This is a genomic window from Chryseobacterium sp. MYb264 (genome assembly GCF_035974275.1).
Lineage (GTDB): Bacteria > Bacteroidota > Bacteroidia > Flavobacteriales > Weeksellaceae > Chryseobacterium.
In genome coordinates, this window is record NZ_CP142422.1 from 2,363,933 (window position 1) to 2,421,603 (window position 57,671).

At 35.0% G+C, this 57,671-nt stretch carries 53 protein-coding genes and 1 other RNA gene (2 of these 54 running past the window's edge); 11 read left to right on the top strand and 43 right to left on the bottom strand.

Features of this window, described 5'->3' with window-relative positions; translation table 11 throughout:
* The 23 genes from VUJ46_RS10040 to VUJ46_RS10150 form a co-directional block, all read right to left on the bottom strand.
* Window positions 1-231: the start of a polysaccharide biosynthesis protein gene (locus VUJ46_RS10040; RefSeq protein ID WP_326984841.1), read on the bottom strand. Its footprint begins 804 nt before the window's first position; 231 of the gene's 1,035 nt are visible here — the first part of the coding sequence; its start codon is at window positions 229-231; its stop codon lies beyond the left edge, outside the window.
* Complete coding sequence (locus VUJ46_RS10045; protein WP_326984842.1) at window positions 215-1,348, bottom strand: glycosyltransferase; 1,134 nt, start codon at window positions 1,346-1,348, stop codon at window positions 215-217. The genes VUJ46_RS10040 and VUJ46_RS10045 overlap by 17 nt, the downstream gene beginning before the upstream one ends.
* Before the next feature lie 4 nt (window positions 1,349-1,352).
* Window positions 1,353-2,672, bottom strand: a complete 1,320-nt coding sequence (locus VUJ46_RS10050) for an oligosaccharide repeat unit polymerase (protein ID WP_326984843.1) — start codon at window positions 2,670-2,672, stop codon at window positions 1,353-1,355.
* A gap of 19 nt (window positions 2,673-2,691) precedes the next feature.
* Window positions 2,692-3,561, bottom strand: coding sequence for a 6-hydroxymethylpterin diphosphokinase MptE-like protein (locus tag VUJ46_RS10055; RefSeq protein ID WP_326984844.1), 870 nt, complete (start codon window positions 3,559-3,561; stop codon window positions 2,692-2,694).
* The gene (locus VUJ46_RS10060; protein ID WP_326984845.1) at window positions 3,554-4,801 is read right to left on the bottom strand and encodes a hypothetical protein; all 1,248 of its coding nucleotides are present in this window, start codon (window positions 4,799-4,801) and stop codon (window positions 3,554-3,556) included. Before VUJ46_RS10060 ends, VUJ46_RS10055 begins: the two co-directional genes overlap by 8 nt.
* A 147-nt stretch (window positions 4,802-4,948) precedes the next feature.
* The gene (locus VUJ46_RS10065) at window positions 4,949-6,178 is read right to left on the bottom strand and encodes an N-acetyl sugar amidotransferase (protein WP_326984846.1); all 1,230 of its coding nucleotides are present in this window, start codon (window positions 6,176-6,178) and stop codon (window positions 4,949-4,951) included.
* Between the two features lie 5 nt (window positions 6,179-6,183).
* Window positions 6,184-6,837 carry an imidazole glycerol phosphate synthase subunit HisH gene (hisH, locus tag VUJ46_RS10070; RefSeq protein WP_326984847.1) on the bottom strand — a complete coding sequence of 218 codons (654 nt, stop codon included), beginning with the start codon at window positions 6,835-6,837 and terminating at the stop codon, window positions 6,184-6,186.
* Window positions 6,838-6,839: 2 nt separating this feature from the next.
* Window positions 6,840-7,694 carry an imidazole glycerol phosphate synthase subunit HisF gene (gene hisF / locus VUJ46_RS10075; RefSeq protein WP_326984848.1) on the bottom strand — a complete coding sequence of 285 codons (855 nt, stop codon included), beginning with the start codon at window positions 7,692-7,694 and terminating at the stop codon, window positions 6,840-6,842.
* Between the two features lie 29 nt (window positions 7,695-7,723).
* Entirely contained in the window at window positions 7,724-8,434 is a 711-nt protein-coding gene (locus tag VUJ46_RS10080) for an acylneuraminate cytidylyltransferase family protein (RefSeq protein WP_326984849.1), read from the bottom strand.
* Entirely contained in the window at window positions 8,431-9,480 is a 1,050-nt protein-coding gene (locus VUJ46_RS10085) for a nucleotidyltransferase family protein (RefSeq protein WP_326984850.1), read from the bottom strand. The genes VUJ46_RS10080 and VUJ46_RS10085 overlap by 4 nt, the downstream gene beginning before the upstream one ends.
* Window positions 9,471-10,631, bottom strand: a complete 1,161-nt coding sequence (gene neuC / locus VUJ46_RS10090; protein ID WP_326984851.1) for a UDP-N-acetylglucosamine 2-epimerase — start codon at window positions 10,629-10,631, stop codon at window positions 9,471-9,473. The genes VUJ46_RS10085 and neuC overlap by 10 nt, the downstream gene beginning before the upstream one ends.
* A complete protein-coding gene (neuB, locus tag VUJ46_RS10095) occupies window positions 10,628-11,638 on the bottom strand; it encodes an N-acetylneuraminate synthase (protein ID WP_326984852.1) in 1,011 nt (336 codons plus the stop codon). Before neuB ends, neuC begins: the two co-directional genes overlap by 4 nt.
* Window positions 11,639-12,265 (bottom strand): acetyltransferase, encoded by a 627-nt coding sequence (locus VUJ46_RS10100; protein WP_326984853.1) that lies wholly within the window; start codon window positions 12,263-12,265, stop codon window positions 11,639-11,641.
* The gene (locus VUJ46_RS10105; RefSeq protein ID WP_326984854.1) at window positions 12,255-13,397 is read right to left on the bottom strand and encodes a LegC family aminotransferase; all 1,143 of its coding nucleotides are present in this window, start codon (window positions 13,395-13,397) and stop codon (window positions 12,255-12,257) included. The genes VUJ46_RS10100 and VUJ46_RS10105 overlap by 11 nt, the downstream gene beginning before the upstream one ends.
* A gap of 2 nt (window positions 13,398-13,399) precedes the next feature.
* The gene (locus VUJ46_RS10110; protein WP_326984855.1) at window positions 13,400-14,587 is read right to left on the bottom strand and encodes a UDP-N-acetylglucosamine 4,6-dehydratase; all 1,188 of its coding nucleotides are present in this window, start codon (window positions 14,585-14,587) and stop codon (window positions 13,400-13,402) included.
* A gap of 12 nt (window positions 14,588-14,599) precedes the next feature.
* Window positions 14,600-16,966: a GumC family protein gene (locus VUJ46_RS10115; RefSeq protein ID WP_326984856.1), complete on the bottom strand. Its 2,367-nt coding sequence runs from the start codon at window positions 16,964-16,966 to the stop codon at window positions 14,600-14,602.
* A gap of 62 nt (window positions 16,967-17,028) precedes the next feature.
* Window positions 17,029-18,330 (bottom strand): nucleotide sugar dehydrogenase, encoded by a 1,302-nt coding sequence (locus tag VUJ46_RS10120; RefSeq protein WP_326984857.1) that lies wholly within the window; start codon window positions 18,328-18,330, stop codon window positions 17,029-17,031.
* Window positions 18,331-18,398: 68 nt separating this feature from the next.
* Entirely contained in the window at window positions 18,399-19,217 is an 819-nt protein-coding gene (locus VUJ46_RS10125) for a polysaccharide biosynthesis/export family protein (protein WP_326984858.1), read from the bottom strand.
* Window positions 19,218-19,253: 36 nt separating this feature from the next.
* Complete coding sequence (locus tag VUJ46_RS10130) at window positions 19,254-21,182, bottom strand: polysaccharide biosynthesis protein (RefSeq protein ID WP_326984859.1); 1,929 nt, start codon at window positions 21,180-21,182, stop codon at window positions 19,254-19,256.
* Between the two features lie 117 nt (window positions 21,183-21,299).
* The gene (locus VUJ46_RS10135) at window positions 21,300-22,433 is read right to left on the bottom strand and encodes a DegT/DnrJ/EryC1/StrS family aminotransferase (RefSeq protein ID WP_326984860.1); all 1,134 of its coding nucleotides are present in this window, start codon (window positions 22,431-22,433) and stop codon (window positions 21,300-21,302) included.
* Between the two features lie 33 nt (window positions 22,434-22,466).
* Window positions 22,467-22,925 carry a regulatory protein RecX gene (locus tag VUJ46_RS10140; protein WP_326984861.1) on the bottom strand — a complete coding sequence of 153 codons (459 nt, stop codon included), beginning with the start codon at window positions 22,923-22,925 and terminating at the stop codon, window positions 22,467-22,469.
* 63 nt (window positions 22,926-22,988) lie between these two features.
* A complete protein-coding gene (gene glyA, locus VUJ46_RS10145) occupies window positions 22,989-24,254 on the bottom strand; it encodes a serine hydroxymethyltransferase (protein WP_326984862.1) in 1,266 nt (421 codons plus the stop codon).
* Window positions 24,255-24,360: 106 nt separating this feature from the next.
* Window positions 24,361-25,257 carry an NAD(P)/FAD-dependent oxidoreductase gene (locus VUJ46_RS10150; protein ID WP_326984863.1) on the bottom strand — a complete coding sequence of 299 codons (897 nt, stop codon included), beginning with the start codon at window positions 25,255-25,257 and terminating at the stop codon, window positions 24,361-24,363.
* 112 nt (window positions 25,258-25,369) lie between these two features.
* On the opposite strand from VUJ46_RS10150, the gene VUJ46_RS10155 reads away from it, so the two are divergent.
* Window positions 25,370-25,744: a Fur family transcriptional regulator gene (locus VUJ46_RS10155; protein WP_326984864.1), complete on the top strand. Its 375-nt coding sequence runs from the start codon at window positions 25,370-25,372 to the stop codon at window positions 25,742-25,744.
* Window positions 25,745-25,851: 107 nt separating this feature from the next.
* Here VUJ46_RS10155 and VUJ46_RS10160 read toward each other — a convergent pair whose 3' ends face one another.
* The 6 genes from VUJ46_RS10160 to VUJ46_RS10185 form a co-directional block, all read right to left on the bottom strand.
* Window positions 25,852-27,366: an ArnT family glycosyltransferase gene (locus tag VUJ46_RS10160; RefSeq protein ID WP_326984865.1), complete on the bottom strand. Its 1,515-nt coding sequence runs from the start codon at window positions 27,364-27,366 to the stop codon at window positions 25,852-25,854.
* Window positions 27,367-27,547: 181 nt separating this feature from the next.
* A complete protein-coding gene (locus VUJ46_RS10165; RefSeq protein ID WP_326984866.1) occupies window positions 27,548-28,744 on the bottom strand; it encodes an efflux RND transporter periplasmic adaptor subunit in 1,197 nt (398 codons plus the stop codon).
* 101 nt (window positions 28,745-28,845) lie between these two features.
* The gene (locus tag VUJ46_RS10170; RefSeq protein WP_326984868.1) at window positions 28,846-30,117 is read right to left on the bottom strand and encodes an ABC transporter permease; all 1,272 of its coding nucleotides are present in this window, start codon (window positions 30,115-30,117) and stop codon (window positions 28,846-28,848) included.
* 84 nt (window positions 30,118-30,201) lie between these two features.
* A complete protein-coding gene (locus tag VUJ46_RS10175; protein ID WP_326984869.1) occupies window positions 30,202-31,431 on the bottom strand; it encodes an ABC transporter permease in 1,230 nt (409 codons plus the stop codon).
* 271 nt (window positions 31,432-31,702) lie between these two features.
* Complete coding sequence (locus VUJ46_RS10180; protein ID WP_326984870.1) at window positions 31,703-32,053, bottom strand: four helix bundle protein; 351 nt, start codon at window positions 32,051-32,053, stop codon at window positions 31,703-31,705.
* 526 nt (window positions 32,054-32,579) lie between these two features.
* Window positions 32,580-33,269: an ABC transporter ATP-binding protein gene (locus VUJ46_RS10185; protein ID WP_326984871.1), complete on the bottom strand. Its 690-nt coding sequence runs from the start codon at window positions 33,267-33,269 to the stop codon at window positions 32,580-32,582.
* A gap of 426 nt (window positions 33,270-33,695) precedes the next feature.
* Between VUJ46_RS10185 and VUJ46_RS10190 the strand changes: the two genes are divergently transcribed.
* From VUJ46_RS10190 to VUJ46_RS10205, 4 genes are all read left to right on the top strand, one after another.
* Window positions 33,696-34,670, top strand: coding sequence for a ribonucleotide-diphosphate reductase subunit beta (locus VUJ46_RS10190; protein WP_326984872.1), 975 nt, complete (start codon window positions 33,696-33,698; stop codon window positions 34,668-34,670).
* Between the two features lie 487 nt (window positions 34,671-35,157).
* The gene (locus VUJ46_RS10195) at window positions 35,158-36,816 is read left to right on the top strand and encodes a ribonucleoside-diphosphate reductase subunit alpha (RefSeq protein ID WP_326984873.1); all 1,659 of its coding nucleotides are present in this window, start codon (window positions 35,158-35,160) and stop codon (window positions 36,814-36,816) included.
* Between the two features lie 117 nt (window positions 36,817-36,933).
* The gene (locus VUJ46_RS10200; RefSeq protein WP_326984874.1) at window positions 36,934-37,824 is read left to right on the top strand and encodes a DUF72 domain-containing protein; all 891 of its coding nucleotides are present in this window, start codon (window positions 36,934-36,936) and stop codon (window positions 37,822-37,824) included.
* 191 nt (window positions 37,825-38,015) lie between these two features.
* A complete protein-coding gene (locus VUJ46_RS10205) occupies window positions 38,016-38,246 on the top strand; it encodes a hypothetical protein (RefSeq protein ID WP_326984875.1) in 231 nt (76 codons plus the stop codon).
* Between the two features lie 258 nt (window positions 38,247-38,504).
* On the opposite strand, the gene VUJ46_RS10210 is transcribed toward VUJ46_RS10205, so the two are convergent.
* The 6 genes from VUJ46_RS10210 to VUJ46_RS10235 form a co-directional block, all read right to left on the bottom strand.
* Complete coding sequence (locus VUJ46_RS10210) at window positions 38,505-39,095, bottom strand: hypothetical protein (protein WP_326984876.1); 591 nt, start codon at window positions 39,093-39,095, stop codon at window positions 38,505-38,507.
* A 32-nt stretch (window positions 39,096-39,127) separates the two neighbouring features.
* Window positions 39,128-39,772 carry an HD domain-containing protein gene (locus tag VUJ46_RS10215; RefSeq protein WP_326984877.1) on the bottom strand — a complete coding sequence of 215 codons (645 nt, stop codon included), beginning with the start codon at window positions 39,770-39,772 and terminating at the stop codon, window positions 39,128-39,130.
* Complete coding sequence (locus tag VUJ46_RS10220) at window positions 39,769-40,614, bottom strand: alpha/beta hydrolase family protein (protein ID WP_326984878.1); 846 nt, start codon at window positions 40,612-40,614, stop codon at window positions 39,769-39,771. Before VUJ46_RS10220 ends, VUJ46_RS10215 begins: the two co-directional genes overlap by 4 nt.
* 89 nt (window positions 40,615-40,703) lie before the next feature.
* Window positions 40,704-41,591 (bottom strand): ribokinase, encoded by an 888-nt coding sequence (locus tag VUJ46_RS10225; RefSeq protein ID WP_326984879.1) that lies wholly within the window; start codon window positions 41,589-41,591, stop codon window positions 40,704-40,706.
* A 73-nt stretch (window positions 41,592-41,664) separates the two neighbouring features.
* Window positions 41,665-42,300 (bottom strand): DUF4241 domain-containing protein, encoded by a 636-nt coding sequence (locus VUJ46_RS10230; protein WP_326984880.1) that lies wholly within the window; start codon window positions 42,298-42,300, stop codon window positions 41,665-41,667.
* A 69-nt stretch (window positions 42,301-42,369) separates the two neighbouring features.
* Window positions 42,370-44,985, bottom strand: coding sequence for a valine--tRNA ligase (locus tag VUJ46_RS10235; protein WP_326984881.1), 2,616 nt, complete (start codon window positions 44,983-44,985; stop codon window positions 42,370-42,372).
* 128 nt (window positions 44,986-45,113) lie between these two features.
* Here VUJ46_RS10235 and VUJ46_RS10240 point away from each other — a divergent pair, with 128 nt between their 5' ends.
* Window positions 45,114-45,593, top strand: coding sequence for a DUF1573 domain-containing protein (locus VUJ46_RS10240; protein ID WP_326984882.1), 480 nt, complete (start codon window positions 45,114-45,116; stop codon window positions 45,591-45,593).
* A 298-nt stretch (window positions 45,594-45,891) separates the two neighbouring features.
* A complete protein-coding gene (locus VUJ46_RS10245; RefSeq protein ID WP_326984883.1) occupies window positions 45,892-46,761 on the top strand; it encodes a polyphosphate kinase 2 family protein in 870 nt (289 codons plus the stop codon).
* 61 nt (window positions 46,762-46,822) lie between these two features.
* Here the strand turns inward: VUJ46_RS10245 and rnpB are convergent.
* Window positions 46,823-47,146: RNase P RNA component class A (gene rnpB, locus VUJ46_RS10250), an RNA gene on the bottom strand.
* 155 nt (window positions 47,147-47,301) lie between these two features.
* Between rnpB and VUJ46_RS10255 the strand changes: the two genes are divergently transcribed.
* Genes VUJ46_RS10255 through VUJ46_RS10265 form a run of 3 tightly spaced genes read left to right on the top strand, consistent with a single transcriptional unit; the run spans window position 47,302 to window position 50,140 of the window.
* Complete coding sequence (locus VUJ46_RS10255; RefSeq protein ID WP_326984884.1) at window positions 47,302-47,793, top strand: RNA polymerase sigma factor; 492 nt, start codon at window positions 47,302-47,304, stop codon at window positions 47,791-47,793.
* Entirely contained in the window at window positions 47,786-48,460 is a 675-nt protein-coding gene (locus VUJ46_RS10260; protein ID WP_326984885.1) for a beta-carotene 15,15'-monooxygenase, read from the top strand. The genes VUJ46_RS10255 and VUJ46_RS10260 overlap by 8 nt, the downstream gene beginning before the upstream one ends.
* A gap of 60 nt (window positions 48,461-48,520) precedes the next feature.
* Window positions 48,521-50,140, top strand: a complete 1,620-nt coding sequence (locus VUJ46_RS10265; RefSeq protein ID WP_326984886.1) for an AMP-binding protein — start codon at window positions 48,521-48,523, stop codon at window positions 50,138-50,140.
* A 132-nt stretch (window positions 50,141-50,272) separates the two neighbouring features.
* Here VUJ46_RS10265 and VUJ46_RS10270 read toward each other — a convergent pair whose 3' ends face one another.
* The 7 genes from VUJ46_RS10270 to VUJ46_RS10300 all read right to left on the bottom strand — a co-directional run bounded on the left by VUJ46_RS10270 (window position 50,273) and on the right by VUJ46_RS10300 (window position 57,174).
* Complete coding sequence (locus VUJ46_RS10270; protein WP_326984887.1) at window positions 50,273-52,009, bottom strand: GEVED domain-containing protein; 1,737 nt, start codon at window positions 52,007-52,009, stop codon at window positions 50,273-50,275.
* A gap of 187 nt (window positions 52,010-52,196) precedes the next feature.
* Window positions 52,197-53,660 carry an RNA polymerase factor sigma-54 gene (rpoN, locus tag VUJ46_RS10275; protein WP_326984888.1) on the bottom strand — a complete coding sequence of 488 codons (1,464 nt, stop codon included), beginning with the start codon at window positions 53,658-53,660 and terminating at the stop codon, window positions 52,197-52,199.
* A 311-nt stretch (window positions 53,661-53,971) separates the two neighbouring features.
* Window positions 53,972-54,112: a hypothetical protein gene (locus VUJ46_RS10280; protein WP_326984889.1), complete on the bottom strand. Its 141-nt coding sequence runs from the start codon at window positions 54,110-54,112 to the stop codon at window positions 53,972-53,974.
* Complete coding sequence (locus VUJ46_RS10285) at window positions 54,100-54,315, bottom strand: DUF2683 family protein (RefSeq protein WP_326984890.1); 216 nt, start codon at window positions 54,313-54,315, stop codon at window positions 54,100-54,102. Before VUJ46_RS10285 ends, VUJ46_RS10280 begins: the two co-directional genes overlap by 13 nt.
* An 80-nt stretch (window positions 54,316-54,395) precedes the next feature.
* Window positions 54,396-55,844, bottom strand: coding sequence for an asparagine--tRNA ligase (gene asnS, locus VUJ46_RS10290; RefSeq protein WP_326984891.1), 1,449 nt, complete (start codon window positions 55,842-55,844; stop codon window positions 54,396-54,398).
* A 137-nt stretch (window positions 55,845-55,981) separates the two neighbouring features.
* Window positions 55,982-56,581, bottom strand: coding sequence for a CDP-alcohol phosphatidyltransferase family protein (locus tag VUJ46_RS10295; protein ID WP_326984892.1), 600 nt, complete (start codon window positions 56,579-56,581; stop codon window positions 55,982-55,984).
* Window positions 56,582-56,607: 26 nt separating this feature from the next.
* Window positions 56,608-57,174: a hypothetical protein gene (locus VUJ46_RS10300; RefSeq protein ID WP_326984893.1), complete on the bottom strand. Its 567-nt coding sequence runs from the start codon at window positions 57,172-57,174 to the stop codon at window positions 56,608-56,610.
* A gap of 106 nt (window positions 57,175-57,280) precedes the next feature.
* Here VUJ46_RS10300 and VUJ46_RS10305 point away from each other — a divergent pair, with 106 nt between their 5' ends.
* A protein-coding gene (locus VUJ46_RS10305) for an XRE family transcriptional regulator (RefSeq protein ID WP_326984894.1) crosses the window boundary here: on the top strand, window positions 57,281-57,671 show its 5' end (the start). It continues 536 nt past the right edge of the window; only the first 391 of its 927 coding nucleotides appear in the window; the start codon lies at window positions 57,281-57,283; its stop codon lies off the right edge, out of view.

Consider the following 57,671-nt stretch of genomic DNA (forward strand, 5'->3'; position numbering starts at 1 on the left):
ATCAACACCTCTCATTGCCGGTTCAATACTTCTGTAATCTCTTACATCACCGATATAAAATTTCAGTTTATCATTTTTAAACTGATTCCTCATATCATCCTGCTTCTTTTCATCACGGGAAAAAATTCGGATTTCTTTAAAGTGATCAGTATCAATAAACTTTCTGAGCACTGCTGTTCCGAAAGAACCGGTACCACCTGTGATCAAAAGTGTTTTATTTTTGATTATCATAATTATCTTTCACTATTTTTTTTATAATATTCATATATTCATTTGTTCTATCCATACTAGAGCCAAACCGTTGAAGATTTTTGGTTCCTGTATTAACCAATTTATGTTTCATTTCTTCATTGAAGGAGAGCTCATAAATTGCTTTTGCATACGAATCGGGGTTTACGGGCTCACAGTAATAAGCTGCCTCACCGCAAATATCGCGAGAAAATCCTAAATCAGATGCAATTATAGGCTTTTTCATAAACATTGCTTCTAAATAAGTAGCAGAAAATACTTCCAACAAACTCGGTATGAATACAATCTGTGATTGCTCATATAAAGACGGAATGCTTTCGAGATTTACCTTGCCCAGATACTCAATATATTGATCACAAAACTCAGGATAATTTAACTCTTCTTTAGTTAATGTAATTAAAAATTTGAAATTATCCATAGTAAACTTTTCTTTAAGTATCATAATTATTTGAGGAATAATCATCATATTTTTATGTGGATAATTTGCAGTAAGAAATAATATATTAATTGATTTAGAAGATATTCCTTTATATTCTATCCATTTAAATTTATTTGAAAATATTTCATTTAGAGTATTGCCCACTGTAAAAGAATTATTTTCGTAACCCGATCTATTTATAAATATTTGTCTTGCATTTTCTGTTTCAAAAACTAATGAATCTGAATTTTTTTTAAAACTGTAAGTTTTTATTATTGATAAGATTTTATAATAAATTTTTTCTTTTATAGAGATTTGCTTAAAAAACGGAGAATCAGGATAAATAATATAGGGTATTGCAAAACCCACAAGCTTTGGGAAATTACTTTTGTGATACGAAGGACCAAAAATTGTAAAAATACAATCAGGATACACAGAATTTTCTATTTGGCTTACACTTTTGATTCTTTTTCTTTTAGACTTTTCTTCTTTTTTTCCTAAATTATAAAAGGTAAAATTATCGGGAAAAACATCATCTTTTAATACCTGAACACAATTTATCGATAGTACTACATGAAAAGTATGTAAAGAATTTAATTTTTTTAAATCTCTCAGAAATGATGCTGCCACTTGTAAACCTCCCCCTGCAAATAAATTTGAATTATCTATCAGAATCTTCATACTATTATTTTTTGAATAAAAATCTATATACAAAATAAAAACTACAAATTAAGCCTAAACTAAAAGCAAAAGAGCTTAACAAATCTCCACGTAATACGAAAAAAAGCATTCCTAAAAGTATAAAATATAAAATACTTAAATAATTTCCTTTCACAACATTATCATTCAACCAGTACAGTTTATCAATTTTAGCCGAAGTATAGCCTAAGATAATTATAAAAATAAAAATACCAATGAATCCAAAATTTATATAACCTTCTGCAAAATAATTTGCTGAAATATTACTAAAATCTAAATTTAAAACTTCTGCAACATATGCTCCAGAGCCTACCGGTTTTGTAGTCCAGATCGTTCTAGGGATCCAGAAAAATAGCACTCCAAGTAATTGATTACCATAAGTAATAAAATCATATTTTAATATCAAGGCAAAGTTTTGAAAACTATCAAAATGTCCTGTTTCGAACATTTTTAGATTATACTTCATTTCTATTTTATCAAACCCCTTAAAATTTCTAAAATTATCTAGCACTGGGAAGATAAAAAATATGCCTAAAAACACTAAAATAGATAGTACATTTTCTTTACGTAATTTGGGAAATATAATTAGTAAAAAAGGAATATATATAGCAGCAGCATAAAATCTAGGAATTCCTGTAGGAAAACATGTTACAACTCCTAAAATAAGCAAGACTATATAAGCTAATATATTTTTTTGTTTTGACATATGATACATCATAAAACAAATAATAGGAATCGGTCGTATAAACTGTTGGATTAAAAGATATATTGTTGTTGATTTTTCTTCACCAGCATCAGTAAGTTCGCCTCCCCTTAATATTATATTGAGAATATTAAAATTGTGATAATTAAAAACAATAAAAGAGCATATGAAACATACGATAAGAATTTTAACATTTCTAGAAAATGAAACTTTCTCTACAAGTTCAAATCTTTCTGTTTTAATTTTATTAATATGTAATATTTTACTAAAAAATTGATAAAATGCTATATAAAAAATCAAAATGAAAATAACAATGATATTAGTAAAAAAATAAAATTCTTCTCCGATGAATGGAGCACCATAAAAAGTTGATTTACTATAAAATTGTAACAATGGTGCAATCCCAAAAAACAGATAAGAAAAAATAAAGAAAAACTTTATAAAGGAATATCGATAATTTTTTTTATTGAAAATTTGCAAGATTGAAATAATCTGTATTATTATGCTGGTAATATACACCCTACTTGAAAAATGCGGTATATCACCATTGTAAAATACAATAATGCTAAATAAGATTAGTATGCTACGTAAAATAGTATTCATCGTTCGTTATATGTCAAATTTATTGACGATCAAATGCATCAATCCAAGAAGTATCGCTAAAGTTTTTAATTGATACTCCTTCAACGGCTGCAAAACTACGTATAATATGATAACTGTTAAACGCCCTTGACAAACTGGCAAACTCTTCATGAACCTTAACAGAGGTACCATCCGCGTTTATATGAGGAATCAACTTTTCCTTATTATCATAAAAATGTTTATCTTTTGTATATAAAACATTGTCTTTCTGCATAATATACCCCTCATGCCACGAATGATCTCCACCCCATAAAATGATATTACTGAATTTCATTTTAATACTGTAGAACAGACATGCCGTCAAAACATTTTGAAAAAGGGGGTTTGCGATGCCAAATTTAAAGAATATATTATTAATAGCATCACTCCCGCCTACAATCGGAGTGCTTTTGAAGAGCTGAACTTTGATCTTAGGATTTTCTTTAATCCTATTGAAAGCCTCTCCAAATCTCGCATAAGACGGGACAATAACTGTCATGTCCCAATTTGTTTTAGAAATCATATTACCGAAAGCATCCTCCTGTACTTTTTTAATGTGTGGTTCAGGATCATTGATAAAAAAAGCAGAGTCTGCCATTACATAGTAATTAGGCTTTATTTCTTCATACTCTTTTGCGCAGGAAAAAGAATTTACAACCATTACGGAATCGGATTCGCTTTTCATCGTTACAATCTTATTGTAATCATCTTTTAATGATGGCCCATTCCCTAACACAAATATTCTGTCAGAACGTTTATTTTTTTTAAAAACATTTCTGAAAATAAGGTTTCTTGGAAGAAGTAATATAACAATAATACAGTTTAATAAATTTTCTACGATTTTTAGAGTTTTTTGATAGTACTTAAACATTCTTTAAATATTTTACATTAACAAAATAATACACTGTAAATGAATTAATTAACTGGATAATAAAATAAAATATAATAAAATTATTCATATGAAACAGATAAATTAAAGACAACATTAAAATCCATGAAACAGCATTTGAACTTAGCTTTAGAAAAAAGTAATATTTGTACTTATCTAAGATCATTAAATAAGGTGCCGATATCCATTGAAAAATATTAAGAAAAAACACCAGAATTACAAAACACAAGGAATAGATAAATGTATTATCTATTTTCGGAAGAATTCCAGGAATTAAATTCCTTACAATAAGTAATAGCAGAGCTAATACCAGAAGACCTCCTGCTACCTTTATATACATAAATTTAATGCTTTTTGTATACGTGCGCGCATCAGCCATACTTTGTGCCAAGAGTTCTTTAAGCTTAGGCACATATACTTGATTAATCCCATTGGAAAGCAACTGAATCATCGAAAACATATTTAACAATAATCCCAATGCCAATAGCTGTTGTTCTGAACCCGAGTATATTTTTGAAAAATTTAAAAAGCCCAAACCTGTCCCCCACCCTATAAATGCGATAATCATGGAATATTTCACTCTCTTTAATAAAGAAATAAAATGAATAGATTTAAATTTAAATATATTTTTATATAGTTTATTTTTGATAAAGAAGAAGATAAAAAATATTGAAATTCCTGAAAATTTCCCTAAAAAGAAGGCTAATACTTTATCATCAAATGTTAAAAAAAATACAATACAAAAAACAAAACTTAAAAAGAATGGTATTGATTTATACTGTATTGCCAACTTATGATTGGCCGATATTTGTAAAGAAACAGATATATAATTTACAATGGTTGTAACAAAAGCATTTCCTATAATAAAGAGAATTACATAATGTAAATTATAGTTATAATACTGATTAATTTGCTTCTGAAATAAAAAGTAAATGCCGATATATAATAAAATTTGAATTATAGAAAAATCGAAAAATCCTGAAAACAGCGTCTTGATTTTATTTTTTTTGTATGAATAAAGAACATCGACATAATAAGAGAAAAAACTCATCGTAATTAATGCTTCCAATGAAATTAAGAGCATTAGTTTCAGATATAATTCTTTATTAATAAATGTTGCAATGATAACAAGTAATAATTGATTTCCTCCTTTTGCAAGGCCTTCAAAAATCGTATAATAAATACTTGTAAAATTTAGTTTCTTTGTTAGGTTAAAAATCATTTCCGATTATTGATTCCAAAACAAAAATAGTAATATAAAAATACTCTTATTATTATAATATGAACTCTTTTTGTTTTTAATTTAAAGATAATGCCCGATGTAACAACAGGCATTATCTATTTATAAATTTTATTTTTTAATCACATTTTAGTCGTTAAGCCCTGTTCCCATTACATTATGTCTTAATTTCCAAAGCCCTCCGTCATCTTTACCCCAAAGATGCGGAGACCTAAACTTATCTGCAAGCTCACCCTTAAAATATTCTGGGTCAATATCGAGATAATGCATAATCTCATCAAAATATCTATCCGGAAATTCTCCATCGAAACGATTGACAAGAGCGACTCCATCTTCACGAGTTAAATGTTTGTTTCTTATTTCCTGAGAGGCATCATATGTAGTTCTCCCAATTCCGAATTTAATATATGTCGTATAATAATGTAAATCATCAATTTTGTCATCTATACTATTATACTTGCTGTAAGTTCCCTGTGTACGGAAAGGTCTCGCTTTAAAGCCTGTATTTTCCACTGCATAGTAATAAACTTCTTGTGGAGTCCATTTAAGATAATATCCAAGATAATGGACTTCAATTTTAGATTTCTCCATTTCATCAGCAGATGCCGGCAAGAATGATAACAAGTCACTTAAAGAAAGGTGATAGTTTTCAATAAGTTCCTTTACAGATACACCACCAAGAAAAATCTCATCTAAATTCTCGTAGCTATAATACGATTTGTCTCTTAAAGAAGAAGCATTATCTGCAATGGGATTACCATATTCCGCTTCATTTTCTCCATAAAAAATTAAGGGAATACCATATTTCGCGGCGATCTTGGGAGCCAGATTTTTTTGACCTAAAATAAACGTCTGGAAGGGGTGAAATAAATTCTCAATAGATAATTTAGTTAAAAGCTTCATGGCTTTCCCATTTCTATTAAAGGAAATATTATCAAAGCCAGTATCGATCCAATTTTTCCAATTTTTGTATCCATAATCTGTATACAAAATTGGAGGCCAAGTAACTGTTAAAGGATTCATCCCGTACTTATACTTAAGTACGTGCGCCTGATAAGCACTATCTTTACCCCCACTTCCAGGTACTAAACAGTCATAACTGCCATCTTTACTTCTGTATTGATCCAAAAGTGCCACCAATTCTTTTTGTCTTTGCTCCCAATCAATTTTTTCCTTTTGTTCAGCCGTTCTACAGGCGTCGCAAACTCCATGCTCATCAAAGTGCATGGTTGTTTTCTTACTATCTCTGGTATGCCTAAATTCTACAGCCGATGAAGGTCTTTGATTAGACATTACGCATTTCTTACAAAACTTTACCTCTCCGGGTAGTCCGTAATAAATTTCTAATTTTTGTGTCATGTTAACTAATATAAATTATTTTGTTCTGCCCAGATTTTATAAATTTTGAGTCCTTCTTTTGCACTCTTTTCTGGATGGAACTGACATGCAAAAATATTATCTATCAGAATACTTGAGGTATATCGGATTCCGGCATATTCCGTGTAAGTGAGCGTAATCGATTCATTTTCAGGCACTATATAAAACGAATGTACAAAGTACATATCGGCACCTGATTTAGTATCTTTTAGAGGTGAAGATTTCCATACATCAGGATTATTTTCATGAATTGTATTCCAAGATATTTGGGGAATACGGATTTTGTGATCCTCAGTTTGTTTTGAAAATTTCAGTACTTTTCCTTTGACAAAATCAAGCCCTTCTGTAGTACCAAATTCTTCGCTGGATGTAAATAACAATTGAAGTCCAAGACAAATTCCTAAAAATGGTTTTTTATTTTCGATAACTGCTTTACGAAGTTCATCTGTTAATCCCATTTTATCAAGGTTATCCTTAGCTTCTTTAAAAGCTCCAACTCCAGGAAGAACAATCGCATCGGCGATAGCTATCTCCGAAGGATCAGAACTAATAACCACATCTAATCCTATATTTACTAATGCCTGATAAACGCTAAACAAGTTTCCTAAATTATAGTCGATTATTACAACTTTTTTACTCATGATTATAATCTTACAGGTATATTGTTGAGGTGAAGAGTTTCCTTGATATCAAGAATGGTGCATGGCTTAATTTTACCAAAAAAATTACCACTTTTCAAAAAGCTAATATTTCCTTCTTTCTCAAAATCATTTTCTGAATGAATTTTGTCCAGGCATCCGTAATGCAAAATGGAAGAGATGGCAATACCATCTGCTTCAGTATTTTTGAATATATTTAACGCATCTTCACTTCCCTTACAACCACCATGTGCAATTACAGGTATATCCACAAGCTCCGTTATTTTTTTCACTAATTCAACATCAAACCCCTCGCCTGTACCTTCTTTATCAACGGAAGTAATCACCAATTCACCAGCTCCTAATTCCTGTACTTTTTGAGCCCACTCAAATACATCCAATCCTGTATATTCACGTCCATTATCTGTATAAGCCAAATATTTTCCGTTATATTCTTTAATAGCTTCAATTGCGACTACAATTGTTGATGATCCGAATTTTAGAGTGGCTTCTTTTATAAAAAAAGGATTTTTAATAGCTGCTGTATTAATACAAACCTTGTCTGCCCCAGAGAGCAGAGCCCTTCGAATATCCGCTATTGAGCGAATTCCCCCCCCCACAGTGAGTGGAATAAATATTTTTTTAGCAGTTTTTGATATTATATCGCTTAAACTATTTCTTTCATACAAACTTGCTACTGTATCCTGAAAAAAAAGTTCATCTGCACCATTTTGATAATAGTACTCTGCAAAATATTCGGGTTTTCCCAAAACCCTGAGCCCTTCTAAGTGAATACCTTTCACTAAATTAGGTCCCTTTATGTCCAATCTGGGAATGACTCTCAGTTTGTTGCCTTTCATTCGTAGTATTATTGTTGGCTTATGTTGTTTTAATTATTCAAATTATATTCTTCCATTATTAGTTCTGTCATTTTCCAATCCATCATCGTATCAATATCAATATTGTAAATAGCTTTATCATCCACAATTTTAATAACTCTCTCAAAATCAGATATATTATGTTTTAATATTCTGTCGGTGCTAATGTAGTAAAAAGCTCCGTTATATTCATATACTATAGGACAATCTTGTCTTCGCGTAAAGTCTCCCTGTTTAGACTTCGCAAGATATCCGTTTTCATCTTCTTCAAACAAATTAAAATAAGGATTACTTTTGGCTGTCTTTACTGAAACTATCATATCGTAATCATCACTATTTCCGGCCATTTTTAATATATCCTTCATTGTTTGCTCATTTCTTACCGGCGATGTAGGTTGGAGCAGAAGAATATTTTTATAGTGTATTCCTTGTTTTTTATAATATTCAATGGCATGTATTATCACTTCTCTTGATCCGGAATAGTCTGAAGCCAGCTCATCCGGACGTAAAAAGGGGACTGTGTATCCAAGTGACTGTACAACCTCTCTTATTTCCTCCGAGTCTGTAGAAACACATATATCCTCAGGCTTATAATATTTCACTGCAAAATCGAGTGTATACTGGATGAGCGGTTTTCCCAAAAGATCTTTAATATTTTTTTTTGGAACCCCTTTGGAACCACCGCGGGCCGGGATGATTACCAATGTTTCTTTTTCTGTCATAATTGGATATGCTTTATATCTTCCTGGGCCTTTTTAAAGTCCTCATGCTTCCCTATATCTAACCAATATCCGTTAATCGGATACGTAATAAGTTTTAGATTCATTTCCAAAATACGATCCATTAAATCTGTAATATCATAAAACTGATCTTTAGGAATCATATTTAAAATTTTCTTCTTCATGATATAAATTCCTGCGTTGGAATAATAGGTATAGCGGGGCTTTTCTTTTAATGATTTAACCTCTATTCCTTCACCAACCTCCAATACTGCATACGGGACATCTACATGGTAGGAGGTAGCTGCCACCGCCATATCTGCATTAGATTCTTTATAAGTTTTAAAGAAATCGGCAAAATCGATATTTGTCAAAAGATCACTGTTCATAACAATAATGTCATCGTTATGAAATTCATCAATGAGTAGAATCGACCCAATAGTTCCCAAGGGTTTACTTTCTTTGGCATATTTTATATTGATATCCTTAGATGAACCATCACCAAAGTAATCAACCAGCTGATCACCCAAATAATTGATACTTAAATTAATATTTTTAATACCATATCTGGCCAGCCTGTCTATATTATATTCCACAATTGGCTTTTCCCCTACTTTTAAAAGAGGTTTAGGCGTTGTTTCTGTTAATGGTCTTAACCTTTTCCCCTCCCCTCCGGCCATGAGTACTGCATCTGCAGGTATTAGGCTTTGTTTAATATTAAAATCAAGAATATCTACGATTTTCTTGGAATCATCAACAATAGGAATTATTTTGAAAAAATCTTTTTTAAATTGCTCCAACTCACTGATACTATACTCATTACTTTTAATGAATACCGGTGAAGGCTGCACAAAATCCAGAAGTTTACTTTCCAAACCTAAGCCTTTAATAAACCCTCTTCTCAAATCACCGTCTGTTAAGGAGCCCAATAGTTCTATCTCCTCATTGACAAGAAATAAGATAGAAGACGGCGCAATCTGATCCAACTTAATAAGAGCATCTCTTACCGATTGTCCATAAAAGATGATATGTTTTTTAACTATATCCATGATAAATTGTAAAAAGGTTTATTGGTTTTAATAGTTTTATGATTCATAATTTTATTAAAAATTTCCTTCGCTGCCCCTCCGTTATCATAGGGATTTTTTATTTCAGACAGTCGCTCTCGAAAAAATGTGCTTTTAACCGATTCAAATCCTGATGAAATTCCTCCTTCAGAATTATCAACATTAATAATACTTAAAGCCTGTGCTCTGCCTTTCTGCCTTTCCCCAATATTAATAGTTGCTGTATATAATGAAGGTGCTTCTAAGATTCCGCTGGAACTGTTGCCCACAATGGCATCGCATACTTTCACAACCGATAGAAATCTTAAGGTTCCTAAAGAATGGAAAGCCCTGGCAATGTCCGGGTATTCATTGACAAAATCGTCGATCATCTGGTTGATAATTCTTCCGTCTGTGTCAGCATTTGCCTTGGTAAAAATAAAGAAACTGTCTTCCTGATTTTTAATGACATTGAGTAAATTCTGAAACTGTTCTTCTGAGGATAAGCTACCCAGGGTTTCGGGATGAAAAGTTATCTGATAATTATATTTTTTAAATTTAATATCTAGATCTGCTTCCAATTCTTTTGCTGAAAGCAAATCGAGATCTCTTATATTATCCAGACCTATTGCACCAACGTTAAAAACATTTTCAGGATTTTCCCCCATTTGGATGACTCTGTTTTTATACTCTTCAGTAGACGTAAAATGAATATGGCTCATTTTGGTAATGGCATGCCTTATCGCATCATCATAAGCACCTTCCGTAATTTCCCCTCCATGCAGATGAGCGATAGGAACTTTAAAAATTGTAGCGGCAGAAGCAATTGACAGCATCTCATAACGATCTCCTAAAATAATCAGCAAATCAGGCCTCAGTTTAGAAAAAACCTCCGCCATTCCCATCATTGCGATCCCCATTGTTTTTACAATACCCACCGGTGTATCCGATGATAAAAGTATTTCAACTCTTTCATCAATGTAAAAACCATCATCTTCGATGTTTTTGTAAGTAAGCCCAAATTCAGGGGATAAATGGGCACCGGTAGCAATGATCTGTAATTGTGCAAGATCCGAATTTTCAACAAGTTTCATTAAGGGCTTCAAAAGACCATACTCTGCACGGGTTGCCGTCACAAAACAAATTTTTTTCATATTACAATCAAATCATCCGTTGAATAATCTATTAACGCCTTCCTTCCAATAACCCGATCCCATTCCATGGGAGAAATTCCAGATCCAGGTCTTTTAATTGCTAAATTTTCCTCAGTGAAAATTTCGCCCTTCTTTATAAATTTTGATGCCACAATGCTTTTGCGGGCAATCTCTATATTTTTCATTTCGGAAGGACTTGGCTTCTTAATCCCATCACCAGAAATAGCCTTCTCTATATTTCGGATAGCTTCTACCATCGCTTTAAGTTCACCTGGTTCTAAAGACGCGGCATGATCCGGACCATCCAGCGTATTATCCAGTGTAAAATGTTTCTCAATAACTAAAGCTCCTAAAGCAACGGCAGCAATTGGGACTTCGATTCCCAACGTATGATCTGAATATCCTATATCTGTCCCGAATTTTTGCTGTATAGTAAGCATTGCTTTCAGGTTCACATCAGTCATTGGGGTAGGATATTCTGTATTGCAATGAAGAATGGTAATGTCTTCCTTTGATATTCCTTCTGCCAAAAATATTTCAATTGCCGCCGAAATGTCTTCCATAGTACACATTCCCGTAGAAAGAATAACTTTCTTAAAAAGCTTTGCCGCTTTTCTAAGGTAGGGTAAATTGGTAATTTCTCCGGAAGGGATTTTAACGAGTTTGAGTTCTATTTCTTTTAAATATTCCAAAGAATCCAGATCAAAAGCCGTTGAGAAAAAATTGATATTTTTCTTTTTACAGTACTCAATTAATAATTCATGCTGCTCAGAGGATAGTTCCAGCTTTTTCAGCATTTGGTACTGAGAGTCTGTTGTATTTCCAGTATTCTGGATCTGGTAATCTGCTTTTTTAGCGGATTTTGAAACCAAATTTTCAGATTTGAAGGTCTGAAATTTAACATAATCTACTCCCGCATCAACAGCGGCATCAATAAGTTTAAAAGCATTGTCTAAATTCCCGTTATGATTAACACCTGCTTCTGCAATGATTACAACCTTTTTCATTTACTTGATTTTTTTTGCGGGATTTCCAACCCATGTTTCATTATCAGGAATATCTCTCAAAACAACACTTCCAGCTCCAATAATAGAATTCCGACCAATATTAATTCCTTGCTTTATGACCGTATTTGCTCCGACAAAAGTATTTTCACCTATATATACATTCCCCGCTAGTACAGCACCGGGAGCAATATGTACTCCACTTTCAATGATACATTCGTGCTCAACAATACATCCGGTATTTAAAATACAATAATCTCCAATTTTTGCAAAAGCATTAATGCTGACGTTGGGCCCGATAAAATTTCCAGCACCTAATATGCTATACTTACTCGTTACTGATAAAGGATGAACAACACCAACTATTTCTTTTCCCTTAGCCAACAATATATCAGCCACCTTTCGACGAATCTTATTATCTCCTATTCCCAGTATAAATTGATCAGCAATCTGCCACTCAAAAGCATTAGAGCCTTCATCTCCCAAATAATGCAAGTCAAAAGGATTATAAGAAACCTCAGTTTTTTCACAATAATACATCACCTTTAGATTCACCTTCTCAGCGGCGTCCAAAACGGCTAAAGAATGCCCCGAATAGCCAACTATTGCAATCGAATTCTTATCTTGCACTGCTTGGAATATTTACAATTCTTTCTTCCAGATATTCTGCATTCTTTTGGGCATCTCTTTGGCAGTGGGCGTACATGGGCAAACGATACATTAAATTCCATATCGGACGCGTCATTATCCCATGTGCGTTAGTTGTTGTCAGAAACTCTTCTCTTTCTTTTTTATCATTAAGTTCTACGCACATCAGCCAATAGTTCGCCTTTGTATCAGGTATTTCCTGTCTGAATTTAATGCCCTCCGTTTCAAAAAATACCGCATATTTTTCAGCTAATTTTCGCTTATCAATGAGAAAATCATTGAGAGATTCTAACTGAGCACAGGCTAAAGCCGCATTCAGATTGGGCATTCTAAAATTATATCCCAAATCATCATGAAAAAACTCAAAAGCATGTGGGCGTTTAGCTGTTGTAGTTAAATATTTTGCCTGAGTACCTAATTCATTACTATTGGTAATAATAGCACCGCCACCACCGCTGGTTACGACTTTATTTCCATTAAAAGAAAAACCACCGATCAAACCTATTGTTCCGGTATGTTTTCCTTTGTATAAGCTTCCCAAAGACTCTGCGGCATCTTCCACTAAAGGAATATGCCACTTATTGCATAGAGCCGATAACTCATCAAGATGAACAGGGAATCCAAAAGTATGCATTGGCATACATGCTGCGATACGTCTTCCAGTTGATTTATTGTAGCATCCATCTTCACGCAGCTCACCAAACTCTTCCAAAAATTCTCCAAGATATTTTGGGGAAAGCCCCATAGTATCCAAGTCTACATCAAGAAATACAGGAATTGCACCATTATACGATATCGCATTCGCCGTCGCAATGAAAGTAAGTGCCTGGGTAATAACCTCATCATTTTGTTTTACTCCCGCCAACCTTAAAGCAACCTGTAGAGATGCAGATCCATTCACTACCGCAACGGCTTTGGAAGCTCCTGTAATGTCCTGCATCATCAATTCAAATCGATCTACGAATACCCCTACCGAAGAAACAAATGTTGAATCAATTGTTTCTTCCAGATATTTCTTTTCATTACCTCTGAATCGAGGCTCATGCAGAGGTATAAACTTATCTGTGCTATAATGATCTCTAACCAAAGAAATCATATTCTCGATGCTACTCATATTTACATTTTAGAGTCTAAGTATTTCCCTGTCTCTTTGTGTCCAAAATCAGGGATCATTGCAAAAAACAGATCTACAATCTGCTCTTTATTCCATTTTTTTATTAGTTTTAAATCATTAATTGTCGTCTCAAATAATTCCAGTTTATCATCTTCCACAATGAGATCATTTTTAATGATTCCTAAATTTTTAAAACAATCCATATCGAGAACTTCCTTATCTGTAAAAAACTCTTCAAAGTCCTTTTCTCCTGTTGTATCACTTGTCACAAACAGACACGGCCATTTGCCTTCCTGCGGCAATGTCTCCATTAATGATCTTGCCTGATCCTCGGTTTCACATAAAAATGGTTCATAACCAATTTCTTTAAGATATTTTACCGCGATTTCGGCAAAGGTAATCAAATGAAGATCCTCACTCAACTTTGGAAAGAAAATATCTCTGTTCTCTCCAAATATACAGGACATTAAACAGAGTTCTCCAGATTCTTTTGGGGTAACAAAATATCGTTTAATATCATTTGGCGCAACAATTGGCTGTTTTTTCTCTATTCTTTTATTAAACCCGTGTAATAATGATCCATCAGAAAATGCAACATTAGCAAAACGTGCGGTAGAAATCGTTATTTCTTTACTTTTACGCATTAAAAACATTTCCATAATACGTTTTGAAGCTCCCATCATATTAACAGGATTTGCCGCTTTGTCAGTTGAGACACAGAAATATTTACGAACTCCCCTATCAATAGACTGTTGTACTGTTTTTTCTGTATTACATATATTGACATCAATCATTCTCATGAGCGTATATGGATCCTTCTCACTTCTTACATGCTTTAATGCTGAAAGATTGAGGACATAATCATAATCTCCATCTGCATTCCAAAAAGCCTCGTATTCTACGGAACCAACATCCAAAGCAAATGTCTGGAAATCACCATCAATATACCCTAATGAACTACGAATATCTCGAACCAATTCCACCATATTATTTTCACTAATATCAACAACATGAATTTTCTTTGGATTTCGTTTAAATATTTCTTTCGTAGTTGCGGATCCTATTGAACCTGCTCCTCCAATTACTAAAAATTTAGAGTTTGACACGATACTGCTAAGTTGCTTCTCATTAGATTTTATATCACTTTCAAACAACTCCTTATCTCTTCCGATGAGTTTTAGAATCTCCATAATGTTCTCCTATTAAAATTTGCCTTTTAATTTTTCAAACCAACTTTTCTCTGTCGCGGTATAACCATAGCCATATTTATTGCTATATCCTAAGTAGTCCCTGTTCACATCATTAAGAACAAAACCTACATTCTTAATTTTACCACCCTCTATATTATTATTAGCAAACTCTATTAATGCTTTTTCTGTATACTGAGACCGAGTTACATAAAGCGTAGCATCTGCAACATCCGTAAACAGGAAGCTGTCCGTCACCAACATCAGTGGAGCAGTATCTAAAATAATATAATCGTATTCAGATTTTAAGCTATCAATTAGTACTTCGTATCTTCCGTTGCTTAAAAGCTCGGTTGGGTTTGGAGGAATACTACCTGAATAAATTACGTCTAAATAAGGATTAAATGAGGATACATGTATAATCTCTTTTAATTCGGTTTTATCATTGTATAAATATTCCGTTAGTCCCATCAACCCTTTTCTAGATACATTATATCTCTGAAGTTGAGGGTTTCTAATATCAGATCCGATAATAATAACCTTTTTCTTTGGAGTGGCTAATGTAAGAGAAAGATTTACAGAAATAAACGTCTTACCTTCACCCTTTACAGTTGATGTCACAAAGATAACCTTAGCTTCATTCTTTCTGGGAAGTAAAAAATTCATATTAGTAATTAAAATTCTAAAAGCTTCCGCTATCGGTGAAATGTCGTTAATCTTAATCAGTTCATCACCACCTTTTTCCAAACTAGGGATTTCACCCAATACAGGCTTTCCAAAACTAAGCTTTTCAAGATCATGTTTACTTTTAATTTTATTATTTAATAATTCTTTAATATAAATAATTATGAAAGGTATTAATAATCCCACGATTAACGCTGCAGATAAAATAATCATTTTTCTGGGCGCTACCGGTGTTGGAGATGCATATGCATAGTCCACTATCCTAGCTTTATTCGCTGTTACAGCTAAGGAAATTGCTGTTTCTTCCCTCTTCTGTAATAACAAAAGATATAAACTTTCCTTGATTTGTTGTTGTCTCTCTATATCTCTAAATAACTTTTCCTGAACGGGAATTTTGGCAATTCTTGAAGACACGCTGTTCTGTTCACCAAGATATTGGTTTCTAGCAAACTCTAATCCGGTTCTATTTTTAACAAGACTCTCAACAACCGAAGTTCTTAAAGATGAAATTTGCCTATCAAGATCTATAATGATCGGGTTTTGAGGAGTCGCATTTTCAAGGAGTCTGTTTCTTTCCAACACTAATTGATTATACGAAGAAATCCCTGATAACGTTTCCGAGTTTTCTAACCCGACACTCGAAGGAAGAACTTGGCTATTATTCTGTTTTGATATAAAACCTATCAACGCATTTGTTAAATCAAGCTGAGCATTAACTTCTATTTGCTTCGCCCGAGCCGCTGCAGAAGTTTCTAAACTAATTTTTGCTTCGGTTTCTATATCGGCAATTTTATTTGATGCCTTAAAACGTTCTTTTCTATTTTCAACTTCGCCCAGGTCATTAGCTATGATATTAATTCTTTCATCAATAAAATCTTTAGTGCTTGCAGATTCTGAATTTTTATCTTTAATTGCGTCGTTATTGTAAACGTTGATGATTTTCTGTAAAATATCTTTTGCTTTATCTATGTTCGCATAATTCATAGATAAGCCAATAACAGTAGCATCTTTGTTCAAAAGATTTACATTCAGTAATCCCTGAAACCTATTCACCGTATCCTCCAGAGTGTTGTAGGTGAAAGAAAAATTACCCAACTCGCCACTTTTCTTTTTATTAAACTTAGGATTTTTAACAATGATAATATTAGCATAAGGAAGACTTATGGTTTTATTAAATACTGTATTTATCTTACTGGGAAGCTCCTTGGAAGATAGCGTAATTGAGTTTCCTGAAAACTCTATGTTAATGGGTTCACCGGGACCTTTAACAAATTGTTTTTCATTAATAACTTTGATCAGAAATGGTGTCGTTTCGTCATATAGTTCTTTAGATTTAAAGTCATCATCCGAAAAAATAGCTGTTTGGATATTCAAATCTTTTACAACATCATACATTAATTTTTTAGATCTGAAAATCTCAATTTCATTTTCAATACTGTTGGTTCCCATCCCTTTGAGATTGGATAAATCCTGTAAGTTCCCGAACTCCCCAGGTATGGTGGGTGTATTTTTAGCATCTTTAATAAGTACAGAAGATTGTACGCTATAGATTGGTGTTGCAAATTTCAAATATACATATGTACTTATTACTCCTAAAATTGGAATAATGATAAACCAAATCCAATATCTTAAATAGGGTTTAATGAGTTCCTGAATATTTATTTCCTCTTTTGGTTCATCTATTGTCGAACTGTTCATCTAAATAATATTATATTTCAAATTCATAATTATGGTTTGCCGGGGCATTGCGTACATATTGACTACAGTCTGGCATCAACCAGGTTTCTATCGATACAGGCTTTTGTATCAAAGACCACTGCATTCGTATTCTTTAAAGTTTCAATATCTATTTCAAGAAACTCACTATGTGAAACAGCAATGATTATCGAGTCATATTTTTTGCCTTTCTTAAGATTATCGATAATAGTCACTTCATATTCACTCTCTACCTCAGATTTATTAGCCCAAGGATCATAAATATCAATATTTATCCCGTATTCTTTCAACTCATTGTAGATATCAATTACTTTGGTATTTCGTACATCCGGACAATTTTCTTTAAATGTAATCCCAAGAATCAAAGCTTCAGAATTTTTAACAACTCCACCTTTAGCGATAAGAAGTTTAACCACTTTGGAAGCTATAAATTGGGCAATAGAATCATTTACCCGTCTTCCTGACAAGATAACATCAGGATGATAACCTAATTGTTCCGCTTTATGAGCCAAATAATAAGGATCAACAGATATACAATGTCCTCCTACTAATCCTGGTTTATATTTTAAAAAGTTATATTTCGTGCCTGCAGCTTCCAGCACATCGTTGGTATCTATACCTATCCTATCAAATATTAAAGCCAGCTCATTTACAAAAGAAATATTAACATCTCTTTGTGCATTTTCAATGGCTTTTGAAGCTTCCGCAACTTTAAGGCTTGGAGCCTTATGGGTTCCTGCTGTAATAATTTTGCTGTATAACTGATCTACTTCTTCAGCAATCTCAGGTGTAGATCCTGAAGTAACCTTCTTAATTGCTGTAAGCGTATTGATCTTATCTCCAGGATTGATTCTTTCCGGGGAATAGCCAACAAAAAAATCCTCATTATAAATTAAATCTGAATACTTTTCCAAAATAGGAACACATTCCTCCTCTGTGCAACCCGGAAAAACGGTAGATTCATAGATCACAATATCCCCCTTTTTAATGATTCCTGCTAACATTTTTGATGCCGAAAGAAGGGGTTTAAGATCAGGAGCATTATATTGATCTATAGGTGTGGGAACAGTCACTATAAAAACATTACATCCTAATAGGTCGGAAAGCTCTGATGTCGCTTTGTAGCCTATATTGTTACCAGATTTTTTATATTCAGAAAGAGCTGTGCCTAGCAATTCCAGATCTGCCTCAAGCGTACTGTCTTCGCATTCATTTAACTCTTTAACACGTTTCGCATTAATATCATACCCCAATACCGGATAATATTTAGCAAACTCTAAAGATAGAGGCAGACCTACGTAGCCTTGTCCGATGACAGCTATTTTATATAATTTTTTATCATTCATATCATGCGTATTATATTTTACCTAAATCTCAAAGAAATACAATGAAAATAACATATCCATTGAAATTATTATTTCTTAATCAAACTGATAACAAGCGCAGCAGCAGTTAGAGCAATCGAAGCTGCCGTTAGGTAAATTCCTGTATTAGGGTTTTGTTTAGAGGCTGCATTTCTTACGTTCGTAGCTGCAACGATAATGGCATCACCTTGTTTTAAATGATAATAGGGTGAATTGATAAGGTTTGCGTCCTGTAAATCTATTTTACCATGAGTCACTTGACCATTTTCGGTTCTTACGATTAAAATATCATCTCTTTTACCATACATTGTTAAATCACCTGCTAAACCTAAAGCATTAAGAATAGTACCCTGTCCGTTAGATATCGTGTAATCTCCTTGCTTATTAACCTCTCCCAGTACCGTAACTCTGAAATTAGCCAATCTTATAGTAATGGTAGGATTAATAACATAACGCGTCATTTCCGATTTAATAATATCTTTAAACTCGGTCAAGGTTTTATTTGTTGTATTAAGTTTCCCTAAAATTGGAAAATCAATATTCCCTTCGGGATCAACAATATAAGTTGGCCCGGTAATAGTTGAATTTCCCTGACTCGGCGTATTCCCTCCTGCATAAGAATTACCTTGTACTAGTTCTGAAGAAGAATAATTTTGATTAAATGGCTTAACAACATCCATATCTTTTGCTGTTATCAAAACAACTAATTGATCGCCAGGCTGTATTGCAGAATTTGAATTTTTTATTGATGACTCTATAGCAACATTTTCTATATTTTGCATATAGTTTAGATCATTTTTCGTTTTCTCGTTTACCTTACAAGAAACCAAAACTAATGCAAAAAATACCGTTAAGATTTTTCCCTTCATATTTTAAAAATTATACAAATATACATTTATATTTTTCTATTTATCAAGCACCTCATACACCGAGTTATTACTCTTAAATTCAGGCACTATGATCTTTAATAATCTCACTACCTCCACTTTATCTCTTCTGAGAGATGCCTTAGTAACCAAATTTATCAATGAACTAATTTCTACAAACTCCGCCGAAGGATCTTTGGAAATCATTATTTTTTCATTATGCGTCGGAAGAGTTTTGGTATTATCACTCAAGAGCTCTTCATATAATTTTTCACCTGGCCTTAACCCCGTATAAATAATCTTGATATCAATATTAGGTTCAAAGCCAGAAAGCTTAATCATTCTGTGAGCCAAATCAAGAATTTTCACAGGCTCTCCCATATCAAATACAAAAATTTCACCGCCTGTCCCCATTGTACCTGCCTGCAAAACCAATTCACAGGCTTCAGGAATCGTCATAAAATATCTGACAATTTCAGGATGTGTGATGGTCACAGGCCCTCCTGCTTCAATCTGCTTTTTAAAATGCGGAATAACAGATCCGTTGGAACCTAACACATTTCCAAATCGCGTAGTGATAAACTTTGTGGTATTCCCCTCCACATTCTGTAATGACTGAACAAATAATTCAGCAGCTCTTTTCGAAGCTCCCATCACGTTGGTAGGGTTTACCGCCTTATCTGTAGAAACCATCACAAATCGATTCACATTATATTGACTGGATAATGTAGCTACATTCTTTGAACCCAAAACATTCACCAAAATCCCTTCATGTGGATTCTCTTCCACCAATGGAACATGCTTATATGCCGCAGCATGATAAACCATTGAAAAATTATACATCTGAAACAATGGTTCTATTCGATGTCTGTTCGAAACATCAGCCAAGACAAATTTAAATCTGATATGAGGAAATTTTTCCTTCATTTCAAGTTCAATATCATATAAAGGTGTTTCAGCCTGGTCTAGTACAACGATCAAAGCGGGATTAAATTGTACAACCTGCCTTACAATCTCACTTCCGATAGAACCGGCACCTCCAGTAACCAGAATATTTTTATTGAAGTGCCTGCTTTTAAGCTCTTCATTTTCTATTTTAATAGGTTTTCTATTTAATAAATCCTCAATTTGAAGATTTCTGATGGATCCACCTAAATCACTGCCCCTTAATTTCTGTACTGAAGGAGATTTAAAAACCTGAAGATCTTTTTCAAGAAACAAATTCACCCAGGAATTCATCTCATCTTTGGACATCATTTCTTTAATAACTAAAACTCCATCTATAATAAGCTCCTCTTTTGTATTTTCTTCAATTTTTTCCTTGCCGAATATTGGTTTACCAAGTAAAGAGGCTCTTTTAGAATCAGTCCTTTGCGTCAGAAAACCAACAACATGATAAGGCAAGCTTGGATTATCGAGAATAGCCCTCGCAATAGCAATAGATTGCTCATCAATCCCTAACACCAGAATCCTTTTTTTCAGAGCACTTCTTCTATATTCTCTTGCTATCTGAAAAAATTCCTTAACATATAACCGGAAAAGAAATAGGCCCATAAAAGAGATAATAAAGTAAAGAACCATATATACCGTCAGTATAAATCGGTTTCCTGAATACCAGAAATAAGCAGTATTGGCAACAGCTACAATGACCAAGGTACAAAAAGAGGCAAGTAAAAGTTTAAAAAGATCAATAAAGGTAGAATGTCGGATAATTCCCGCGTAGGTTTTGAAAAAATACATGAAAAAGGTATTGATCAGAATAATGAATCCAAAAACCAAATTCTGATTTTCATGATAGATATACGTACGCTGAGTTATTTTTTGAATTATATAAGTAGAAAAATACAAAGATACAACCAGAATAATAATATCTATAACAAGAATTATCCATCTGGGAAGGTATCTCACGTCCGAAAGGTTGACAACGTTATCTCCCGCAAATATTTTTTTCCTAAGAGAATTATACATTGCCTTTATTTGTGTTCATATTTTTGAGTTTGTAAAAACATCATTCAAATTCTAAATGACATATAGATGCAAAATTAATATAATTTTTCATCTATACACTACATTCAAAAATAAATTTTAGTTTATCTCTGAATTTAAAACCTCTGTAATTCTCCACTGTTCATCTTCGGAAAGGTTAGTTCCAGACGGTAAGCAAAGACCGGAATCAAAAATCGTACCACAAAAGCCTGTTCCAAAAAAACTATAATTTTTATAAAGTGGCTGCAGATGCATAGGCTTCCACAAATATCTGGTTTCTATATGATTTTCAGAAAATTTCTGTTTTAGTTTTTTTGCTGAAAACCGATCATTTTCCGTTATTAAAATAGTATTTAACCAATAGTTTGAATAAAAATTTTCATCATATTCCGAAAATAGATTTATACTTTTCACCCGATCAATAATCTTGTGATAAAAATCATGGTTTTCACGTCTTTTTTCAATTCTTTTTTCAAGAACATCCATCTGTCCAAGCCCGATTCCTGCAGATATATTACCCATCCGATAATTATACCCCAATTCAGAATGGCTATAATAATCTTTGTCGTCTTTTGCCTGTGTAGACAAAAAGAGAGTATTTTTTTTATCACTTGCTTTTCTTGAAATCAAAATACCACCTCCTGATGTCGTAATAATTTTATTGCCGTTAAAACTGATTATTGACAGATCTCCGAAAGTCCCACAGTACCTATTTTTATATTTACTTCCCAAAGCCTCAGCACTGTCTTCAACCACCGGGATCTCATATTTTCTTGAAATTTCCATTATTTCATCAACCATAAAAGGCATTCCGTACAATGAAACAGCAATAATCGCTTTAGGTTTTTTACCCTTTTTTAAACAATATTTTATCGCATCTTCAACCGCATTGGGACATAAATTCCACGTGGTATATTCACTGTCCACAAATACAGGAATCGCTTTTAGGTAAAGTATAGGATTGGCCGTGGCAACAAAGGTAAAGGATTGGCAAATTACAAAATCTCCCTGCTCGACATTTAATAACCGCAAAGCAAGATGAATGGCAGCTGTACCGGATGATACGGCAGTAACAAATGAGTTTTCACCTAAATAACTTTCAAGCTTATTTTCAAACTCATCTATATTGGAACCATATTGGGAAATCTGGTTGCTGTCAAAAGCTCGTTGTATATACTTAAGCTCATTACCTCCCATATGCGGAGGCGAAAGCAAAATTTTATCTTCTTTCAATCTTTGGTATGTGTTAATTTTTGACTTTTATCTTTAATCAAAAATATCATTTATTTTCTCATATTCAAAGCCTCTGCCCATTAAATATTTGATGGTCTTTGATTTCCGCTGATATTCCTTTAATCCAGACTGTTTCGCATAATAATCTTCATAGATTTTTCGGATGGTTTTTAAATAATCATCCTCATCAATCTCATCAAAACAGGAGTTGATCAGCTTTTCAGAAATCTGTTTCTGCTTAAGATTCATTTTAATCTTAGCTTTTCCCCAATGCTTAATATAAAACTTACCGCGAATGTAACTTCGGGTAAACCTCTCCTCATTAAGGTAATTTTCCTGCAAAAGATAAAGCATGATTTCTTCCTTAGCTTCATCAATCAGTAAAAACTCTTTCATCTTCTGCTCTACTTCCGCATGGCAACGATCCTGATAAACACAGTAGTTCATCAGTTTCAGTTTTATTTCATTGAAGGTAAAAGATTTCTTTTCCATAATTATAAAAAAAGAATGAGCAAAGGCGCTCATTCTTTTATATTTAAAATTGAAAGTAAATGATTAGTAATTGAATAACGCCTTACCTTCCATTAATTCATTAACATTTTTTCTTACAGAAGCAATAACTTCTTCATTTTTGATATTATCAACCACATCAGAAACAAATCCTGCGATGGTATCCATATCATTTTCCTTCAAGCCTCTTGTAGTGATAGCAGCCGTTCCGAATCTGATACCAGAAGTCGTAAATGGTGACTTATCATCAAACGGAACCATGTTTTTGTTACACGTAATATCTGCAAGAACCAAAGCTTTCTCCGTTTCTTTACCGTTTACGTTTTTATTTCTAAGGTCAACAAGCATTAAGTGGTTGTCTGTTCCTCCGCTTACGATATCAAATCCTCTGTCGATCATTGCTTTTGACAATGCCTGAGCATTTGCCTTCACTTGCTTAGCATACACCTCAAACTGAGTATCTAACGCTTCACCGAAAGCAACCGCCTTACCAGCAATTACATGCTCTAGCGGACCTCCCTGAATTCCTGGGAAAACAGCTCCGTCAAGAACCTGGCTCATCATTTTGATATCACCTTTTGGCGTTTTATGACCGTATGTATTTTCGAAATCTTTACCCATCATGATCATCCCTCCTCTTGGACCTCTCAACGTCTTATGAGTGGTAGTCGTTACAACGTGACAGTGTTCGAATGGATTATTTAAAAGACCTTTTGCAACCAAACCAGCCGGATGAGCAATATCTGCCCATAGTGTAGCCCCGATTTCATCAGCAACTTCTCTGAATTTAGCATAATCTAAATCTCTTGAATAGGCAGAGAAACCAGCGATCAACATTTTTGGTCTTTCTCTCAACGCTACTTCTCTCATTTGATCGTAATCAATAAGACCTGTTTCCTGCTGAACGCCATAAGAAACCACATCATACTGAATACCGGAGAAATTAACCGCAGAACCGTGCGTAAGGTGACCTCCCATAGAAAGATCCATCCCCATGATTTTATCACCAGGTTTCAAAACTGCCAGGTAAATTGCCGCATTAGCCTGAGAACCAGAATGTGGCTGAACATTGACATAATCAACTCCGAAAAGTTCTTTTGCTCTCTCAATAGCTAAAGTTTCAACCTCATCTACCACTTCACAACCTCCGTAATATCTTTTTCCGGGATACCCTTCAGCATATTTGTTTGTCAGTACACTTCCCATCGCCTTCATTACGTTTTCAGAAACGAAGTTTTCTGACGCAATCAGCTCTAATCCATGAGATTGTCTTTGTCTTTCCTTTTCAATCAGGTCGAAAATAATGTCCATTTTACTTTTACTTTTAGAAATTTTTCACCCCAAATGTACGGAATTTTCCTTCAAAAGCGAAATACAGAGACTGCAAATGAGGATGATAGACTGAAATTATATGGTATTAAAAATCTTCTTCCGAAAGCTCTTTATTCACAACCACTCCCGCAAAATTACCCTGGGCGGCCGCGTTCGCCACTGACCTCATCATTGTTGTATTATCTCCACAGGCAAAAACTCCGGGAACATTCGTTTTCATCATCATATCAATTTTAATAAAACCTTGTTCATTCAGTTCGACTCCAAGTTCATCAACATTGATATTTTGTTCGAAAGGAATTTTTGCATACAAAGCTTCCAATGGAAACTCTTTTCCGTTTTTAAGAGTCAATTTCTGAATTTGCCCCTTTTCATGAACAATTTCAGCAATTTCATCTTCTATAATATCTATTTTACGCTGATTGAATTTCCTTGTTTGCTCTTCATTTAAAGCAGATTTTCCGTTTGTCAATAAAGTGACCTCTTTTGTTAAATTAAAAACAAGCTTCGTAAAATCAAAAGCCATATCCCCGTTAGCCATAATTCCGGTCGTTTTTCCTTTTACTTCATAGCCATGACAATACGGACAATGAATAACAGAAATCCCCCAACATTCAGCAAATCCGGGAACATCAGGCATCAGATCCTTAACTCCGGATGCCAGGATTATTTTTTTTGCATTAAATTTTTCTCCGTTTGCCGTTTCAACCATAAAATCAGTTTCATTCTTACCTATTTTCACGACTTTTCCTTCATGAAATGTTACGGTTTCATATTTCAGAACCTGTTCTTTTGCCAAATCTGAAATTTCTTTCGGTGTTTTACCATCTTGGGTAATAAAATTATGCGAATGCGGCGTTTGTTGATTACACGGTTTTCCGCTGTCTATGATTAAGATATTTCGTAACGATCTTCCCAAAGCCATTGCGGCAGATAATCCGGCGTAGCTCCCTCCTATAATAATCACGTCTTTATTTTCCATAGTATCTCTTGTTGATAGTTGATAGTTGATAGTTGATAGTTGATAGTTGCAAAGTTAAGAGAAATTTTTACTAATGCGACTAAATCGCAATAATAATTTTTATCTTTGTACTATGGCAAAGAGAAATACCCCAACCAAACAATTGATTTTAGATTCCTTGAAAAAGTCTAAATCTGCGGTAAGTCAGGAAATTCTACAGAAAGAATTAGGTGAAGCAGTAGATCGCGCCACTATTTATCGGGTGCTTAATAGTTTTTGTGATGACGGAATTGTTCACAAAATTTTGGGAGACGACGGAAAGTATTATTTTGCCTTTTGTATCAGCTGTTCCGAGAAAAAACATCACCACAATCATTTTCATTTCAAATGCCTGAACTGCGGAAAAATTGAATGTTTACCCAATGAAGTTGACGTTAAATTACCGGAAGGTTACCGTTCGGTCAATTTTAACGGGTTTATTTCCGGATATTGTTCAGAATGTTCTTAATCAAATATCTCTAAAAACAGAAATCATTAACATATTGAAAAGCCACCATTTAAGGCTAAAAGCCAAGTTATTTCTACCTGTATTTTTCCCTTTTTACTTTTTACTTTTTACTTTCCTTCTTCGTTAATTTCATCCTTAAGCCTATCTCTAATATCTATTTTAGCCCCCTCAAAACTGAAAATCACGGTACCTTTTTCTCTGGCGTAGGGGTCCGCAATAAAATCTGCTATTTTGGACTTCTGAAAGATTTTGCCAGTTTGCTCAAGTTCATCTTCAGGATTTTCTTTTACACGAATAAGATTTTTATAATGAACTGATAAATTGAACCAATTAAGATAATCAGCATTAAAAGATACAGCACGAATCCCTTTTTTAGAATAATAATTAATTGCTGCGGCCTCCCCGTAATTGTCACAAATCACAATGGTATTTCCAGATTTCCCCAGTGCTTCATATTCCCTATCCACTTTTTCAGCCAACTCTTTCCAACCTCTCATATCCGCAAAATCCTGAGGCAAAGAATGTTCTTTTCCGTCTTCCCACCGAAGTAACCCAAATCTCCTATAATTCTCAGGATGATCTATAATATACTGAGGACTTTTATTGGGAAAAGCAACCTGATATAGAGGTAAAAAAAACAAAACAGGAATCAAAATACTTATTGGTCGTGCGAGTTTATTCATCAATCCCTTTTCAAAAAGATGAGCCAGAAAAACAGCTCCGATAGCGATATACGCAGGATACAAACCCATGGCATAATAATCTTTAGCCTTGAAAAATAAGAACAGCCCAATGGTAAAAACATAGCTCCAAAATAAAAACCGGAATTTCTCGAAGGGCGTATAAAAAAGCAACGCATAAAATCCTGCAATGATCGCAAAAAGAATTCCGGTAAAAAACAGAATCTGAGATTTTATAAAATCAAAACGATCCACGTTCACCAATTGTCTTTCCGATAATTCTTTCATGTGTTTTATAACCGGAAAATGGTTATTGTACTGCCATAAAACATTAGGTAAAACAATCAACAATGTTAAAATTAAGGCAAAATAAAGATGTTTTTGACGAAATATTTTTCGTTGTTTTGTCATTAGCAAACCCGGAACCAATCCCAGCACTGCAAAAGCAATATTATATTTATTTAAGAGTCCGATCCCGAAAATAATAGCGGCAATATACAGCCATGTTACTTTTTCTGAACTGAAATATTTAATTAAAACATAATATAACATCGTCCAAAGTAATATTTCCAGAGACGTAGGCTGAAAAAGCATATTGATACGCAGTAAAACAGATAATAAAATTCCGATTGAAGCTAAAACCTTAGCATAAAGATTACCTTTCAATTCTTCGACAATTTTCCAAACCATAACGATTGTTAAAGCACCGAATAACGCAGGAAAAAATTTCACCCAAAACACAGAATTACCTAATATTTTCACGATAAAAGCCAACCAGGAATTCACTGGCGGAACCGACAGATATCCCCACGCTAAGTGATTGGCCTGATCTAAATGCAAATATTCATCACGATGCAATTCATATTCAGATCCGATCAAAGAATATTGTAAAATAAATTTCGCGAGAACAAAAAGAAAAAGGATAAGGTAATTCTTTTTCATAGAATTGATTTAATAGTTTAAAAATAAGACATTTCAGGTTGTAATTTCATTACTTTTCAGATACATTTTTAATGCAAAATTATTTACAAACTCTTCACTTTTTTCGTTCTGAATGATAAAATAAAAAATCCCGAGAAATAATTTCTCAGGATCTCAGTTTAAAAACTATAGTGTTAGTTTACTATTTTTTTGTTTTTGCTTTCAGTTCTTCTTTATCTTTATCAGAAGGATTCCATACTTTGATTTCAGAATTTTTATCAATTCCTGAAAGAACCTGAACGTTGATTCCGTCGCTCGCACCTAATTTAATATATGCTTTTTTGAAAGTACCGTTGGCCTGCTTTGCCTCAACAAAAGGAACATCTTTCCCATTTTTCTTTTCATACTGAACCAATGATTCATCCAATAACAACGCATTTTTCTGAGAGCTTAAAACAATCTCACCGTTTGCAGAGAACCCGGCTCTGATATATTCATTATTCGGATTATTCACATCACCTTCCACCGGGAATTTAATAGTTCCGTTCGTATCTTTTCCTTTCGGAGCGATCATTGTGAGTTTTCCAGGGAATGTTTTGTTCTGAAGAGCACCAATAACAATGCTCATATCCATTCCTTGTTTTAATTTACCTGCCTGTGCCTCATCGATTTCTCCCTGAAAAATCAGAGAATTTAAATCTGCAATAGAACAAATGGTTGTTCCGGCATTAAACGAGTTGGCTTCAATTACCTGACTTCCTACTTTTACGGGAACTTCAAGCACTGTTCCTGAAGCTTTTGAACGGATCTGAGTCGTTGCCAACCCTTGCAGTTCCGGAGTGGAACCCGTTTTTGCGATCTGCAATGTTTTTTGAGCTGTCACCAAAGCCTGTTGCGCATTTTTCAGTGATTGCTGCTGAGAAAATAACTGCTGCTGAGAATTTAAAAACTCCTGTTTTGAAGCAACCCCTTGTTTGTACAATTTTTCCTGCATTTCGAATTGCTTACGCATGTTTTCGACATTCAGTTTAGCATTCGCGATTTGAAGCTGTTGGTTATCCACATTTTGTTGTGCACTGTTTACATCCGCCAGATTCGGAACAATTCTCACGGTTGCGATCAGCTGTCCGGCTACTACTTTATCGCCTTCATCCACCAAAATTTTATCAATAATTCCCGCGATATTGGGCTTAATTTCAATTTCTTCTTTCGGAACAATTTTTCCTGTCGCCATTACCTTATCATCCATATTCTGAATGGTCGGCTTTCTGGTAAGGAAAGCTTCGCTCTCTTTGGAGTTCGACTTAATTAAATACCCGATTCCCGAGAACAATGCCACTGCAAATAAAAGCCCCAACAAAATATAAATGGCCTTTTTCCAAGTGAATTTCTTTTTCATATGTATAGTTTATTTTTTAAATTCTGTTAAATGATTGAAAGATTTAATAAGTAAAATATTACTTTTTGATTATCAGATCTTTAAATTAAATTATTTTAAAATTACTCTGTTCTTAATGCTTCGATTGGGCGGATTTTCACAGCTCTTTGTGCCGGAATCATTCCGATGATCAATCCTAAAAATACCATTACCGACATAGCTGCGAATACGTTTCCATAATTTACCGTCGGATTATAGAACGGAAACGAATCCTGCCCCTGGGTAGCCATATTTAAAAGAATAAGTACAAAAATCCCCAAGATAAATCCTAATATTCCTGAGGAAAGCGTAATCACCACACTTTCCAGCAAAATCTGGTTTCTGACTTCCGAAGGTTTTGCTCCCAAGGCTCTTCTAATCCCAATTTCTTTAGTTCTTTCTTTGACCGTAATCAAAAGAATGTTGGAAATGGCAATTACCCCCGCCAAAATCGTTAATGTTCCCACGATAATGGTTAACAACTGCATTCCGGTAAGGAAACCAGTCAGTTTTTTAAACTCTTTTCCTAAGTTGAAGCTTCCGAAAGCATTAGTGTCCTCAGGAGAAACTTTATTTTTTGACTTTAAAGTCTGCTTCACTTTTTCTTCCACATCATTCACGTTGGCATTGGGCTTACTGACGATGGCAAACATGTCGATCTGATCTCCCGCATTATACATTTTCGTATAGGTAGAAAGTGGGATAAAAGCGGTTCGGTCATTTTCAAAACCACCCCCTTTTTTTACTCTGAATACACCGATTACATTAAAGAAAATCCCTTTGATATTAATTGATTTCCCAATCGGATTTTCATTCTTCTTGGAATCGAAGAAGTTTTTATAAATCTCTTCACCAATTACAGCCACATTTTTATTGCCTGAAACATCGGCATCATTAATATATCTTCCGAAAATCAGCTTCTTTTCAGAAATTTTATTTCCTACAGGATAATCTCCCGTTAAAGAATAAGTGGCATTTTTACCGTTTCTTGACATTGATTCTCCAGGTGTTCCTGTGAAACTTCCACGAGAATTCTGAGGTGAAATATAATCGATCTCCGGGATTTTATTTTTCAACATCTGAATGTCGGGCAAATTAAGATGCAGATCTCTTCCTTTTGGAAAACCTTCGTAAGGAATCGCCGTATTTTGCGCCCAGAGAAAAATAGAATTCGTGGCGAATCCCGAGAATAATTTATCAAAACCATTCTCCATCCCTTTGGCTGCTCCCAAAAGACTTACATACAAAAACATACCCCATCCCACTCCAATCATGGTAAGGAAGGTTCGAAGTTTATTATTCCTCAACGAATAATAAATCTCCTGCCACGTATCTTTTTTAAATATGATATTCACTTTATTTTATTAAAAGATTAAAAGATTGAATGATTTAAAAATTACTATTGGGCAATTTTCAAACTATCTAATTTTCAAATTGTTTTATTCCGTTCTCAATGCTTCAATAGGTTTAATTTTCGATGCCCGGTAGGCCGGAACAAATCCTGCAATTAACCCTGAAAATACCAGTGCAATGAATGCCGCGAAGATGGTTCCCCAACCCACACTCGGATTTTTGATAAAGAACTCTTCAAGCCTGTCACCTATTAAGCTTAAAGCCAAAACACCCACACCAACCCCTACAAATCCTGAGACTACTGTAATTACAACACTTTCCTGAACAATGAGGCCCACAATACTTCCCGGCTTGGCTCCAATCGCCTTTCTAACTCCAATCTCCTTGGTTCTTTCTTTTACAATATAAACCATGATATTACTGATCCCGATAATTCCTGCCAGCAAGGTCCCCATTCCAATAAAGGCCACGATTGCCGTAAGTACCGCCATAAACATGAAAGTATCTTCCATATTTTTAGCGTTATTCCAGACACGAACACCGTTTTCATCGTCCGGAGAAACACTTTTTCTGGCTTTTAATTTATCTTTAAGCTCATCCCCATATTTTACAGCTTCCTGAGGGCTCAGCTTTTCATTATAAGCAATATACACTGTACTCACCGTATCAGACCCCTTTTTCATCTGCTGCAAAGTAGTAATGGGAACAGTGATATGTCTTTCATCCCAGTCTCCCCCATCGTCAGAAAATACACCAACGACTTTAAACATGGTTCCGTTAATATTTAAATCTTTCCCGACCGGACTGCCGTTTTTAATTAAATCCCGCTGAACCATTCTCCCGATCACCGCTACATTCTGCTTTCTTTCCAAGTCGGTTGGTGTAAGATATCTTCCTTCGAGTATTTTTCTGTTTTCAATGTACTTCTCACCCGGTTCAGATCCGTTCACAGAATAGGTACCACTTTCCTTTCCGTATTTTACCAGTAAACTCGACTGATATCTCGGGGTAGCCTGTCCTACCTTTTCTTTATCAGTATTGATCAGAAAATCATAATCATCATTATTCATCGTTACTACCCTGTCAGACTGCAGCCCTCCATAGGCAATGGTAGTTTTCCCCGTAAAGATGGAGATCAGGTTTTGAGCATCTCTTGCAAAACCATCTGTAAAAGCATTTTGAAGCCCCTTTCCGATTCCGAAGAGAACAATAAAAATAAATAATCCCAAAGCCACGGTAAATCCTGAAAGTACCGTCCGCAATACATTACTGCGAATAGAACTGAATATTTCCTGCCAACGATCTAGGTCAAACATAGTTTTATTTTTTTACTTTGTAAAAAAGTCAATTATATAGATGTCAATTTCTGCGAGTCAATTGTCAATTTTTAAGCGCCCGCAAAATTCACTTGCGAAGCAAAATTGACCATTCAACATTCACCTTTTTAAAATTGACTATTTTAACATTCATAAAGGCGGTCTTTATTAAAAAGTCAATTTCTATGAGTCAATTGTCAATTTTTAAGCGCACGCAAAATTCACTTGCTAAGTAAAATTGACCATTCACAATTCACCTTTCTTAAATTAATTACTTTAACATTCCACTTAACAAGATAAAGGTGGTTTTTATTAAATTCCCAACTTTATTTAAATTCTCTCTTTCAATATAATTACATTCAATAACGATATCAAAACATGAATCTAACTCAATCACAGAACCTCTTGCCATTTCAAAATATCTTTTTCTTTCCACTTCAGACTTTCTGGAACAACCTTCAGTAATATTTAATACCACAGAAGTGGATGCTCTCCTTATTTGATCCGTTAAATTAAATCTTTCAACCTCCGGAAGTTTTGACAAGTTTTTATAACATTCATTTCTTAATTCTCTTGCCGATTTATAAACATCTAAATGATAATGGTTCAGATTTAAAAACATATTTATTTTTTTTCATTTGTTTTGTGTTTTATTCTTACTACTAAATATTGATAATCAATTGATCTACATTGACATCATTACAATTCACTTGCGAAGCAAAATTGACCATTCACAATTCACAATTCACCTTTCTTAAATTAGTTATTTTAACATTCATAAAGGTGGTCTTTATTAAAAAGTCAATTTCTGCGAGTCAATTGTCAATTTTTAAGCGTCCACAAAATTCACTTGCGAAGCAAAATTGACCATTCACAATTCACCTTTCTTAAATTAATTATTTTAACATTCATAAAGGCGGTCTTTATTAAAAAGTCAATTTCTGTGAGTCAATTGTCAATTTTTAAGCGTCCACAAAATTCACTTGCGAAGCAAAATTGACCATTCACAATTCACCTTTCTTAAATTAATTATTTTAACATTCATAAAGGCGGTCTTTATTAAAAAGTCAATTTCTGCGAGTCAATTGTCAATTTTTAAGCGCTCGCAAAATTCACTTGCGAAGCAAAATTGACCATTCACAATTCATTTACAAGACAATCTGCTTGATAAACTCATCACTTTCGATGATGCCGTCACGAAGAACAACATTTCGTTTCGTTTGTGCGGCAACATCCGGCTCGTGAGTAACGACAATAATTGTTTTTCCTTCATTATTAATCTCCTGAAGAAGCTTCATGATGTCATGCGTCGTTTTAGAATCCAACGCCCCGGTAGGTTCATCTGCTAAAACAACTTTAGGGTTGGTAATGAGCGCTCTCGCAATCGCTACTCTTTGTTTTTGACCTCCCGAAAGTTCGTTCGGAAGGTGGGTTGCCCATTGCGCAAGACCTACTTTTTCAAGATATTCCATCGCTTTTTGGTTACGTTCTTTTCGGGAAACATTCTGATAATATAAAGGAAGCGCTACATTGTCCAATGCCGTCTTATATCCGATCAGGTTAAACGACTGGAAAATAAACCCTAAAAATTGACTCCTGTATTCTGCCGCTTTTACTTCTGATAAATGTTCAATCGGTACTCCATCCAGCTCATAAGTCCCGGAATCTTTCTCGTCGAGAATTCCGATGATATTCAGAAGTGTCGACTTACCCGACCCCGAACTTCCCATAATAGAAACAAACTCGCCTTCAGAAATATTAAGATTAATACCCTTGAGAACGTGCAGCTTACTTTTTCCTGTATCGTATGATTTATGTAAATCCTGAATTAATAACATGAAGTGATGTATGTTTTTATAGCTAATAAGTAGATGATATTTTCGATTTGTTACAAGATTAAAAATTTATTGAAAATATTTATTGTTTAACTCATTAAACCTTTATTTAAAGTACATTATAAAAAAGTGTTTAATTGTAACTTTACAATTCCCTTTATTTTCCACACATATTCGTCGATAAGCCAATACCTAAGCAGGTTTTATGTAAATGTGGAAAACTTTTGCAGTTAAAAGTCAATCAATTACCTATTCACTCTTTCAAATACAGTTCTTTTTTTCGACCTTTGTGCTTCGCACGGCACAAGAAATAAAAACACTCAAGATGTGAAAAACTTGCAACAGTAAATCACAAAAAATCAAGAGGTTGAATATTATTGGGACGTTATCCACATAGATCCATTTTTTAACTTTTAAGACATTTTTAATATGGGAATTTTTGATAAAAGAGTAAGCTATAAGCCATTTGAATACCCTGAGGTTCTTCAGTTTGTAGAAGCTATCAACAAATCGTTCTGGGTACATTCAGAAGTTGATTTTACTGCAGATGTTCAGGATTTTCATTCGCAGCTGGAGCCTCATGAAAAAAATGCGGTAAAGAACGCACTTTTAGCCATCGCACAGATAGAAGTTTCTGTAAAATCTTTCTGGGGAAATCTTTACAACCACCTTCCAAAGCCTGAACTTAACGGTCTTGGATCTACTTTTGCAGAGTGTGAGTTCCGTCACTCGGAAGCCTATTCACGTTTACTGGAAGTATTGGGATACAACGAAGAATTTACAAACGTCGTAGAGGTTCCTGCCTTGAAAAAAAGAATTGAGTTTTTATCCAACGTTTTAAAACACGCCAATTCTTCAACGCCTAAGGAATATGTATCGTCACTTTTACTATTCAGTATTCTCATCGAAAATGTGTCTTTATTTTCTCAGTTTGCTATCATTCTTTCGTTCACAAGATTCAAAGGATACATGAAAAATGTTTCCAATATTATCGCATGGACTTCTGTTGATGAACAAATCCACGCCAACGGAGGAATTTATTTAATCAATAAAATAAGAGAAGAACAGCCCGGCCTTTTAACAGATTCTGATATTGAGGACATCTATACTTTGGTAGATCAATCTGTAGATCTGGAAGGGGAAATCCTGGACTGGATCTTTGAGCTGGGAGAACTTGATAAATTCTCAAAATTAGACCTGATCAATTTTATGAAATACCGTGTTGACGACAGTTTGAAAAAAATAAACATGGCACCGCGTTATAATATTTCTCCGGAGCAATATCGCCCTCTGATATGGTTCGAGGAAGAAGTTTTTGCGAATTCTATGGATGATTTCTTCGCGAAAAGACCAGTGGATTATACAAAACATGATAAAAGTATTACGGCCAACGACCTTTTCTAGATTTTAAAGTACCGGGGCGCCTTTTTCCGCCTTCCGTTCCCGCTTTTTTGTGATCGCGAACGATGGTAAGTTATCCGTTGAACGGCTTGCCCATCGCCATCACAAAAAGAGCTCCACTCAAGTCGGGGCGCGGGCAGGGTCATGATAGAAAGAGGGGTTCCTGGATCATGTAGACATCAACCAAATGAACCCCGAGATAATTGAAAAAGTCTTTTGAGCTTCAAAGGGGTAAGTTCTGAGAATATCAGAGTAGATCTTAATATAAGAAACGGACATCGTTCCTGGTAATGACACAAACGAAATTCAGGGTAAGGAGAGACCTGCCGGTTTTTTAGCCCTGATTGAGCGGCCTGTTTGAGCTCTTTTTCTTTGCAAAAGAAAAAAGCGAGTAGCGAAAGCAGGTGGACGAGTGAAAAAAATGACCAATTTTCTGCTCAAAAAAAAAAAAAAATAAACAATGCAACTGCTGCATTTTACAATATAAAACATGGAAGAACAAAACAACAATATATGGTGGCTCAATGAAGAATCTGAGCAAATGCTAAACAGAGGCTATTTGCTGAAAGGTGAAACAGTGGAAGGTGCTATTGACAGAATTACTACGGCAGCAGCCAAAAAACTATACAAACCTGAGCTTCAGCCCGCATTCAAAGAGATGATTACCAAAGGATGGATCAGTTTTTCTTCTCCTGTCTGGGCGAATATGGGAACACAGAGAGGTCTTCCGATCTCCTGCTTTAACGTTCATATCCCGGACAGCATTGAAGGGATTACCCATAAAATGGGGGAAGTCATCATGCAGACTAAGATTGGAGGGGGAACATCAGGATATTTCGGAGAGCTTCGTAACAGAGGAACTGCCGTTACAGACAACGGAAAATCTTCTGGTGCAGTTTCTTTCATGAAATTATTCGACACCGCAATGGATGTTGTTTCTCAAGGTGGTGTAAGAAGAGGTGCTTTTGCTGCGTACCTTGACATTGACCACGGTGATATTGAAGAATTTTTGTCCATTAAAGATATCGGAAGCCCTATTCAAAACCTATTCACGGGAATCTGTGTACCTGATTACTGGATGCAGGACATGATCGATGGTGATATGGAAAAACGTAAAATCTGGGCAAGAGTATTGGAAAGCCGTCAGCAAAAAGGGTTACCATACATTTTCTTTACAGATAACGTAAACAGAAACAAACCACAAGTTTACAAAGACTTAGGAATGCCTGTGAACGCAAGTAACCTTTGTTCAGAAATCATGCTTCCTTCCACAAGAGAAGAATCATTTATCTGCTGTCTGTCATCCATGAACTTAGAATTATATGATGAGTGGAAGGATACCAATGCCGTACAGTTGGCAGTATATTTCCTGGATGCTGTTTTAACTGAATTTATTGAAAAAACGGAAGGAAACTACTACCTTCAGGGAGCAAGAAACTTTGCCATGCGTCACAGAGCGCTTGGTTTAGGAGTTTTAGGGTACCATTCTTATTTACAGAAAAATATGATTCCGTTTGAAAGTTTTGAGGCAACTCAATTTAATGCCAGAGCTTTCAGACACATCAAAGAGCAGGCGGAAATAGCTTCCAGAGAGCTTGCCAACATCTATGGTGAACCTGAATTACTGAAAGGTTACGGATTGAGAAACACCACTACGATGGCAATCGCTCCTACTACTTCAAGTTCTGCAATTTTAGGTCAGACTTCTCCTGGAATCGAACCGTTTGCATCTAACTATTATAAAGCTGGTTTGGCTAAAGGAAACTTTATGCGTAAGAACAAATATTTAGCAAAATTGTTGGAAGAAAAAGGAATCGACAACGAAGAAACCTGGAGAACAATTATGTTGAACCACGGATCTGTTCAGCATTTGAAAGAATTAACTAACGAAGAAAAAGCAGTATTCAAAACGTTTAAAGAAATTTCTCCAATGGAGATTATTTCTCAGGCGGCACAGAGACAGCAATACATCGATCAGGCACAGTCGTTGAACTTACAGATTCCTTCTACAATGCCGGTAAAAGACGTAAACTATCTTTATATCGAAGCTTGGAAAAAAGGTGTAAAAACGCTTTATTATCAAAGAAGTTCTTCTGTTTCTAAAGAGATGATGGTAAATTTTGTTACCTGTTCAGCTTGTGAAGCTTAAGATCAGCAAATAATAAACATCTATATATTTACGAAGCACGCCGAAAAGCGTGCTTTTTTATTTCTTCGGATTGTTCTATCTTTGTTTACATAGTTTAATCACAAAAAGAAAGCAGATATGAAATTCGGGCAAGTAGAAGATCCTTCAAAAATAGATTTTACGTTACCAAAAGACCATTCTAAAACAAAGGAAATTTTAAATCAAAATAAAAAAGGATTAGAAAATATTTCTATCGGATGTGCAAAATGGAATAAGACGGATCTTAAAGGATTTTATCCTAAGGGAACAAAAGATGAGCTTAGCTATTACGGAACCCAGTTTAATTCTATAGAACTGAATGCTACATTCTACGGAATGCCAAGTCCCGAACAGGTGCAGACCTGGAAAGAGAAAACGCCGGCAGATTTCAAATTCTTCCCTAAGATTACCAATACCGTTTCACACTTCAGAAGATTAATTGATGTGACCGACCCTGTTACTCAGTTTTCCACATCCATTATGAATTTCGACGAAAAATTAGGCATGGTTTTTCTTCAGCTTCATGATAATTTTAAACCAAAAGATTATGACCGACTGGAAAAATTTGTGAAAGAGTGGCCTAAAGAAGTTCCGCTGGCGATTGAATTGAGAAATACAGAATGGTTTACTGATGAAGAAATTCTAAACACCACCTGCGAGCTTTTTGAGCAAAATAATATCACCAATATTATTGTTGATACTGCCGGAAGAAGAGATATGCTTCACATGAGATTAACCACGCCAAACGCATTTATCCGCTATGTGGGCGCCAACGCAGAAAGCGATTATGCAAGATTGGATGACTGGATGACACATTTAACAAAATGGAAAAAAGAAGGATTACAAAACTTATATTTTTTCGTTCACCAGAATGTTGAAAAAGCTTCACCGCTACTCTCTGCTTATTTCATCGAAAAAATGAACAAAGAGTGGAAAACAGATCTAAAGGTTCCCAAAATGGCAAGTGAAAATACCGCAACCCTATTCTAAGTAAGTTAATTTTTTGCTTTTTTTACTATTATTCACTGCTTAATCGAACGTAAAAATAATAATGAATATATTCAATTCATCTTTTCTATTTGAAAAGATGAATTTTTTTTAATTCTTATTTTTCCGGTAAAACTTACGTAAATTTCTTTAGCACGGCCGTGCAGAATATTAAGACATAAAAGCAAAATAATATGAAAAATAAAATTTGTGAAATTAGTATTTCTAAAGATTGGCTTGTCGACACCTATATCTTTTATGAGAACCAAACCATCAAAAGAGTTTTTGCCGACAACAGCCTGAATCATAAGTTAACCCGATGGCTGGAACCGAAGCAAATCAGCAAAACCATCAAAGATCAACTGATCAGGAAATGCCCTGAAGAGCTTAAAGAAAAGATTATGCTGATCTTAGACTATCCCTAGCATCTGTTTAAATTGTACGGGTATCATTTCACTGTTACTTTAGGAAGGATTTTTTATTTCATCTGGCTAGATCGGGAGTGATATCAAAGTCAGAAACGAGAAATACGTTCAAAAAACATAAAAAAAAATCTGAAAAAGAGAACCAACCGAAATCAATATTGGGTAAGATTTAAACAGTCTCTCAACAAAAGAATATTTTGAAGCTTTTTAATTCAAGCTCTAAACTCTTTATCAGAGTTACGAATCCCAACTTAGCAATTACTTTCTCACTCTTAAAAGAAGAACAAGATTTAAAAATAAAAGGAGAAAATCCAGTGTAACCCAGATTCCCAGTTTAGTATTTTCATAATTATATGCTTCGACCTGTTTTTTTGCCTTATCCGAAAGCCTGACACTCTGATTAATATAATTCTGAACCTCAATGATCTGGTCAATATTCTTATTAGGAACCGAATGTTGCGAAAAATACACCATATTTTTTTTTCCTAAATAACCCACGATCCAATATTCGTCAGAGGTATCCATTTTAAGATACTCTATTCTATAGTATTCAGGGCGAATTTTCCCGATATGCTTGGTGTCGAGTACTCCATTTTCACCATCTTTTTTATTGATTACATAAAAATCCAGAGGTTGCGGAAGTTTGTTAACCACCTGCAAAGCGACAGAATTACTAACAATTCCGACTGCACTTTTCTTGATAAACCAATAGGTGAATACCGATATGGCAAAAACAAGAGTGGCTACCCGGAATAGTTTTGTCCATTTTGCCGCTTTTCCTGATTTTACCTTAGATAAAATGAGCGAAAATACCAATGACCAAAATATAATTAATATGATAAGAACCATCTTGCAAAGATACAGATTTTAGAAATGCTTTATTAATCCACATTCCATTCTTTATAAAACTGGTCGAGGAAATTCAGCATATAGTGATGTCTTTCTTCGGCCATTTCTTTTCCTTTTTTTGTGTTCATTAAGTCTTTCAGCAACAGCAGTTTTTCATAAAAATGATTAACTGTCGTCCCGTTCGATTTTTTGTATTCCTCTTTAGACATGTTCAGTTTTGGTTCGATGAAAGGATCATACATCAGATTATTTTTAAAACCTCCAAAATTGAATGTTCTTGCGATGCCGATGGCACCAATAGCATCAATCCGGTCGGCATCCTGAACGATCTGAAGCTCAATGGGTGGATGTAAAGGCGCTTCTCCCCTATTTTTAAATGAAATATTTTTAATCACATATAAAACCTGCTCAACAACCTCTTCAGGAGTATGCTGACCTTCCAGGAATTCTCTGGAAACCGTTAAAGCAATCGTTTCATCTCCATTATGAAATTTAGGATCGGCAATATCATGAAGTAAAGCAGCCAATTCCACAACATCTTCATTACAATTTTCGGTAGCCGCAATTTTTTTTGACAGTTTCCAGACCCTTTCAATGTGAAACCAATCATGTCCTGCTTCTGCTCCTTCCAACTTCTCTTTTACAAAATTTACCGTATTTTCAATTATACTTTTCATTGATCTTTCAATTCATTTAAAATAATATTCCAAAGCTTTTTATTATAACTTCTAAAAAAATTTACATGTCCTATTTCTCCTCTCTCAGATTCCGAAGTTTTAATGAGCCGATACGTGGGTTTAAGATTAGGATAAGTGTCACTCAACAGGCTTTTCACTCCTTTTTCCGTTAACCAGACATCATCTTCAGCCCGGATGACCAATACTTTCTGTGTTAATTTTTTAGAATAATCATCTATTTTCTCCAACAAACCGTTGGTTGATTTCCTGTTTAAAATTAAGGTTCTCCAGTCATATGCGCAATTTTTTGGAAGACTTTCTCCAAGCCCAAACCAATTTCCCGGGAAATACCCTAGCAATGCGGTAGTTAAAGGCTGGGCAATTCCAAAACCGAGATAAGCCTCAATTTTAGTTCTGAATCTTAAATTCCCGACAAATGCATTCTGGGTTCCCACAAAAATGAGTTCATCAAACATCTCAGAATCTTTGTTCATTCCCAGAATCAGTGCCCCTACAGAATGACCTACACAATATTTTTCATAATCATTAAAATGAATCTTGATATAATCCGTAAGCGTTTTATAATCTTTCGAACCCCAAATTCGCATTGAGGCCTCAAAACCTTTCATATTTTTAGGTTTAGAAAATCCTATTCCGCGGTAATCATAGGTAAGAACGGTAAATCCCTGATCAGAAAAATACTGTGCAAAAGAGAAGTAAATTGGTTGCTTCACCCCTGTTGCTGAATTGATCAGTACAAATTTTCGATTGCTCTTTTCCGGCAAAAAAAGATGCGCTGTGAGTGGCAGATGATCTTCAGTAGTCAGAATCAGTTTTTCCATATTGTAAAAAGAAAAAATCCACTATAAAAGTGGAAATTTTACTTTGTATTTTATACTAAGTCTACAACTTTCGATATGTAGCAAATAGTTTAAATAAAATCTGAAACTCCAGGCAGCCCTGGCTGAGAACCTTTTTTTTCTGCCACCCGTGAAGAGACCTCATTTCCAAATTTCACGCATTCTTCAATAGAGTTACGATGACATAGTGCAATGGCAAAACCAGAGGTAAATGCATCTCCCATTCCCATTTTATGAACAGTAGCATCACGGTCATTTCTGAAATACTTCATTTCAGACCCGTCAAAATAAATTGTGGAATTGGTATCATCCCGTAAAAATACCTTATTGAAGTACTTTCTAAGTACTTCTTCCCGCTGTTCTTCTCCGAAGATAATATGAAGCTCACTGCTTTTAGCAATTATAAAATCTACATTATCAAGAATATATTCGCTTAGTTTTGCTCCCGGAGAGGCATAAATTCCTATTTTCTTTCCCAGTTTTTTTGTTTTCTTCACCGCATATTCCACCACTTCCATAGGGGCTTCCAGCTGTACCAATACGAGATCAACCGTATGAAAATAACGGTCAGCCGCTTCTACATGTTCTTTTGTCAGGTAACGGTTGGCCGCGGGCACCACAACAATAGCTGCATCTCCCCCGGAGGTTGTCACGTAAGCTGTTCCTGTAGATTCCTTATCCGTTTCAAAAACAAATCCTACATTTACATTTTCACTAACAAGGTTCCGCATAATCTGCTGCCCCAAAGGATCCATGCCGACACAGCCTATAAAATAGACACTGGCGCCCAACCTTGCTGTTCCTACCGCCTGATTGGCTCCTTTTCCGCCAAAGTAGCTATCTGAGTTATACGATAGAACGGTTTCGTTTGCTGAGGGAAGTTTTTCTGTTTCCAGAACCAGGTCAATAGAGCAGCTGCCTATCACGATGATTCTGGGTTGTTCTGAAGAAAATTTCATTGTGCTTTATATTAATTAATTTGCTTTTTGGTATTATTTATAAAAAGAGAATGGACAGTGTAAGATACTAAATTTAGCTTATTTCTATAAATTCCGTTACAATTTTTATTGGTGAATTATTTTTATCATACGCAATATAGCTTGCATAAAAACCTTCACCGTATCCTGTTTCAAAGGCAAAAATAGTTCCAGGATGCTCTTCTGAGGGTTTTAAAAATGCATACTGATCTATTGCGCCTTTGTCATCAAAGAAATGTTCATGGAAAAACTCTTCATAAATACCCATAAAATCCACGCCTTTACTTTGATATAATCTGTGTTCCAATTCATTCAGTAAATTCTGAGTATCATTATCCATAAAGCATCCCATTCCGCTTTCCGCAGGATATCCGTATACTTCTCCATCTGCCAATTCCTTTACATTCTGTCCGGCAGTGGTTGCCAGTTTCCATTCTGCAATCTCAGCATTACTGAAAATAATTTCGGCATATGCTACACAATTACTATCCTTTTCTTTGTGTAATAAAACAGAAAAATCTCCTTTAGGAAATTCTGTGGAAAAAGGCTGCATATCACTTGTAATCACAGGATCACAAGCTACCAACTTCCCACTGGAAAGATAGATTTTCCCTACTTCGAAGCTTTCCAATAATGGACTTTCCACGAAGTTTTTTGAGAATAGTTTTTGTATGTTTTCTATGTGTTTCATTTTTAAATTTAGGCTAAGATTAAGGCTAAGGCTGAGTTTGAAACTCAACCTTCACCTAAACCTTTAATTTTATAAACTCTTTAGCTTCTCTTCTAAGATCGCAATCTTATCAAGAGCATCTTTTTGTTTTTTACGCTCTACTTCTACCACTTCCGGTTTTGCGTTGGCAACAAATTTTTCGTTGGAAAGTTTTTTATCAACAGAAATTAAGAATCCTTTCAGGTATTTTAATTCTTCTTCTGTTTTCGCTTTTTCTTCTCCTAAATCTAAGTTTTCACTTAGCGGAATTGAAATTTCCGTTGCACCCACCAGGAAAGTAAAACTAGGTTTATCAGTTTTCGCTCCGAAATGAATTTCCGAAACGTTCGCCAGTTTTTTTATTACCGATTCGTTTGCAAATTCTGAAGCGTTTGTATAAATTTCAGCAGCTTCTCTTGGCGAAATACCTTTTGTTTGACGATAATTTCTAACTCCTGAAATAATTTCAGATGCTGTTTCGAAGTTTTTGATAATCTCTTCACTGAATGGTTCTGCTTTTTTCTGCTGAGCAATTACCAAAGCTTCATCCGCTTTTCTTTCAGAAATCAATTGCCAGATTTCTTCAGATTGGAATGGTAAGAATGGATGAACCTGCTTCATCAATTCTTCGAAAAGAGAAACAGTTTTATTATAAACTTCTTTTGAAATTCCTTCACCATAATTTGGTTTGATTGCTTCAAGATAAGAACCACAGAAATCATCCCAAATTAATTTATAAATTAAATGTAAAGCATCAGAAATTCTGAACTTTTCAAACTGATCGTTGATTTCAGCGATTGTTTTATTTAATTTATTTTCAAACCATTCAATCGTTTCAGTTTCGGTTGTGTTTGCAGGCTTATCTTCATGATTCCACATGTTGATCAAACGGAAAGCACTCCAGATTTTCGTCATGAAGTTTCTTCCTTGCAACATCAAATCTTCATCAAAAAGAAGGTCATTTCCAGCTGCAGAACTTAATAAAATCCCTACACGAACTCCATCAGCACCATATTTATCCATCAATTCCAAAGGATCAGGAGAGTTTCCTAAAGATTTTGACATCTTTCTTCTTTGCTTATCTCTTACAATCCCTGTGAAATAAACATTTTTAAACGGAACTTCTTTTCTATATTCCAATCCGGCCATGATCATTCTTGCCACCCAGAAGAAAATAATATCAGGACCTGTTACCAAGTCAGAAGTCGGGTAATAATAATTGATGTCTTTATTTTCAGGATCGTTTAATCCGTCAAAAACAGACATTGGCCACAACCATGATGAGAACCAGGTATCAAGAGCATCTTCGTCTTGTTTTAGGTTGTTAGTGGTCAGTTGATCGTTGTTGGTTTTTTCTTTTGCTAAAACTAAAGCCTCTTCGATCGTTTCTGCGACTACAAAATCATTTTCTCCGTCCCCGTAATAGAACGCAGGAATTTGTTGCCCCCACCAAAGCTGACGGGAAATATTCCAGTCGCGGATGTTTTCCATCCAGTGTTTGTAGGTATTTTTAAACTTTTCAGGATAAAATTTAACCTCATCCTCCATTACAACATCCAAGGCTGGCTTTCCCAATTCGGACATTTTTAAGAACCACTGAACAGAAACTTTAGGCTCAATCACCGCACCTGTTCTTTCTGAAGTTCCTACTTTATTTACGTAATCTTCTGCTTTCAGCAAAAGATCTTTTTCTTCTAATTCTTTCGCGATTTGCTTTCTTACATCAAATCTGTTTTTTCCAGCGTAATGTAAACCGTGATCATTCAGATTTCCGTCATCATCCAAAGAATCAATCATCTGAAGATTGTGTTTTTGTCCGATTTCGTAGTCATTGATGTCGTGAGCCGGTGTAATTTTTAAAGCACCTGTTCCGAATTCAATATCAACATATTCATCTTCAATAATCGGAATAACCCTGTCAACAATCGGTACAATAACTTTCTTTCCTTTTAAATGTGCATAACGCTCATCATTAGGATTGATACAAACCGCAGTATCTCCGAAAATTGTTTCAGGACGTGTTGTAGCCACCGAAAGAAACTCTTCTGTTCCTTCGATCTTATATTTTAAGAAATATAATTTTCCGTTTTGTTCTTTAAAGATGACTTCTTCGTCAGAAATATTGGTTTTCGCTTCCGGATCCCAGTTGACCATTCTGTAACCACGATAAATCAATCCTTTATTATATAAATCAACAAAGGACTTAATTACCTGTTTAGAAAGTTTAGGCTCCATAGTGAAGCTGGTTCTGTCCCAATCACATGAACAGCCCAATTTTTTTAACTGCTCAAGAATGGTACCTCCATATTTATTGGTCCAGTCCCAGGCATGTTTTAAGAATTCTTCACGGGTAATATCGGATTTATTGACCCCTTCAGACTTCAGTTTAGCAACAACTTTAGCTTCAGTAGCAATCGAAGCGTGATCTGTTCCCGGAACCCAACAGGCGTTGAAGCCCTGCATTCTTGCACGACGGACCAGAACATCCTGAATGGTATTATTCAGCATATGCCCCATGTGTAAGATCCCCGTAACGTTTGGCGGAGGAATTACAACAGTGTAAGGCGGCTTATCATTAGGCTCTGAATGAAAGTATTTGTTTTCCAACCAGTAATTGTACCACTTTTGTTCTGTTTCCTGTGGATTGTACTTTTCTGAAATCTGCATAAATTCTGTTTCTTTAATTTACAATTTGCAAAAATAGTCTAAAGAAAAAAAATTTTAAGTATGAATTAAAATAATTTTTAACTTTGTTTCTCAAAATTTATCTAACAACATATTTAACATTCAAGAATATGAAAAAATTAATTGCAGGAATTGCATTATTCGGAACATTTGCATTGGCATCTGCACAAACGATCACGTTTGATAAAACAACGTTCGACTATGGTACAGTAAAGCCAAGTTCCGACGGGACAAGATTTTTCACGGTAACTAACACGGGTGATAAGCCTTTGGTACTTTCCAATGTAAAAGCATCTTGTGGATGTACAACTCCTGAATTCAAGACAGATCCTATTATGCCAGGAAAATCTGCTCAGATCAAAGTAGGATACAACACAGCGATCAACGGACCATTCAACAAAATGATCGAAGTATTTTCTAACGACCCTGCAAACAGCAGAACGGTTATTTACATCAAAGGAAATGTAGATGCTAATACTCCTGCAACAGTGGCAGTGGCAGCAGCTCCGGCTGCACCAGCAACTAAAGCTGAAGCAAAAGCTGCAAAAAAGGCAGAAAAACAAGCTAAAAAAGTAGCTGCTGCAAAATAAGCTCTACTCAAAAAAATAAAAGAACCGTCTCCATCGAGGCGGTTTTTTTTATTATATTTAGGTGAGTTTAGTCGATAGATGATAGATGATAGATGATAGATGATAGATGAAGATAAAACAATTCATTTGTCTTCTAACAAAAATCTTTAATCTTTAATCTTTAATCTTTAATCTTTAATCTTTAATCTTTAATCTTTAATCTTTAATCTTTAAATCTTAATAATCTTTAATCTTTAATCTTTAATCTTTAATCTTTAATCTTTAATCTTTAATCTTTAATCTTTTAATTAAATAATATATGAGCACCAATTTCTCGGACGATTTCGAAGTAAAAGGAAAATTTTCAATCAAGAAAGTTTCTACAAAATATGAAGGAAAACTAACGAAAGAAGAAGGAATACAGTTATTAATCCAGGAAAAAGAAAAACTTCGTGAGTTGCAGGAAAGGTTATATGCCGATGGCAGTCAGTCTCTTTTGGTCGTACTTCAAGCGATGGATGCTGCCGGAAAAGACAGTCTGATAGAACACGTTTTCGGAGGTGTAAATCCTCAGGGCTGTAATGTGACAAGCTTTAAAACGCCAAGTTCTAAAGAATATTCCCACGATTTTTTATGGAGGCATTATTTAGCTTTACCTCAAAAAGGAATGATCGGGATTTTCAACCGTTCGCATTACGAAAGTGTGTTGGTCTGTAAAGTTCACCCTGAGTATAACCTCAGCGAAAAAACATGGAAGTCTGTAAAAGATTTTGACGCAAAATTCTGGGATACCCGATATGACAGTATCCGGAATTTTGAAAAACATTTAGCTCAAAACGGAACAAAGATTATTAAAATTTTCTTACATGTTTCTAAAGATGAGCAAAAGAAAAGATTGCTGGACAGAATTAATGAAGAAGATAAAAACTGGAAATTTTCTCCGGCTGATCTTCCGGAAAGAGCTTTGTTTGACGAGTATATGGATCATTACCAGACAGCTATTAACGAAACTTCAAAAGAGTATGCACCCTGGTATGTACTTCCGGCCGACAATAAATGGTTTGCAAGGCTAGCCGCTGTCCAGATCATCATTGAGACGTTGGAAAAAATGAACCTGAAATATCCGGAACTTTCAGAAAAAGAAAAACTCAGCTTGCAGGAGGCCAAAAAACAACTGGAAAGCGAATAAACACATAAAAAAAGCGGAGACCACTTCTCCGCTTTTATACAATAAATAAAATCATAGCAAAAACACGAGAAAATCTATAAGCCGGATTTTGTACTTCCGAAGAAGTGCCTGTTATTTATCTACGTCTTACATTGCTGCAAAACTTGAGCTGATTACCCCTCGGCTTTCAGAGCGAGCAACTCCTATTTTCATTGCTGAAAAGAACCGATATACTTATCATTGCACCACAAAGAGTTTACCTGGTTTCACTACAGCCGAACTGTACATACTTTCTGTTGCACTTGTCCTACCCTTGCGGGTGACGGATGTTATCCGCTTTGATGCTCTATGGTGTCCGGACTTTCCTACCCTTACCTAAATAAGAATCAACAGGCCGAAATTCTCGTGGCTGCAAAGATACAATTTAATGTAACAATCCAACAATGTAGCAGTATAACAATAAAAAAAATTCGGGTTTTAAGAATTCGTATATTGCTAAACTGGTACATTGTTAAATTGATATTTTATCTTATCTTCGTGCAACTAAATTACTCATTCACATTGGCTTCAAAGGAAAAAGAATTTGCGCAGCTCATTAAGGATAATCAGGGTCTGATTATCAAGGTTTCGCGTCTTTATACCAATTCTTTGGAGGATGAGGAGGATCTTTTTCAGGAAATTGTGTTACAATTATGGAGAAGTTATGACTCATTTAAAGGAAATTCAAAAATTTCTACGTGGATGTACCGTGTTGCCCTAAATACAGCCATTACCCTTTTCAGAAAAAAAAGCAAAAGCCTGCCGACAAACGAACTGGACATCAACCATGCGGATTTTATTGATGATGATGATGAAAAACAACAGCAGGTATCACTTTTGTATACTGTAATAAAGACGCTGCCCAATGTGGAAAGAGCGATCGTAATGATGTATTTGGATGATTTGCCTTACAAGGATATTGCAGAAAACCTCGGGATTACCGAAGTCAATGCGCGTGTGAAAATGAACAGATTAAAGAAAACCCTTAAAGAACAGATGGAAAAACATGCCTGAATTTGATTTAGACAGCTTTAAGAAAACATGGCAGGAGCAACCTGTTCAGCAGAAATACGACAATTCTGAGATTCTTCAGATGCTGAATAGAAAGTCACGTAATTACGTCAAATACATTTTCTGGATCAGTGTTGCTGAATTTTTATTCTTTTCTGTTTTGGGAATCTTCTATTTCTATCAGGGAGAGGAGCCCAACAGCTTTTTGAAAATTCTGGAAAGACTTGGGGTACAGAAAACGGCAGATGTTGAAAACAATTTCGACCATGCTTATATGGGGATAAAAATTTTGAGTCTTTTAATTACAGCTTATTTTGTACTAAAATTTTACCAGAATTACCGCAAAATTAAAATCGAAGAAAACTTAAAAGGTCTTATTACCAGAATTATAAAATTCAAAAAAACCGTCAATGCATTTATATTAATCAGCATTGTACTGCTTTTGGTGTTTACTTCGATCTTTACTGCCTTTATTTTTTACGCATTAAATACCCAAAATATACAACCGGATGATTCAGATCTTACGATTGTTATTGTCGGGATAATCATAAGTACGATTCTATGTGTTTCATTGATCTGGCTGTACTACAGATTGGTCTATGGTATCATCATCAGAAAGCTTGATAAAAATTTAAAACAGCTGAAAGGCATCGATTCTCAGGAAATTTAAGCGAAAAAAGTTATGTTTTGAGATTTAATCGTTAATTTTATTTTCGCAAATCTTTTTACTATGCTTTTATCTTATGTTTACGGGGCTTCCGACATCCCTCTATTGGGACAAACTATCGGTGGCAACTTAAAAAACACGGTCGAAAAATATCCCAACCAGGAAGCATTAATATGCGTTCATCAAAATTATCGGGCTACTTATCAGGAGTTTTACAATCAAACAACGGCCGTTGCCAAAGCCTTAATTTATTCAGGAGTAAAATCCGGAGACCGCGTAGGTATCTGGGCTGCCAACCGCTACGAGTGGGTTCTTTTACAATACGCTACTGCCAGAATTGGAGTTATTTTAGTGAATATCAATCCAGCGTACAGAACCAGTGAGCTGATCTTCGTGATCAATCAGTCGGAAATGTCACATATTTTCTCTTCACTTACATTCAAATCAAGCAATTATCAGAAGATGATTGCAGATGCAAGAGAATTTTGTACCACCTTAAGGTCTGAAATCTTCTTTGATCATAACTGGGACGAATTTCTAAACAACGGACAGGAAATTTCTGATGACATTTTACATAGTTTTGAGGAACACGTTCAGTTTGATGATCCTGTGAACATTCAATACACCTCGGGAACAACAGGTTTTCCAAAAGGGGTTACCCTCTCTCATCACAACATTCTGAATAACGGCTATTTTATCGGTGTCAGATTAAAATATACAGAGAAAGACCGGGTGTGTATTCCGGTTCCTTTTTATCACTGTTTCGGAATGGTGATCGGAAATATCTGCTGCACGACACACGGAGCCTGCATGGTGATCCCGAATGACAGTTTTGATCCTGATATTACCCTAAAAGTAGTGTCTGATGAAAAATGCACCTCCTTATACGGCGTTCCGACCATGTTTATTGCTGAGTTGGCGGTAAAAGATTTTGAAACTTTCGATTTTTCAAGTTTAAGAACAGGCGTGATGGCAGGCTCTGTTTGCCCACCCGAAATCATGAAGAAGGTGGAAAATTTAATGAATATCAAAGAAATGAGCATTTGTTACGGAATGACGGAAACATCTCCCGTTTCTACGCAAACCCTCATCGGAACGCCATTTGAGAAACAGGTAAATACCGTTGGAACCGTACAGAATCATTTAGAAATAAAAATCGTCAATGAAAATGGAAAAATCGTTGAGCGTGGCGAACATGGAGAGTTGTGTACAAGAGGATATTCCGTTATGCTGAAATACTGGAATGATCCTGAAAATACAAAGAAAGTTCTTGACGACGCCCGCTGGATGCACACCGGCGACATGGCGGTGATGGACGATGAAGGTTATATTACGATTTCCGGAAGAATAAAGGATTTAATTATCCGTGGTGGCGAAAATATTTCACCAAAAGAAATTGAAGATTTTTTATATACCTATCCCAATATTCTGGATGTTCAGATCATCGGAGTTCCGAGTGAAAAATTCGGGGAAGAAGTGATGGCATGGGTAAAAGTAAGAAAAGGATTTACCATCAAAGAAGAAGAACTCCTAGAATATTGTAAGGGACAAATTGCCCATTATAAAGTCCCGAAATACTGGAGGTTTGTAGATGAATTCCCAATGACGATCTCCGGAAAGGTACGAAAGGTGGAAATGCGTGAAGTTTCAGTAAAAGAACTTGGACTAGACAGGGTAAAATAACCGTATGGCGAACCTAAATTTTCCTGGTTCTTCCTTTTTAATACCGTAAACGATTATAGTGACTTATTAAATCCAAAAGCGTCTCAGAAATTTCTGAGACGCTTTTCTTAATCAAATTTATGGGTAGCCCTGTTATTTTCTGATAATTTTCTTTACCACAGCGCCTTTATTTTTAAGGATTACTTTCAGTATGTAAGCTCCTGAAGGAAGATTAGAAGTGTCAATACTTTCAACAGCAGTCCCTTTCTTCACGATAGCCCCTGACATGGTGTACAGCTCAAAGGATTCTATTTTCTCCCTGGTTTTGATATAAACTTTATCGGTAGCAGGATTAGGGTAAATGCCCAGCATATCTTCAGCTTTAACCGCTTCATTCGTTGCCAGATTTACCTCCTGAATTTCTACAGAATAATCTTCAACCTCTCCCATAGAATTGTACCCGCAGGCTCCGGAACCTACCCAGCCGTTCACTGCTTTCAGCCTCATAAGAACCGTCCCCGTTACCGCATTATCAGGTACAGTAAAGGAAATCGTAGTGGAAGTGGATTCTGAATTCTGAGATTCATAGATTCTTTCATCATCAGAAAATATTCGGTCTCCATTCCAGTCTATCCACGCAGAAAGGTAAGCAGTGTCTGTGGAGAAACCTAGATCCATAGTTACAGTTGAGTTCTTTGAGGCCGTCAGGGTAAGATTTGAAAAATCTGCATAGCCTGCCTGAGAATTTGAATTAGAACATCCTGAAGAGATATTATTTAAATTCCCTGTCGCTCCTGTCGTGCTTACTTTATCAATATACAGATAAGAGCAGCCATTTACAAAATAAGCCTGGCAATACCCCGGCTGCTGTCCGGAGATCGTAATTTCCAAAGAGCCGGAAACAGCAGGATCAGAATTAAGAGTTGCCATGACCTTGACGGTTCCGTCAGCCAGAGCTGTTACTTTTGCATACTGATCTATGGATGCATTACCCGTTCCAGGAATAACCGTCCATGTAACATCATCGGTATAATTTCCGTTCAGCTGAGCCATTAAACTCAGTTCTCCGTTACTGGTGGTAATTACTGCCGGACCTCCGCTGTAAGTATTTACCGTTAAATTCTGAGTTACCGCCTGAGAAGAAGCACTTACCGACAATATCGCGAGACGGATCTCATTGGCATAAGCAGCCGATGAATCACCATTAAAAGTAAAGGTAACTCCGGTGATTGTTTTGGATTGATTAGCCGTTGCAATAGGAATAGCATCTTCATACAATCTTGGATTTTCACTATCACCTTCTACATTATTATTGCTGATATTTATTCTTCCGATTCCCTTTACGGCAAAGCCTGAATTTCCGTACCAGTCTTTCGCCTGTACAGTAGTTGTCTGGCTCGTTCCGTCACTGAAATTAATTTGTGCAGTGTAGGGAATATTACTGGATCCTCCTCCGGCAGCAGATGAAAGAATATATAAAGTAGCAACATCCGAAGCCTGGAAAGAAAGAGTTCCTTCATTTTGGGAATTGGCAGAACCTATTACATAGTCCGGGGTAAGATATAATGCATTATTGGCAGAATAATCAGCCAATCGGTAAACCACAGACGGGTTGATAAGACTTGGAATCTGCCCATCAGCCGGAAGGCTGTAAGCCGGTGCCGGAGAAGAGGAATCAGCCTTAAAATCCGAAGAAAGTAGAGCTCTGGTATTGGCCTCATCCAATCCAATGGTTGTAGATTGGGAAGCATTTCCTGTTCCGTTAGCTATAATATCCTGATTGTAGCCGGTAATAGGGCCAAAAGTCTGCGCAGACAGTAAAGAACCGGCAGAAAGCATCAGAAAGGCTATTGTCTGGCTTCCTGACATCAAAAAATCATGTTTTCTCATGTTAAAAGGTTTATCTAATAATACATTGCAAAATTAATTTAATTTAGACTAATTATAAATAAATAATTAAAAAATGCAACCGGTTACACTATGATATAAATCACGAAAAATAGCAGTCAAAAATTAGAATTATAAAAAAAATGTCCAGTAATACTGGACATTTTATATTAATTGAGTCAATTAATTTTTATAGCTCTTTTCTCAATCTCGCGACAGGAATATTAAGCTGTTCACGATATTTCGCGATGGTTCTTCTCGCAATATTGTATCCCTGTTCTTTCAGAATCACCACAAGAGCATCATCCGTAAGAGGTTTTCTTTTATTTTCTTTACTAATGACTTCCTGTAGATGAGTTTTAATCTCTTTGGTTGAAACCTCTTCACCATCATCATTAGTCAGACTATCAGAGAAAAGATCTTTCAGATAAACAATTCCGTTTGGTGTGTCGGCATATTTACTCTTCACCACCCTTGAAATCGTTGAAATATCAAATCCCGTGATATCTGCAACATCTTTCAGAATCATTGGTTTTAAAGATTTTTCATCCCCGGTTATAAAATACTGTTTTTGGAATTTTACAATCGCGGTAATAGTTTGTAACAAGGTATTCTGACGCTGATTGATCGCATCGATATACCATTTTGCGGCGTCCAATTTTTGCTTAATAAACAAAGCAGCCTGCTTGTGTTCAGAAGAGTTTTTATCATGAGAATATGTAGTTAAGATATCCTTATATTCTTCAGAAACTCTTAATGTAGGAGCATTTTTGCTATTTAACATTGGTATTACCTGCCCATCTTTTACCTGAATCACAAAATCCGGAATAATTTCCTGATTAATCGTAATCGTCTGTGTATCAAAATTCCCACCTACTTTCGGAGACAATTTTGAAATTTCATCCAAAGCATCTTTCAGATCTTCTTCTTCAATATCATATTTCTGAATGATCTTATTATAGTGCTTATTGGTAAGCGCATCAAACTGATATCTTAGAATATTGGCTGCCAAAGAAACTGCTTTGTCAGAACTTACTTTCTTTTCAATTTGTAAAAGAAGACATTCCTGTAAACCTCTTGCTCCAACGCCCGGCGGATCCAGCTTTTGAACATAATTTTCAAGAATATCCTCCACTTTTTCCTTCGTAGTGTAAATCCCCTGAGAAAAGGCCAAATCATCAACAATAGATTTCACTTCTCTTCTTAAATACCCGTCAGTATCCAGGTTTCCAATAATATATTCAGCAATTTTAACATCCTCTTTATTGATATTTACAAGATTAATCTGCTCCATCAGATAATCATATAATGACTGCCCCTCCGTGAGAAGGCTTTCATTATCGAACTCCTCATCGTCAGGAGAATAGTTACTGGAAGCCGTTTTATAGCTCGGCTCGTCGTCATAAAGATATTGGTCTACATCAAAATCAGTCTCAATGCTTTCTGTACCTTCACTTTCATACGAATCTTCCAATGACGAGTATTCATCATCTTTAGTCTCCTCTTTTGCTATTTCTAAAGCAGGGTTTTCTTCCAACTCTCTCTCTAATTCCTCTTCAAACTCCAAGGTATGAAGCTGAATCAACTTCATCAGCTGAATTTGCTGAGGAGCTAACTTCTGTCCTAACTTAAGTTGTAAATGTTGTTTTAGCATATTACTATTTTGTGTTTTAACATAACATATTCTACGAATTTAGTCATTTTTTTGATACAAAATAATTTTTAGCACGATTTTTGCATTGGATATGGTATAATAAACTATTTAAATAAACAAAAAAAGCCTTTAATTGATTTTTAAAGGCTTTTTTATGTTATAAATTTAAGTTTTCAGGATCTTTTCTATATATCCCAAAATGCAAGAACTTCTATTACTTCCTCTGTAATTCTATAATAAAGTGAGAAATTTTTATCAATTAAAATATATTTTACTCCCTCTATTTCTGACTGAGAACCAAGGTGAGGATTTTAAGAAAGCAGTTTATCCTTTTTTTCAACTTCTACTATTAATTTAGAAGAATATTTGTTTGATTTATTATGATAAACCCAATATTTAAGGGTATCAATATAATCAGATTCTGCCTGCTTAGACCAAATTACTCTAAACATTTTCTTGCTTTTTCAGCCACAGATTCACTTGAAGAAAATTTCCCTTCAGAAATATCAGAAATTCCTTTGAAGATTTTCTCTTTCTGCCAATCTGTAAGTTTTTCTTCTTTATCGATTTCAAAATTAATTTTCAATTCTTTTAAAAGAGACTTTAACAAATTAATCTGATTTTCATTTTCGGTATGTATTGTAATCGTGCTCATTTTCATAATTTTAGGTAAAGTTAATAAAAAAATCCTTCTAAATTTAATTAGAAGGATCATATATAATTTAAAATAAACTATTAAAATTCAGCGTTTTTCGGTGTTCTCGGGAAAGGAATTACGTCTCTAATGTTCGTCATTCCTGTTACGAAAAGAACTAGTCTTTCCAATCCTAAACCAAATCCTGCATGCGGCACAGAACCGAATTTTCTGGTATCTAAATACCACCAAAGCTCGTGCTCATCAACGTGCATTTCTGCCATTTTCTGCTTTAAAACATCCAATCTCGCTTCTCTCTCAGAACCACCGATAATTTCACCGATTCCTGGAAAAAGAACGTCCATTGCGGCAACGGTTTTGTTGTCGTCATTCAGCTTCATGTAGAATGCTTTGATCTCTTTTGGATAGTCAAATAAAACTACCGGACTTTCGAAATGCTTCTCCACCAAATATCTTTCGTGCTCCGACTGAAGATCGGTTCCCCAATTTTCAACAGGATACTGGAATTTTCCTTTTTTGTTCTCTTTCGAGTTCATTAAAATCTCAATTGCTTCCGTATAAGAAACTCTCTTGAAACGTTTAGCAATAACATTTTCAAGCTTTTCAATCAACCCTTCTTTTGCTCTGTCCTTTTCAGGCTTGGATTTTTGCTCTTCTTCAAAACGCTTGTCTAAGAACTCCAAATCGTCTTTACAGTTATCCAAAACGTACTGAATTACATATTTCAGGAAATCTTCAGCCAGGTCGATGTTATCTTCCAAATTGTTGAATGCAACTTCCGGCTCAATCATCCAGAATTCTGCCAAGTGACGCGTGGTGTTAGAGTTTTCTGCACGGAAGGTAGGTCCGAAAGTGTAAATTCTTCCCAATCCCATTGCTGCAGTTTCTCCTTCCAACTGTCCGGAAACCGTTAAGTTTGTCTTTTTACCAAAGAAATCCTGAGCGAAATCGATATCTCCCTGCTCATCTCTTGGAATATTATTTAAATCAAAGTTCGTGACACCAAACATTTCTCCTGCTCCTTCAGCATCAGCTCCTGTAATGACAGGTGTGTTGATGTAAAAGAACTGGTTTTGGTTAAAGAAAGAATGCACCGCAAAACTTACTGCGTGACGCACTCTGAAAACTGCTCCAAATAAGTTCGTTCTGAATCTTAAATGTGCCTGATCTCTCAATGTTTCCAATGAGTGCTTTTTAGGCTGAAGAATAGTTTTATCTCTATCTTCTGTAAAGTTATCTCCTAAAACAGTAATTTTTTTAGCTACAATTTCTACTGCCTGTCCAGCTCCCTGACTTTCTACAACCTCTCCAACGATCTTCAAAGAAGACGCTGTACTGATTTTATTAATAATCTCTTCGTCGAAATTTTCGAAATCAACAACAATTTGCAAATTATTAATCGTAGAACCATCATTAAGCGCAATAAAGCGATTTGCACGGAACGTTCTTACCCAACCGTAAACCGTAATGTCATGATGTAATACTTTCTTGTAATCCTGCAGGATTTCCTTAATTGTCTGCTTTTTCATTTGTTGATGATAAAATTTTTGTATAAAAATTAATGAGTGCAAAGTTACAAAAAAACAGCGCAACTTGAAGATTGCGCTGTCTTAATTAAAAAATGATTTATCAATTATTTAACAAAAAACAATGCTTTAAATAGGAATTAATTAAAGAAAATCGTCTTTTTTCTCTGTTTTCCGTTTCGGATTTTCCACGCATGATAAGAACTTGGAACATCATATTGCCATTTTGGAAGGAGTAAAACAATTAAAATGACATCAATATGGGCAATAAAACCTAATACAACTGTGAGATAAAAAGCCCATCCCGCCTGTTGAAATCCTATTAAATAAGTAAAAGCAATCAACAGACTCAAACCCCACATTTTCGATAAAAAGGCATGTGTGCAAGTTTCTTTCCCAAATTTCCAGATGCTGATAATGTAGCAAAGGGCTTCCATGACGAAGATTAAAACAATCCCCTGCCATTCATTTTTAATTAATTCAGGATTTAAAAAGTAAGAGGCAAATCCTAATGAAAGCCAGAAAATCAAATCGGTCTGACTGTCTAATCTTCGCAATTTTTCAGAAGAAACACCCACTTTTCGGGCGATAATTCCGTCGAAAATATCTGTTAATAATCCGAAATACATTAATCCTAAAATTAAAAATCGGGATTCTGTACCTTTAAAATAGGCTAATAATAGAATAATTGGAGCCAAGAGAAATCGTATAGCAATTAATAGATAAGGTATTGTTTTCATGATTTTATATTTATTAGAAACAATCATTATTGGATTCGTTTATATTTTTCAGCATAATTAATTGTGTAGCCCACCCACATAATGAATAAGGCTGCTCCACTGTTATCATAATAATCCTGAATCAAGAGGTTTTTCTGATCTGTAAGACCAATTCTGCTTTGGAAGCTTCGGCATCCTCCTAATAAAAAAGGAATTCCGTGACATTTTGAAGTGTAATTGTTTACTGTAAGCAATCCGTTTTTAAGCGTTCCATTATATGTAAAAGAATATTTTACGGAATCATTCTTTAATAATTTAAACTCTAATTCATACTTTTTCTTTTTACCTAATGCTTTTGACTTGATCACAATTTTATCACAATCAACAATTTTGGAATTTTTCAGATCCATCATTCTCGCAAAATCACTCATTTTTTCAGATTTTTGCCCTGCGGAATTAATATGTTCATATCCTTTAAAATCATATTGGCCATCAATCAGCGAAACACCTTCTTTGGTAATTATCGACAAATCATCTTTAATCATCTTTCTGTTGAAAGTAGCACACGAATTAAGAATTAAGACAAATATTGAAAATATAACATACTTTTTCATAACATATTATTTTAAAATTACAATTCAAAATTATCCGTGAAAAACACAAATCCGAATGCGAAAAAAAATTAAAATAAATTCTTAAATTTGTGAAAATCACAAAATAATGCATCAGGAATTTTTGCTTAAACAAATCCGTAAGAAAATTGGCAACAAATCGTTGAATGACGAGATAGCCAATATTCTCAATATAAGTTACGATGCAGCTCACCGAAGAACTTCCCTGAAAGCAAAATTCAGCTTTGAAGAGGCTCTGGAACTCGCAAAATATTATCAGATTTCTTTGGATCAGTTTATGACTTCGGATCATCAAATATTGGTTCAAAAAACTTCGGCGGTCACCAAAACGGAAGATCTACAATCTTTTTTTCAGAATAATCTGAGTGTTTTTGAAAATCTTCCACTTTCGGATGGAATGACGATTTACTATTCTGCGAAGGATATTCCGTTTTTTTACACCCTTTCAGATACTTTACTTTCCCGTTTTAAAATTTATG

Excerpts from the sequence above, each read along its gene's own strand:
- VUJ46_RS10210 (WP_326984876.1), bottom strand. The coding sequence starts at position 39,095 with ATGGTTCTTATCATATTAATTATATTTTGGTCATTGGTATTTTCGCTC.
- VUJ46_RS10260 (WP_326984885.1), top strand. The coding sequence starts at position 47,786 with ATGCCTGAATTTGATTTAGACAGCTTTAAGAAAACATGGCAGGAGCAA.
- VUJ46_RS10190 (WP_326984872.1), top strand. The coding sequence starts at position 33,696 with ATGGGAATTTTTGATAAAAGAGTAAGCTATAAGCCATTTGAATACCCT.
- hisF (WP_326984848.1), bottom strand. The coding sequence starts at position 7,694 with ATGAAAGGCAACAAACTGAGAGTCATTCCCAGATTGGACATAAAGGGA.
- VUJ46_RS10065 (WP_326984846.1), bottom strand. The coding sequence starts at position 6,178 with ATGACACAAAAATTAGAAATTTATTACGGACTACCCGGAGAGGTAAAG.
- VUJ46_RS10295 (WP_326984892.1), bottom strand. The coding sequence starts at position 56,581 with ATGAAAACAATACCTTATCTATTAATTGCTATACGATTTCTCTTGGCT.
- VUJ46_RS10225 (WP_326984879.1), bottom strand. The coding sequence starts at position 41,591 with ATGAAATTTTCTTCAGAACAACCCAGAATCATCGTGATAGGCAGCTGC.
- VUJ46_RS10235 (WP_326984881.1), bottom strand. The coding sequence starts at position 44,985 with ATGCAGATTTCAGAAAAGTACAATCCACAGGAAACAGAACAAAAGTGG.
- asnS (WP_326984891.1), bottom strand. The coding sequence starts at position 55,844 with ATGAAAAAGCAGACAATTAAGGAAATCCTGCAGGATTACAAGAAAGTA.
- VUJ46_RS10220 (WP_326984878.1), bottom strand. The coding sequence starts at position 40,614 with ATGGAAAAACTGATTCTGACTACTGAAGATCATCTGCCACTCACAGCG.
- VUJ46_RS10280 (WP_326984889.1), bottom strand. The coding sequence starts at position 54,112 with ATGTTTAGAGTAATTTGGTCTAAGCAGGCAGAATCTGATTATATTGAT.
- VUJ46_RS10165 (WP_326984866.1), bottom strand. The coding sequence starts at position 28,744 with ATGAAAAAGAAATTCACTTGGAAAAAGGCCATTTATATTTTGTTGGGG.
- VUJ46_RS10270 (WP_326984887.1), bottom strand. The coding sequence starts at position 52,009 with ATGAGAAAACATGATTTTTTGATGTCAGGAAGCCAGACAATAGCCTTT.
- VUJ46_RS10080 (WP_326984849.1), bottom strand. The coding sequence starts at position 8,434 with ATGACAGAAAAAGAAACATTGGTAATCATCCCGGCCCGCGGTGGTTCC.
- hisH (WP_326984847.1), bottom strand. The coding sequence starts at position 6,837 with ATGAGTAAAAAAGTTGTAATAATCGACTATAATTTAGGAAACTTGTTT.
- neuC (WP_326984851.1), bottom strand. The coding sequence starts at position 10,631 with ATGAAAAAAATTTGTTTTGTGACGGCAACCCGTGCAGAGTATGGTCTT.
- neuB (WP_326984852.1), bottom strand. The coding sequence starts at position 11,638 with ATGAAAAAGGTTGTAATCATTGCAGAAGCAGGTGTTAATCATAACGGG.
- VUJ46_RS10105 (WP_326984854.1), bottom strand. The coding sequence starts at position 13,397 with ATGAGTAGCATCGAGAATATGATTTCTTTGGTTAGAGATCATTATAGC.
- VUJ46_RS10205 (WP_326984875.1), top strand. The coding sequence starts at position 38,016 with ATGAAAAATAAAATTTGTGAAATTAGTATTTCTAAAGATTGGCTTGTC.
- VUJ46_RS10120 (WP_326984857.1), bottom strand. The coding sequence starts at position 18,330 with ATGAATGATAAAAAATTATATAAAATAGCTGTCATCGGACAAGGCTAC.
- VUJ46_RS10240 (WP_326984882.1), top strand. The coding sequence starts at position 45,114 with ATGAAAAAATTAATTGCAGGAATTGCATTATTCGGAACATTTGCATTG.
- VUJ46_RS10045 (WP_326984842.1), bottom strand. The coding sequence starts at position 1,348 with ATGAAGATTCTGATAGATAATTCAAATTTATTTGCAGGGGGAGGTTTA.
- VUJ46_RS10140 (WP_326984861.1), bottom strand. The coding sequence starts at position 22,925 with ATGGAAAAGAAATCTTTTACCTTCAATGAAATAAAACTGAAACTGATG.
- VUJ46_RS10150 (WP_326984863.1), bottom strand. The coding sequence starts at position 25,257 with ATGGAAAATAAAGACGTGATTATTATAGGAGGGAGCTACGCCGGATTA.
- VUJ46_RS10195 (WP_326984873.1), top strand. The coding sequence starts at position 35,158 with ATGGAAGAACAAAACAACAATATATGGTGGCTCAATGAAGAATCTGAG.
- VUJ46_RS10200 (WP_326984874.1), top strand. The coding sequence starts at position 36,934 with ATGAAATTCGGGCAAGTAGAAGATCCTTCAAAAATAGATTTTACGTTA.
- VUJ46_RS10180 (WP_326984870.1), bottom strand. The coding sequence starts at position 32,053 with ATGTTTTTAAATCTGAACCATTATCATTTAGATGTTTATAAATCGGCA.
- VUJ46_RS10285 (WP_326984890.1), bottom strand. The coding sequence starts at position 54,315 with ATGAGCACGATTACAATACATACCGAAAATGAAAATCAGATTAATTTG.
- VUJ46_RS10115 (WP_326984856.1), bottom strand. The coding sequence starts at position 16,966 with ATGAACAGTTCGACAATAGATGAACCAAAAGAGGAAATAAATATTCAG.
- VUJ46_RS10050 (WP_326984843.1), bottom strand. The coding sequence starts at position 2,672 with ATGAATACTATTTTACGTAGCATACTAATCTTATTTAGCATTATTGTA.
- glyA (WP_326984862.1), bottom strand. The coding sequence starts at position 24,254 with ATGGACATTATTTTCGACCTGATTGAAAAGGAAAGACAAAGACAATCT.
- VUJ46_RS10215 (WP_326984877.1), bottom strand. The coding sequence starts at position 39,772 with ATGAAAAGTATAATTGAAAATACGGTAAATTTTGTAAAAGAGAAGTTG.
- VUJ46_RS10130 (WP_326984859.1), bottom strand. The coding sequence starts at position 21,182 with ATGTATAATTCTCTTAGGAAAAAAATATTTGCGGGAGATAACGTTGTC.
- VUJ46_RS10245 (WP_326984883.1), top strand. The coding sequence starts at position 45,892 with ATGAGCACCAATTTCTCGGACGATTTCGAAGTAAAAGGAAAATTTTCA.
- VUJ46_RS10160 (WP_326984865.1), bottom strand. The coding sequence starts at position 27,366 with ATGAAAAAGAATTACCTTATCCTTTTTCTTTTTGTTCTCGCGAAATTT.
- VUJ46_RS10055 (WP_326984844.1), bottom strand. The coding sequence starts at position 3,561 with ATGTTTAAGTACTATCAAAAAACTCTAAAAATCGTAGAAAATTTATTA.
- VUJ46_RS10110 (WP_326984855.1), bottom strand. The coding sequence starts at position 14,587 with ATGGAGATTCTAAAACTCATCGGAAGAGATAAGGAGTTGTTTGAAAGT.
- VUJ46_RS10230 (WP_326984880.1), bottom strand. The coding sequence starts at position 42,300 with ATGAAACACATAGAAAACATACAAAAACTATTCTCAAAAAACTTCGTG.
- VUJ46_RS10085 (WP_326984850.1), bottom strand. The coding sequence starts at position 9,480 with ATGGATATAGTTAAAAAACATATCATCTTTTATGGACAATCGGTAAGA.
- VUJ46_RS10300 (WP_326984893.1), bottom strand. The coding sequence starts at position 57,174 with ATGAAAAAGTATGTTATATTTTCAATATTTGTCTTAATTCTTAATTCG.
- VUJ46_RS10175 (WP_326984869.1), bottom strand. The coding sequence starts at position 31,431 with ATGTTTGACCTAGATCGTTGGCAGGAAATATTCAGTTCTATTCGCAGT.
- VUJ46_RS10265 (WP_326984886.1), top strand. The coding sequence starts at position 48,521 with ATGCTTTTATCTTATGTTTACGGGGCTTCCGACATCCCTCTATTGGGA.
- rpoN (WP_326984888.1), bottom strand. The coding sequence starts at position 53,660 with ATGCTAAAACAACATTTACAACTTAAGTTAGGACAGAAGTTAGCTCCT.
- VUJ46_RS10125 (WP_326984858.1), bottom strand. The coding sequence starts at position 19,217 with ATGAAGGGAAAAATCTTAACGGTATTTTTTGCATTAGTTTTGGTTTCT.
- VUJ46_RS10060 (WP_326984845.1), bottom strand. The coding sequence starts at position 4,801 with ATGATTTTTAACCTAACAAAGAAACTAAATTTTACAAGTATTTATTAT.
- VUJ46_RS10155 (WP_326984864.1), top strand. The coding sequence starts at position 25,370 with ATGGCAAAGAGAAATACCCCAACCAAACAATTGATTTTAGATTCCTTG.
- VUJ46_RS10185 (WP_326984871.1), bottom strand. The coding sequence starts at position 33,269 with ATGTTATTAATTCAGGATTTACATAAATCATACGATACAGGAAAAAGT.